Here is a 57,671-nt window from a genome sequence, read left to right on the forward strand (position 1 = left end):
GAGGAGGAGCGGTACTCGCACACCGACCTCTGGGACTTCAACGCCAACCTGGAGGGCTCCAAGGCGGCGATCGCCGCGCTGCGCCCGGCCCTGGAGCAGCGCGCGCCCGACCTCGTCAAGCAGCTCGACGGCGAGTTCGCGAACGTGGAGACCACGCTCGGGCGGCACCGGGCCGGCGACGGCTGGAAGCTGCACACCCAGCTCACGAAGACCGAGCTGAAGGAGCTGTCGGACGCGGTGAACGCCCTGGCCGAGCCGGTCAGCAAGGTCGCGGCGGCAGTCGCGCGATGACCGGCCCGGCCGACGGTGACGCCACGAGCGAGCCGAACACGCAGCGCTCCGGCCGGGGCGTCTCCCGCCGCCGGGCGATCACTCTGGCCGGCGTCGGCGTGGCCGGAGTCGCCGGGGTGGCGGGCGGCGCGGGCGCGCTGCTCGCCGGCGGGAACGAGGCGTCGGCGACCGGATCGGCCGCCGGTTCCGTGCCGTTCCTCGGCGAGCACCAGGCCGGCATCACCACCCCGGCCCAGGACCGGCTGCACTTCGTCGCGTTCGACGTGGTCACGAAGGACCGGGACCGGCTGGTCGCGATGCTCCAGGAGTGGACCGCCGCGGCGGCCCGGATGACCGCCGGCAAGGACGCCGGGGTGATCGGCGCGGTCGGCGGCATGCCCGAGGCCCCGCCGGACGACACCGGCGAGGCGCTCGGACTGCCCCCGTCGCAGCTCACCATCACCGTGGGCTTCGGGACGACGCTGTTCCGCGACGCGCAGGGCCGGGACCGCTTCGGCATCGCGGCCCGGCGTCCGGCCGCCCTGGCCGACCTGCCGCACTTCGCCGGGGACGCGCTGAAGCCGGAACTGTCCGGCGGGGACATCTGCGTCCAGGCGTGCGCCAACGACCCGCAGGTCGCGGTGCACGCCATCCGCAACCTCGCCCGGATCGGCATGGGTGTGGTGAGCGTCCGCTGGTCGCAGCTCGGCTTCGGGCGTACCTCGTCGACGTCGCGGGACCAGGCCACGCCGCGCAACCTGTTCGGCTTCAAGGACGGCACCGCCAACCTCAAGGCCGAGGACGCCGGCCTGCTGCGCGACCAGCTCTGGGTGCAGCCCGGCGACGGCCCGGACTGGATGACCGGCGGCTCCTACCTGGTCACCCGGAAGATCCGGATGCTGATCGAGACGTGGGACCGCAGCCCGCTGGCCGAACAGGAGATGATCGTCGGCCGGACCAAGGGCAGCGGCGCCCCGCTCGGCCGCCGGGACGAGTTCGACGAGCCGGACTTCGCCGCGAAGGGCGACGACGGCGAGCCGCTCATCGCCGACACCGCGCACGTGCGGCTGGCCCACCCGGACACCAACGGCGGGGCGCGCCTGCTGCGCCGCGGCTACAACTTCGTGGACGGCTCGGACGGGCTGGGCCGGCTCGACGCCGGGCTGTTCTTCATCGCCTACCAGCGCGACCCGCGCCGCCAGTTCGTGCCGATCCAGACCCGGCTGGCCCGCAACGACGCGATGAACGAGTACCTGCGGCACGTCTCCAGCGGCCTGTTCGCCTGCCCGCCGGGCCTCCGCGACGCGGCCGACTGGTGGGGGCGCACGCTGTTCTCCTGAGGCCGGCTCAGCGGCGTACCGGGTCGGGTGCGACCTGTGGCGCGGCGGGCCGCAACCGGCCCGCGCCCGGCCCGGCGGGATCCGGCCCGGCCGCAAACGGCACGACGGCGGGCGCCGGGACCAGCTCCGGCCAGAGCGTGGCGGCGACCGCCCGGCTGCGGCCCAGCCGGTGCGCCGCCCGTCGCCCCCGCTCGGCGAGCACCGCCGACAGGTACGCCCAGTCCGGCGCGGCCCACGGCGGAGGCGGCGAGGTGACCGCCGCGACCTCCGTCCACAACCCCCGGCCCAGCCGGAGCCGCTCCGGTTCGGCGAGCTGGGGCAGCCGGTCCAGGTACTGCCGGACGGCCAGCGCCAGCCCGTCGTCGAGACGGGTCAGGTCGAGCGTGCCGGCCCAGGCCAGCAGCGGCGGCGCGGCAGGCGGCAGCGGCCGCCACAGCGCGGCGCCCCGGGTGTGCACCACGAGCGTGCCGGCGACCAGGTCGCCCAGCCGGCGTCCGCGCGGGTCGGTGAGCATCACCGTGACGCTCGCCGCCCAGCTCAGCAGCGGCAACACCAGCCCGGGCCACTCCACCGCAACGCCGACGAGCGCCCGGGTCAGCGACTGGCCCACCCCCACCGGGCCGCCGTCGGCCCGGACCACCCGCAGCCCGACGGCCAGCTTGCCCACCGTCCGGCCACCGGCGAAACGTTCCATCACCACCGGGTAGCCGATCAGCACCAGCACCAGGAGCACGATCTGGAGCGCGCCGGCCAGGGCGGCGTCGAGGAAGTCCCCGAACAGGGCGAGCGCCACCATCCCCAGCACCACGCCGAGCACGAGCGCCAGGACGAGCTGGATCACCGCGTCGATCAGCAGCGCCAGCACCCGGGAGCCCAGCCGGGCCGCCCGGACGTCCAGCTCCACCGCCTCGCCGCTGACCAGACCGGCGTCGGCCCATCGGGGCGGTGGGGGAGGTTGCGCGCGCACCCCGACAGTGAACACCATGGACGCCGAACGGGGGAGGGCGAGTGGATCTCGACGCGTACGTGGCCGAGCACAACGCCGAATGGCGGCGGCTGGAGTACCTGACCGGGCGGCGTCGTCTCGACGCGGCCGAGGTCGACGAGCTGGTGGCGCTCTACCAGCGCAGTGCCACGCACCTGTCCGCGTTGCGTGCCCGGGCGCCCGAGCCGGCGCTGGTGAACCGGCTGTCCCACCTGGTCCTCGCGGCCCGGGCCCGGGTCACCGGCCGTCCGCGGTTCTCCTGGGCGGCGGTGGGCCGGTTCCTGGTGGCCGACCTGCCCGCCGCCCTCTACCGGTCCTGGCCGTGGTGGTGCGGCGTGGCCACCGGGTTCAGCCTGCTCACCGCGTTCCTCATCTGGTTCGTCGCCGAAAACCCGGACACCGCCGCCGCGTTCGTCGGTGACGAGGCCGCCCGGGAACTCGTCGACTCCGGTTTCGCCGGCTACTACACCGAGTTCGCCGCGCCCACCTTCGCGTTCCACCTGTGGACGCACAACGCCTGGCTGGCCGCCCAGTGCCTGGCCGCCGGGGTGCTCGTGGTGCCGGTGCTCTGGCTGCTGTGGCAGAACGCGCTGAACATCGGCGTGGTCGGCGGCGTGATGGTCTCCTACGGCCGTGCGGACGTCTTCTTCGGCCTGATCACGCCGCACGGCCTGCTGGAGCTGACCGGGATCTACGTCGCCGCCGGGGTCGGACTGCGTACCGCCTGGGCCTGGATCGCCCCGCCCGCGGACCTCGGGCGAGGCCGGGCGGTCGCCGAGGCGGGACGGCTCGCCGTCGTGGTGGCGGCCGGTCTGGTCGGCCTGTTCGCGGTCTCCGCGCTGGTCGAGGCGTTCGTCACCCCGGCGCCGCTGCCGGTCGCGCTCCGGGTGGCGGCCGGCGCCGCGGTGTGGCTGGCCTTCCTCGCGTACGCGCTGGTGCTCGGCCGGCGCGCGGTCAGAGCTGGCCGAGGGACTTGAGCCGCAGGTAGGTGTCCGCGACGGCCGGCGCGAGCCGGTGCGCCGGCACGTCCACCACTGTCACCCCGTAGCGGGACAGCGCTGCGCGTACCCGGTCCCGTTCGGCCAGCGCCCGCCACGCCGACGCGGCCGTGTACGGGTCGTCCGGGCCGGCCGGGGTGGCAGTGGCGAGCCCGGTCAGCACCGGGTCGCTGCCGGCGGCCAGCACCACCCGGTGCCGGGTCGCCAGCCGGGGCAGCACCGGCAGCAGTCCTTCGCCGATCGCGCCCGCCTCCAGCGCCGTGAACAGCACCACCAGGCTGCGCTGCCGCTCCCGGCGCAGCACCTCGCCGGCGATCAGCTCGAAGTCGGTCTCGGCAAGCGTCGGCTCCAGTGGCGCCACCGCCTCGACCAGCCGGGCGAGCAGGGCCGGACGGCCGCTGCCGGTCACCCGGGCCCGGATCTCGGTGTCCGCCGCCAGCAGGTCCACCCGGTCACCGGCGCGGGCCGCGAGCGCGGTGAGCAGCAGCGCCGCGTCGATCGCGGTGTCCAGCCGGGGCTCGTCGCCCAGCCGGACCGCCGAGGTGCGGCCGGTGTCCAGCACGCAGACCAGGCGCCGGTCCCGTTCCGGGCGCCAGGTGCGGACCAGGATGTCGGCGCGGCGGGCGCTGCCCCGCCAGTCGATCGAACGGACGTCGTCGCCCACCGCGTACTCGCGCAGGGTGTCGAACTCGGTGCCGTGGCCGCGCCCTCGGGTCACCTGCACGCCGTCGATGACCCGCAGCCGGGCCAGCTTCTCCGGCAGGTGCCGGCGGGAGTCGAACCGGGGCAGCACCCGCAGCGTCCACGGCGGTGTGGCGGGCTGCCCGGCGCGCTGCCGGGCACCCAGGCGCATCGGCCCGAACGAGCGTACGGTCAGCGCCACCGCTGGCCGGTCGCCGCGCCGGGTCGGGGTGAGCCGGACCGGCAGCGTGGCGCTGCCGCCGGGCGCCACGGTGAGCAGGCGCCCCGGCGGCACGTCCGGGCGCGCCCCGGCCGACGGCACCCAGGCGTCGCGCACCTGTGCGTACAGCGTGTGGTGGGTGGGGTTGGTCAGGCGCAGCGTGACGGTGGCGGTGCCGCCGAGCCGCACCGTCCGGTCGCCGGAGCGGGTCACGGTGAGCGCGTGCGGCGGGGCGGCCATCGCCCGGTCGAGCGCCACCAGCAGCAGCACCACGACGGTCAGCACGGCCACCCCGACGAACGGCGCCGGCCAGAACGGCAGCGTCAGCGCGCCCACGCCGAGCAGCAGACCCGCCCGCCAGGTCATCGCGGCGTCGGCACGGTGGCCAGCACCGAGTCCAGCACCGCGTCCACCGTCACGCCCTCCAGCTCCGCCTCCGGACGCGGCCGCAGCCGGTGCCGCAGCGTGGGCCGGGCCACCGCCTTCACGTCGTCCGGCGTGACGTGGTCCCGGCCGGCCAGCCAGGACCACGCCTTGGCGGTGTTCAGCAGCGCGGTGGCGCCCCGGGGCGACGCGCCCAGCTCCAGCGCCGGAGCGGAGCGGGTGCCCCGGCACAGGTCCACGATGTAGCCGAGCACCGGCTCGGCCACGTGCACCCTCTGCACCTCGGCCCGGGCGGCGGCCAGGTCCGCCGCACCGGCCACCGGGCGTACGCCGGCGGCACGCAGGTCGCGCGGGTCGAAGCCGGCGTGGTGCGCGCGGAGCACGCCCAGCTCCTCCTCCCGCTCCGGCAGCGGCACCGTCAGCTTGAGCAGGAAGCGGTCGAGCTGCGCCTCGGGCAGCGCGTAGGTGCCCTCGTACTCGACCGGGTTCTGGGTGGCCGCGACGATGAACGGGTCGGGCAGCGGGCGGCGCTCGCCCTCGACGGAGACCTGCCGCTCCTCCATCACCTCCAGCAGCGCCGACTGCGTCTTGGGCGGGGTGCGGTTGATCTCGTCGGCGAGGAGCAGGTTGGTGAAGACCGGCCCCTCCCGGAACGTGAACGCGGCGGTGCGCTGGTCGAAGATCAACGAGCCGGTGACGTCGCCGGGCATCAGGTCGGGGGTGAACTGCACCCGCTTGGCGTCCAGGTCGAGCGCGGCGGCCAGCGTCCGCACCAGCAGCGTCTTGGCCACCCCCGGTACGCCCTCCAGCAGCACGTGCCCCCGGCAGAGCAGCGCGATCACCAGACCGGTGACCACTGCGTCCTGCCCGACGACTGCCTTGGCCACCTCGGCGCGCAGCCGGTGCAGGGCGGCGCGGGCGCCGGACGGGGCGGTGGTCGTGACAGGTCCGGTCACCGGGTGTCTCCTTCGCTCGGATGCGGGGCCAGGGTACGGGTCAGGGCGTCCAGTTCGCGGGCCAGCTCCAGCAGCTCGCGGTCCTTCTCCGGGGCGGGGCCGTAGAGCAGCTCGGCCACCCGTTCCGGGTCGGCGCCGGCGCGCGCGGCGACCACGGCGGCCACCTCGTCGTCGGGCGTGTCCGGGGGCAGGTTGAGCCGCGGCAGCAGCCGGTCCAGCGCGGCGCCGCGCAGCGTCTCGGCAACCGTGTCCCGGGCGCCCGCCCGGCGGTAGAGCCGCGCCCGGCCGCGTACCGTCTCGGCGGACCGCACGGTCACCGGCAGCGGCTCCGACACCGGTGGCCCGAGCCGGCGGGCCCGCCAGAGCACGACGAGCAGCCCGGCCAGGGCGAGCTGCGCCAGGAGGGCCCAGAACCACTGCGGGAACGCGCCCCAGAGCGGGTTCTCCCACGGCGGGTCGGCGCGGTCGGGCGGATCGGGCCGTTCCGACCGGCCGCTGCCGCCCGGGGCGGGCTGCTCGGTGAAGGGCTCCGCGGACCAGCTCGGGCGGGTCGGGGCCGGTACCGGCTCGGGCAGGTCGAGCCAGACGAGCGGGCGGTTCCCGCCGAGCAGACCGGTGGCGAGGACTTCGTTTCCCCACTCGCCGATCCGGTCGTTGCGGAACGGGTCGCTGGCACCGGCCAGCACCACCTCGACCCGGCCGGGGGCGCGCAGCAGCGCGCCGCCGTAGCAGTGGTCGACCTCGGACGGCCCGGCGTAGCGCTGCAGGTCGATCGCGGCGGCGCCGGCCCGGACCGCCTCGGGCAGCGGGCACGGCGTGCCGTCCGCGTCCGGCGGCACGGCCCGCGCGGCCCAGCGCCGGGTGGCCGCCCCGACCGGCGTGTCCAGTTCGGCGAGCACCCGCGGGGAGGGCTCGACCAACACCAGCCGACTGCCCGGGGGCAGGGCGGTCAGCCGGTCGACAAGGTCCGGGTGCACCAGTCCGGGCGCGGGCAGGAAGACGGTGCTGGGCGCGATGCCGGCGGTTTGCAACATCCCGTCGAACGTCGTCTCCCGGCGCAGCGACACGCCCTGCGCGCGCAGCGCCTCGGCGAGCCGGCTGCCGCCGTCGTCGTCGGTGGCGACCGGGGAGAGGAAGCCGGGCTCGTCCGGATCGGGCCGGTCGACGGCGTGCAGCACGAGCGTGGTCACGATCAGCAGCACGGCCAGCCCGAGCGGGACGAGCAGCCGGTGCCGCCGACGGCGCGGCGCCGCCGCGGTGGCCGTGTCCGCCGAGGTCACGGTGGTGGCGGTCATCGCGGCTCCTCCCCGGTCAGCTCGCGACGCAGGTCGGCGGCGAGTTCGCGCATCCGATGGTCGTGTGCGGCGGTGGCGGGGCGCTGGGCGTACCAGAGGTCGGAGAAGATCGCCCCGGCGGTGTGCAGCGTCGGCCGCACCTGCGGCCGGGCGCGGGCCGCCGCCTCGGTCAGCTCGACGACTGTGAGCCCGGGGCGGGGCTCCACGACGTGCCGCACGACCAGGAGCCGGACCATCTCGCGCAGCCGTTCCCGGACCGCCTCGGCGTACCGGCCCTCGGCCGCGAGCCGATCGGCCAGCCCGGGCGCGTCGGCCGGGACGGCGTCCGGGGTCCGGGGCGCGGGCACCCGTACCGGCGGCGGGTCGGAGCGGCGGCGGCGCGCCGGCCGGCGCAGGCGGGGCAGCCGCAGCCGCGGCAGGCGTGGCAGGCGCAGCCGGGGCAGCGTGAACCGGGGCAGCCGCCGGGGCACCCAGGCCGGGAAGAAGTACCAGGCCAGGGCGGCGAGCAGCGCGACCGCCAGCAGAATCAGCGCGGCCAGCGGCAGCGGCAGCAGGTCACCGAGGGCCGCCACCGTCTCGGTCCACCACCGGCTCACCGCTGCGCCGCCAGCAGGACCGGTTCCGGTACGCCGGCCGGCGCCCGCGAGAGGCGGATGTCCAGCCCTTCGGTGCGGATCCGGGTCTCCAGGTGCAGCACCGCGTCCAGGCAGGCCAGCGCCGAGTACGCCAGCGCGTTCACCGCGGCGAAGGCGGCGACCGTCACCGGCAGCGCCCAGGCGGACACGTCGAACAGGCCCAGCATGCCGAGACCGTGGTAGACGCCCAGCCCGATGCCGAGCCGGATCAGCCACCAGCCCAGGTAGCCCAGCAGCCGGACGGCGGATGCCCGCGCGCTCACCCGGCCCGCCAGGCGGATCGCCCGCCACGGCGCCCGGTGTCCGGGCACTCCGTCCAGCACCAGCACCGGCACCACCAGGCCGAGCAGCCCGTACACCAGGAACCAGCCCGGCCCGGTCAGGGCGGCGAGCGCGACGACGGGACCGATCGCGACGGCGGCCAGCACCGCTACGCCGGGGCGGGAGCCGCGCAGCAGCTCGGCCGGCCCGGGGCGGCGTCCCAGCAGGGCCGCGCCGGCGCCGCGCGCGGCCGGGCCGCCCAGCAGCGCGATGATCGCCGCCTCGGTGCCGGCGCCGGTCGCCAGCAGCAGCCAGTACCAGGGCAGCGAGTCACCGGTGTCCGCCGGCCACCACTGGGGCGGGTTGGCCTCGGCCAGCAGCCGCAGCGGGTGCAGCACCGCCTGCTCGGCGAGGGCCAGCAGGAGGGCGAGCGGAACTAGCACCCGGGCGTGGTCGCGCAGCAGCAGAACTGCCGCGTCGAGCAGTTCGCCGACGGTCAGCGGACGGCGCGGCAGAACCGCGGTCGGGCCGGCGTCGGGCACGCGTACTCCTGGGCATGCAGGGCAGAGGTGGCGGGCGGCGCGGCGCCCGAGGGATCATGGTTGCACGGCGGGTCCGCATCCGGTGGACCCGTCCGCCTCGACGCGCCACGCTGGGCGGCCACGCCGACTCCTGTGGTGCGCGGGCCCGCTCGGCGCTACCGTGCCGTGGAGACGCCGAACCCTCCAGACGAACGGGGATGGAACGATAAACCCCATGAGAGCCCGGGTACTCGTGGTCGACGACGACCCCGCCCTCGCCGAGATGCTCGGCATCGTGCTGCGCAGCGAGGGCTTCGTGCCGTCCTTCGTCGCGGACGGCGAACGGGCGTTGGCTGCCTTCCGCGACAACCGACCCGACATCGTCCTGCTCGACCTGATGCTCCCCGGCATGAGCGGCATCGACGTGGCCCGCGCCATCCGGGGCGAGTCCGGCGTGCCGATCGTGATGCTGACCGCCAAGAGCGACACCGTTGACGTGGTGCTCGGCCTGGAGTCCGGGGCCGACGACTACGTGGTCAAGCCGTTCAAGCCCAAGGAGCTGGTGGCCCGGATGCGGGCCCGGTTGCGCCGGGGCGAGGACGTGGCCCCGGAGATGCTGACGATCGGGCCGCCCGGCAACCAGATCACCATCGACGTGCCGGCCCACACGGTCAGTCGCGACGGCGACGAGGTGAAGCTGACACCCCTGGAGTTCGACCTGCTGGTCGCGCTCGCCCGCAAGCCGCGCCAGGTCTTCACCCGCGAGGTGCTGCTGGAGCAGGTCTGGGGCTACCGCCACGCCGCCGACACCCGCCTGGTGAACGTGCACGTGCAGCGGCTGCGCGCCAAGATCGAGCCGGATCCGGAGCGACCCGAAATCATCCTGACCGTGCGGGGCGTGGGTTACAAGGCGGGTACCGGATAGCCTGGTCAGCACTGTGGTGACCACCCCGCTGCCGGACACGCCGACCCCCGAGACCCGCCGGTTCCACGCCGTGCGGGCGCTCTGGCTCGCCCTGAGCGGCCGGGTCGCCCGGCTGGTGGCCGCGGTGCACCAGGCCTGGCGGCGGTCGCTCCAGGTCCGTGTGGTCACCATCACGCTGGTGACGTCGAGTCTCCTGGTGGGCGGTTTCGCCTACCTGATCGCTGACAAGATCACCAACATCCTGCTGGAGAACGCCGAGACCGACGTGCGGCTGCGGCTGAGCAACGGCAGCGAGTACGCGGCCAAGCAGTTCAACCTCTACAGCCAGCCGCAGGAGGCACAGCTCCAGAACACCATCGACGGCACCGTGAACTACCTGGCCGGTGGCGACCCGACGCAGACCAGCGGCGTCGTGGTGGCGATCACCGCCGACAACTTCGCCGAGTTCATCGAGCCGCGTACCACGCCCGAGGTGCCGGTGGGCACGGTGATCGGCGACGAGCTGCGGGCCACCGTGGCCTCCGGCAAGGTCGCCCACCAGATCCGCACCGGCTCGCTCGGCGGCGAGCGCACCAAATACCTGGTCTACGGCTCCCCGGTGCCCACCAAGTTCGGGCAGGTCGAGCTCTACTACCTCGTACCCCTGGCCCGGCAGGACGCGACGGCGGCCGACGCCCGGGCCACGGTGGTCGCCACCGGCGTCGCGCTCGTGCTCCTGCTCGGCCTGCTGGCCGCCCTGGTCACCCGCCTGGTGGTGACCCCGGTACGGGTGGCCGCGCGCACCGCGCAGCGGCTCTCCGCCGGCCTGCTCGACCAGCGCATGGTGGTCTCCGGCGAGGACGACCTCGCCCTGCTGGCCGCCTCGTTCAACCAGATGGCGACGAACCTGCAACGGCAGATCCTCCGCCTGGAGGAGATGTCCCGGCTGCAACGCCGGTTCACCTCCGACGTCTCGCACGAGCTGCGCACGCCGTTGACCACGGTCCGGATGGCCGCCGATCTGATCTTCGCCGAGCGGGACGAGTTCGACCCGGCGGTGGCCCGCAGCGCCGAGCTGCTCCAGGCCGAGCTGGACCGGTTCGAGGAACTGCTCACCGACCTGCTGGAGATCAGCCGGTTCGACGCCGGTTTCGCGGTGCTGGACAGCGAGCCCACCGACCTGGTGCCGGTGGTGCACCGCGTGACCGAGCGGCTGGCCGGGCTGGCCGAGCGGGTCGGGGTCACCATCGAGCTGGACCTGCCGGACACTCCGGTGATCGCCGAGGTCGACCCCCGCCGCGTCGAGCGGGTGCTGCGCAACCTCGTCGGCAACGCGGTCGAGCACGGCGAGGCCAAACCGGTACGGATCACCCTGGGTCAGGACCGCAGCGCGGTGGCGATCACCGTGCGCGACCACGGCGTCGGCCTCAAGCCGGGGGAGGAGAAGCTGGTGTTCAACCGCTTCTGGCGGGCCGACCCGTCGCGTGCCCGGCAGACCGGCGGCACCGGGCTCGGCCTGTCGATCAGCCTGGAGGACGCCCGCCTGCACGGCGGCTGGCTGGAGGCGTGGGGCGCGCCCGGCCAGGGCGCCCAGTTCCGGCTCACGCTGCCGGCCCGGGCCGGGGACCGGCTCACCACCTCCCCGCTGCGGCTGGTGCCGGCCGACGCCACAGTGCCGTTCGGTGGTCCCCGCGACGGCGGCCTGCTCGCCATCGGCCCGGGTGCCGGCGCCGGGGCGCTGAGCGTGGAACCCGCCGCCGACGGCGACCGGGCGGAGGTCCGGCCGTGAGCCGCCGCGCCCTGGCCCTGCTGCTGGCCGGCGCCCTGCTTCCGGCCGCGCTCGCCGGCTGCGGCATCCCGGGTGAGACCGACGTCCAGATCGACGGGTCGGTGCCGGCCGCGCAGGGCGGGGCGCTCAACGGCAGCCCGGCCCGGCCGCCCGAACCGGCAGACAGCAGCGAGCCGGTGCCGTTCATCGAGAACTACCTGCGGGCGGCGGCGGCCGGGGAACGCGACCAGGCGTACGCCCGGGCCCGCAAGTTTCTCGCCGAGGAGTCCCGCGACCTGCTCCCGGGCAAGCCGCAGACCAGCGAGGTCGAGCTGACGGTGGTGCGGCTGCGGGAGAAGCCGGAGAGCACGCCGCCGAACAACCAGGGCACCAGCACCGTGACGCTCAAGGTGCAGCAGGTCGGCGTGCTGCGGGCCGACGGCACGCTCGGCCCGCCGGTGGCCAGCGACACGCAGTACGTCTTCGAGCTGCGCCGGGCCGAGCCGGCCGGGACCGGACTGCTGATCACCGAGGCGCCGAACGTGCTGCTGACGAGCGACGCGGCGATGCGCGAGTACTACCAGGCCCGCACCGTCTACTTCTGGAACTCGGACCAGACCCGGCTGGTGCCGGACCAGCGCTATCTGCTCTCCGCGGCGCCGACCGAGCGGGGGATCACCGAGGTGATGAGGTGGCTGGCGGACCGCCCCTCGGACTGGCTGGCCGCCGGGGTGACCGGGCTGCCCGAGGGCACCCAGCTGATCAACAACGCGACCGGGACGGACGGGCACTGGGAGATCAACCTGAACATGCCCGGGGCCAACGAGCAGCGACTGAACCGGCTCGGCACCCAGTTGGCCTGGTCACTGTCGGACCTGAACGGCAAGGTCGACCTCAAGATCCAGAACCAGAAGCGGCTGACAGTCGACCTTGGACGGGAGCGCGTCTCGGCCGCCGCGTACCCGCGCGGGGCGAACCCGATGCGGCTGGGCGTCTACGACGGGGCCGTACGCCCGCTGGCCTTCGGCAACGAGCCGCGGGCCGCCGTGCCGCTGCCGGCGGAGGAGAACCGCAACGTGGTCTCCGCCGCGCTCGCCCGCGCCGAGGACCAGGTGCTGGCCGCGCTCGTGGTGACCGGGACGGACAACCGCAAGCGGCTCAAGGTGGGCGCCGGCGCGGAGCCGGTGGCCACGCTCACGGCGAGCGACCGCACGTTCCGCGCGATGAGCCGCCCGACGTGGCTGCGGTCGCTGAACAAGGCCCGGCCGGGTGGTCTGGTGGCGGCCGACGGGCGGCTCTACCGGTTCGACGGGGTGGGCGGGATGAGTGAGATCCCGCTGTCCGTCCCCGGCCCGGTGACCGCCGTCTCCGGCTCCCTCGAAGGCCACCGGATCGCCCTGGTCAGCGGTGGCGCGCTCTACGTCGCCGCGGTGAGCGTCGACGGCGGCGTGGTGCGCCTGGGACAACCCCGCCGGGTGACCACGCTGCTCACCGGCGTGACGGTGGTGGACTGGGTGGCGCAGAACGAACTGGCACTGGCCGGCAACGAGGCGGACCGGCGCTCGGCGATCCACCAGCTCAGCGTCGACGGCGTCTGGGAGACCCCGCTGGCGGTGGAGATCGGCGCCCCGGTCACCCAGCTCGCCGGCTACCCGGGCGGCAGCGACCGCGGCCTGGCCGCGTTCTCGTTCATGTTCGAGACGGACGGGGCGGCCTGGCGGAACAACCCGTTCGACTTCGTCAAGCGGGAACAGGTGCTCGACGTTCCGGCGGGCAGCCGGGCGACCAACCCGACCGCTCCGTTCTTCCTCTACTGAGCCGTCCGTGCGTGACCTGGGCGGGCTCTGGTCGGACCTGACCGATCTGGTGCTGCCCGCCGGGTGCGCCGGCTGCGGCACCGGATCGGCGCGGCTGCGGCAGGGCTTCTGCCCGGGCTGCGTACGCGACCTGGAGTCGCTGCGTCCCGCGCCGGCCCGGCCCGATCCGGCCCCACCCGGCCTGCCGCCCTGTGTCGCGCTCGGCCCGTACGGCGGGGCGCTGCGCGAGGCGCTGCTCGCGTACATGGAACGGGGCCGGCACGGGCTGGCCCGGCCGCTGGGCGCGTTGCTGGCGGAGGTGGTCGCCGAGGCGGTGGGGCAGCCCGGCCCGGTGACCCTGGTGGCGGTGCCGGACACCGCCCGCGCCGCCCGGGCCCGCTACGGCGACCACCTGGACCGGCTGGTCCGTCCGGCGGCGGCCCGGCTGCGCGCGGCCGGCTGGCCGGTACGCGTGCTGCGACCGCTGCGGGCGCTGCCCCGGCCCGACTCGGTGACGCTCGACAGCGCCGGACGGGCCACCGCGGCCGAGGCCGCGTTCCGGCTGCGCCGCCCGCCTGCCGGGCACCGGCCGGCCGGGACGGTGGTGCTGCTCGACGACATCGTCACCACCGGCGCGACGCTGGCGGCGGTGAGCCGGATGTTGCACCGCGCGGGAATGACGCCAAAGGCCGCGGCCGTGCTCGCCGCAACGCAAAAGCGGCACCTTCGGTGACGCTTCGTGTAACCGTTTCACCCCATGGTGTATGAGGTGTTAAATTCCGCAACCCCTTTCGGCAACCAGGGGTGACGGGTGGCGGTACACGAGTTAGCGTTTCGGTGTCGGGGGTAGAGAGGACGCCAACCTTCCCCCGGCGCTGGAAGGAGGCGTAGCCGAACACCACCGGTCGACGCCGAGCGGGGCCCTCCCGGGCGGGTCGACCGGATTCTCCGGACCGAACGACCGTCCGAACAAGGGAGGTCACGTGGACATCGTGGTCAAGGGCCGTAACGTCGAAGTGCCGGACCATTACCGGGTGCACGTAGCCGAGAAGCTCGCGAAGATCGAACGCTACGACCAGAAGCTCATTCGCGTGGACGTCGAGTTGTTCCACGAGCGCAATCCACGCCAGGCGGACCACTGCCAGCGAGTGGAGATCACCTGCGTCACGCGCGGCCCGGTGATCCGGGCCGAGGCCTGCACGAGCGACTTCTACAGCGCGCTCGACGCCGCTATCGCCAAGTTGGACACCCGCTTCCGCCGCGCGGCGGACCGCCGCCGGGTGCACCGGGGACGGCACGCGCCGATCTCCGTGGCCGCCGCGACCGCCGGGCTGCCGGTGGCCGACCTCGACGGGCCCGGCCTGGCGGCGCCCGACGGCCACGGCGCCGCCACCGCTGTCGCCGAACGTCCCGACGAGGACGGTTACGTCGAACCCGACAACCAGCCGTGGCACATCGCCCGGGCGAAGGTCCACCCCGCCGAACCGATGACCGTCGACGACGCGCTGTTCCAGATGGAACTGGTCGGCCACGACTTCTACCTGTTCCAGGACAAGGAGTCCGGCCGCCCGAGCGTGGTCTACCGGCGGCACGCGTACGACTACGGGATCATCCAGCTCGACACGTGACCCCCTGACCGGTGAGACGGGCCCCACGCACGCGTGAGGGCCCGTCTCAGTTCTCGTCGGTGGCGAGCCGGCCGTAGACCACCGAGTCGACCCGGGCGCCGTCCGGGCCGGGCAGCCGGCCGCGCAGCAGCCCTTCCCGCCGGAAGCCGGCCCGTTCCAGCACGCGTTGCGAGGCGACGTTGTCCGGCCGGGTGCCGGCCCAGAGCCGGGCCACCCCGATGTCGAACGCCCATCCGGCGACCAGCCGGACCGTACGGGCGGCCAGCCCGCGCCCGCGCGCCTCGGGCAGCAGGCTGTAGCCGAGCATGGCCTGCCCGGTGCCCGGTTCGTCGTAGAACAGCGCGCAGCCGCCGACGACAGTGCCGGTGGCCGCGTCGAGGATCGCCAGGTCGGCCGCCTCGCCGGCGAGCCAGCGGCTCGCCGCCAGCCGGCAGCGCCGCGCCAGTGCCGCCCGCTCCGGCGTCACCGGCGGCACCCGGTTCGCCACCACCTCCGGCAGCGAGTGCAGGCGGTACAGCGCGTCGGTGTCCGCCGGCTCCACCGGGCGCAGCGTCACCACGCCGTCGGTGAGCCGGCCGCCAGGCAGGTCCGGCAGCAGGCGGGGGACCGGCCCGGGCGGGTCGTCGGCAAGCCGCACCCAGGCGATCAGATCCTCGCGTACGCCGCCCGCGCTCGCGCCCGCCGCCCGGCGCACCCCCTCGTGCCGGTAGCCGCAGGCGAGCGCGATCCGCTGGCTCGGCACGTTCTCCGTACGGGTGAGCAGTTCCAGCCGGGCCGCCCCGGCGGCGAACGCCCGCTCGGTCAGCAGCCGGGTGGCGGCGGTGGCCACGCCCCGGCCGCGCGCCGAGGGACCCACCCAGTAGCCGATCTCGTAGCTCGCCCGCTCCGCGCTGAGCCGGCTCAGACCGATGCTGCCGAGCAGCCGGTCGGTGGCCGGGTCGGCGATCGTGTACGCGGCCCCGCCCGCCGCCGACGCGGCCGGCGAGCCCTCGGTGATCCACCAGCGGGCCGCGTCGGCGTCGTACGGGTCGGGCAGCAGGGGCATGAACCGGCGGGTCTCCGGGTCGGCGCACCCGGCCACCATGTCCGGTACGTCCGCAAGGTGGCACGGTCGCAGCCGGACGCCGTACCCCTCGATCGTCTCCGGGGTCACACCAGGTCCTCCGGCAGCAGCGCGCCGATCCACGCGTCCTGGCGCTCGCCGCGGTGCTGGACGCCGCCGCGCAGCGTGCCCTCGACGGTGAAGCCGGCCTTCTCGGCGGCCCGCCGCGAGGCGGTGTTGCCCACGTTGGCCCGCCACTCGATCCGGGCCAGGCCGAGCGTGGTGAAACCCCAGGCGCAGAGCGCGGTGAGCGCGGCCGGCAGGTAACCCCGGCCGCGGGCGTGCGGCGCGGTCACGTAGCCGACGTCGGCCACCAGCGGGTCGTTGGGCAGGATGCGCAGGTCGATCGTGGCGACGTAGCTGTCGTCCGGGTCGGCCACGGCGAACGTCGCGGCGGTGCCCCGGGCCCAGGCCGGGCGGACCAGGTCGCGCAGGAAGCCCTCGGCGTGCTCCGGCCGGTACGGATGCGGCACCGTGGTCCAGCGCACCGTCTGCTCGTCCTGGCAGGTGCGGGTCACCTCGGGCAGGTCGCGCTCCTCCAGCGCGCGCAGCCGCAGCTCGGTGCCCCCGGCGGTGGCGAACAGGACCGGCTGCGGCCGGCCGAAGACCGCCGCGCGGCGGGCCTGGAGCGTGTCCGGGCCGTAGGGGACCGGGTCGCCGGGCGCTGCCAGGTCGGCCGGAAACAGGGAGCCGATCCAGCCCTCCGGACGGCCGCCCTCGGCGGGGTGGGCCAGCCGCAACTCGCCATCGATCCGGAAACCGGCGCGCAGCGCGACGAGCCGGGAGGCGTGGTTGCCGATCTCGGCCTGCCAGGTGAGCCGGCGCAGCTTGAGCGCGTCGAACGCCCAGCGGGCGAGCGCGCGAGTCGCGCGGACCGCGACGCCGCGGCCCCGGGCCCACGGCGCGGTCCAGTAGCCGACCTCGGCCGAGTCCAGCTCGCGGTCCACGGAGACCAGGCCGCACGAGGCGAGCAGCTCACCGGTGGTGGCGTCGCAGACCGCGAACGGGGTGCCGGCGCCCTCGGCCCAGGCGGTCGCGCTGGACGTGGTCACGAACTCGGCGGCGTGCCCGGGCAGGTACGGGCGAGGTACGGTGGTCCAGCGCTGGATGTCCGGATCCTGGCAGGCGCGGTGCACCGCGTCCGCGTCCTCCGCCCGCCAGGGGCGCAGCAACAGGCCGTCCTCGATGATCTCCACAGGCTCCATCCGAGCCATCGTGCCGGATCGTTCGCGCACGGCGTAACCCGATTAGCGGCCGGTGGCGCACGGTCGCGGCGTTATGTCGGGTTCCGGAGCCCGGACCGCCGCCACCAGTGACCATCGTCGCCTCCGAGCGCCTACGATGGTTCGAGACCGTCTAGGGGAGCGTTGATCCGTGTCGATTCTGGAAAAGTTCCTTCGCGTCGGCGAGGGCCGCATGGTGCGTCGGCTGAAGGCCATCGCTGCCGCCGTCAACTCGATCGAGGACGACTACGTCAACCTCAGCGACGACGAGCTGCGCGGCATGACCGACCAGTTCAAGGAGCGGCTCGAGGATGGCGAGACCCTCGACGACCTGCTGCCCGAGGCGTTCGCGGTGTGCCGCGAGGCCGCCTCGCGGGTGCTCGGCCAGCGCCCCTACGACGTCCAGGTGATGGGCGGCGCGGCGCTGCACTTCGGCAACATCGCCGAGATGAAGACCGGTGAGGGCAAGACGCTCACCTCGGTCATGCCGGTCTACCTGAACGCGCTCGCCGGCAACGGTGTGCACGTGATCACGGTGAACGACTACCTGGCCGAGCGCGACGCCGCCTGGATGGGCCGGGTGCACGAGTTCCTCGGTCTGCGCGTCGGCGTGGTGCTGCCCAACCGGCCCGCCACCGAGCACCGCGCGGCCTACGAGTGCGACATCACCTACGGCACGAACAACGAGTTCGGCTTCGACTACCTGCGCGACAACATGGCCTGGTCGAAGGACGAGCTGGTCCAGCGCGGCCACTTCTTCGCCGTGGTCGACGAGGTCGACTCGATCCTGATCGACGAGGCGCGTACCCCGCTGATCATCTCCGGTCCGGCCGAGCACTCCGCCCGGTGGTACCAGGAGTTCGCCACGGTGGTGGCCCGGCTCCAGCCCGGCACCGACGGCGAGGGCGACTACGAGGTCGACTACGCCAAGCGCACCATCGCGATCACCGAGCGCGGCGTGGCCAAGGTGGAGGACCGCCTCGGCATCGACAACCTCTACGAGTCGGTGAACACCCCGCTCGTCGGCTACCTGAACAACGCGATCAAGGCCAAGGAGCTCTACAAGCGCGACAAGGACTACATCGTCAACGACGGTGAGGTCCTGATCGTCGACGAGTTCACCGGCCGCATCCTGCACGGCCGCCGCTACAACGAGGGCATGCACCAGGCGATCGAGGCCAAGGAGGGGGTGGAGATCAAGCAGGAGAACCAGACCCTGGCCACCATCACCCTCCAGAACTACTTCCGCCTCTACGAGAAGCTCTCCGGCATGACCGGTACCGCCCAGACCGAGGCGGGCGAGTTCAACAAGGTCTACAAGGTCGGCGTCGTGACCATCCCGACGCACCGGCCGATGGTCCGGCTCGACCGGCCCGACGTCATCTACAAGACCGAGAAGGCCAAGTTCAACGCCGTCGTCGAGGACATCGCCGAGCGGCACGAGCAGGGCCAGCCGGTGCTGGTCGGCACCGTCTCGGTGGAGAACTCCGAGATCCTGTCGCACATGCTGCGCCGCCGCGGCATCCCGCACTCGGTGCTGAACGCGAAGTTCCACGCCAAGGAGGCGGAGATCGTCGCGCAGGCCGGGCGCCGGGGCGCGGTCACCGTCGCGACCAACATGGCCGGCCGCGGTACGGACATCCTGCTCGGCGGCAACCCCGAGTTCCTCGCCGCGAACGAGCTCCGCCAGCGCGGGCTCGACCCGGTCGAGCAGCCGGAGGAGTACGCCAAGGCGTTGGAGGAGATCCTTCCGACCTGGAAGCAGGCGTGCGACGCCGAGGCGGAGGAGGTCGCCGCCGTCGGCGGCCTGTACGTGCTGGGCACCGAGCGGCACGAGTCCCGCCGGATCGACAACCAGCTGCGCGGTCGCGCCGGCCGGCAGGGTGACCCGGGCGAGTCCCGCTTCTACCTGTCGCTGCAGGACGAGCTGATGAAGCGCTTCCGGGCCGGCGCGGTCGAGGCGGTGATGGACCGCTTCAACATCCCGGAGGACGTGCCCATCGAGTCGAAGATGGTCACCCGCCAGATCAGGAGCGCCCAGGCCCAGATCGAGGGCCAGAACGCCGAGATCCGCAAGAACGTCCTCAAGTACGACGAGGTGCTGAACAAGCAGCGCCAGGTGATCTACGCCGAGCGCCTCCGGGTGCTCAACGGCGAGGACCTGTCCGACCAGGTCCGCAACATGATCGACGACGTGCTGACCGCGTACGTGGTCGGCGCGACGAGCGACGGCTACGCCGAGGACTGGGACCTCGACCAGCTGTGGTCGAGCCTGAAGCAGCTGTACCCGGTCGGCGTCACCGTCGAGGAGCTGGAGGAGGAGGTCGGTTCCCGCTCGGGCATCGACCAGGACTTCCTGCTCGCCCGCCTCAAGGAGGACGCGCACGCCGCGTATGACCGGCGCGAGGAGAGCCTCGGCGAGGAGGCGGTGCGCCAGCTCGAGCGGATGGTCCTGCTCCAGGTGATCGACCGCAAGTGGCGCGAGCACCTCTACGAGATGGACTACCTCCAGGAGGGCATCAGCCTGCGGGCATACGCCCAGCGTGACCCGGTCATCGAGTACCAGCGCGAGGGCTTCGACATGTTCGCCTCCATGATGGACGGCATCAAGGAGGAGACGGTCGGCTTCCTCTACAACCTGGACGTTCAGGTCGAGGAGGCCGAGCCGGAGGCCGAGCAGGTGGAGCTGCTGGAGAAGCCGGTGGAGATCCGGGCCAAGGGTCTCAACCGCGCGCCGCAGCAGCAGGGCCTGCAGTACTCCGCCCCCGCGGTGGACGGCGAGGCCGGTCGCGGCGTTCCGGTGATCGAGCGGCCGGAGCAGCAGGCGCCGGCGCTCGGTATCGGCCAGCAGTCGGAGCGTCCTGCCGCCTCCACGCCGCGTCGGGCGGCGGCCGGGGCGAGCGGCCAGGCGGTCGCGGCGAGCACCGCACGGCGGGCCGCCCCGGGCCAGGTCGACGGCGGCGAGGGCCCGTCCCGCAACGCGCCCTGCCCGTGCGGCTCGGGCCGTAAGTACAAGCGCTGCCACGGCTCGCCCAACGGCGGCAACTGACCCCGAACAAGCGCCCCGACGGGCCCCGGCCACACGGCCGGGGCCCGTCGCCGTCCTAGCCCTTCGCCCCTCAGCCCTTCCCGCACCCTCCCGCGATCTTGCAGTTGCGGCCCCTGTGGTGACCGATTCATGCCGCTATCGGGGGTCGGCAAGTGCAAGATCGCGCAGGCAGGGCCGTGGCGTGGCGTGCCAGGGCAGGGAGGGCGGGGAGGGCGGATCGCGGTCAGAGGACGTCCAGCACCAGGCACAGCCAGGTGCCGCGGCGGCGTTCCAGGCGCAGGGCGACGGCCCAGCTCGTGCCTGCGGCGCCGACGAACACGGCGGTCGCCTCGACCGCGCCCGCGCGGGGCTCGCAGACCCGCAGCCGCCGCAGGAGCAGGGCCGGCCGGGCGGTACGGCGGCGGACCGGAGTCACCCGGCGTGCCGCGCGGGTCAGCTCGGCCGTCACCGGTGCGACGGCCTCGGGCAGGCAGAGCGGCCGGAGCTGACCGGGCGGCCGGAAGCCGTTGACGATCTCCAGGAAGGTGCGGACGAACCGGTGCGCCGCCCGCGCTCCTTCCGGCGTGGCGGAAGCGAGCGCCGAGGTGGGAGTGCCGGTGTCGAAAGTGGGATCCCCGCATCCGGGCGTGGCGCGCACCGGCCCGGACGCGCCGGCGGCGGGTGGCGGAGCGGCAAGGCCATCCGGGGGCGGCGCGAGGGTCGGCAGCCGGTCGAGTGAACTGGACCAGCGCGGCCAGGCCGGAGGCGGATCCGGGGCGCGTCCGGCCGGGCGTGCGGCCGCGCGGGCGGGGTCACGGCGGCGCGGGTCGGCGAGGTCGAGCGCGAGCTGGCCGAGCGGACTCCAAACCGGGTCCTCGTCGGTGCACGGCGGATCGAGCGGCGGGGCGGGCCGGAGACGGACCGGCGGGCGGGGTGCGCGGGGACGGCGGGTGTCGACCATCTCAGATCCTTGCGTTTGCCTTCGTTTGCCTCCGACAGTGCTTCATCTTCCCGGACCTGCGTCACCGTCGTCAATGGCCGACGGTCCTCGGGCAGTCACTCCTCGTCGCGCTCGCCGAGCGGGTTCCCGCGTACCCACTCCGCCGTCTCGGCGTACTTCCGCTCGATGTATTCCTCCAGCCGGGAGCGCTCGACCCGCCACTGCCCCCGGCCGCCGATCTTGATCGCCGGCAGCTCGCCGCTTCGGACCATGTGGTAGACCTGCGAGTCCGAGACGTTCAGCTCGGCGGCGACGTCGGACAGCAGCAGGAACCTCGACTCCACGGTGACTCCCGGGGTTGGCTTCGTTTGCCTCAGTTTGCCATCACCGGCTGACGTCGCCCCACGCCCGTTCGCCTGACACACCGGCGGGAGACTTCACCCGCGCGGGTGCCGGGTGTATGACGGTCCTGGCGTACGGCATGATCGGCGCCCGGAGCCGGCGTCCGCCGGCGGTTGGCCTGAGTGCGGGAGTGACCGGTGACCGACGAGCTTGTCCGGGTGTACCTGCCGGCGACCGTACCCATGCTCGCCCGGCTGCGCGAGGAGGGGCTGACCGTCGAGGCGGCGCACGCGGTCACCCCGGAACTGCGCGAGTGGTACGCCGAGGGCGACGAGGAGGAACTGGAGTACGTGGCCTTCACCCGGGCCGCCCAGGACGCGCTGTTCCTGCTCCGGAGCGACTCCGCCGCGCCCCGGCGACGGGTTGTCGTATCGGCCGACCTGCCCGCCCGGGCGGTCGGACGGGTCGGCGGCGAGCTGGGGTCGAGCGTGGTCCGGCCGGCCGGGCCCGTACCGGTGAAGTCGGTCGCCGCGCTGCACGTGGACGGCGCGGAGGCGGTCGAGGACGTGGCAGCTGCCGTCGAGGTGGTGGCCGAGGCCCAGGCCGGCGACCCCGACGCCCAGTTCACCGTCGACGGCGCCGAGGACCACGAGCTGGAGTGGTACGACGTGACCGAGCTGGACCTGCTGCTGCGCGAGGCCGGCTGAGCCGGCCGCTCAGGACGCCGCCGGCTCGTCCGCCTCGTCCTCGACCGGGCGGGGGCCGAGCGTGCGGCCGAACACGATGAGCGTGGTCAGCGCGCCCACGAAGAGCACCCAGATCCCGTTGTCCACCCGCGAGGTGCCGAGCGCGGTCTGCGCCACCTCGTCGGCCTCGCTGAGCGCGGCGGCCAGGTCGAGCAGCCCGCGGCCGCCGATCCGGATGATCACCTCGGTGAGCAGCAGGAGCAGGCCCGCACCTGCGCCGGCCACCAGGTACGCTGGCCAGCGTAGCGGCGACGCCACGCCGTCACGGCGCTCGGCCCGGCGGCGGGACCAGGTCAGGTAGAGGTACGCCGCCAGGCCGGCGAGCAGGCCGGCGAGCAGCGATTCGGTACGCGAGACCCACTTCGCGGCGTCGAGCACCGACTGCTGGGTCTCCCCGGCGCCGAACAGATCGGACAGCGGGTCGCGGACGCGGCTGAACAGCACCACGAAGATCTGCGCGGTGAGCGTCGCGGCGGTGATCGCGCCCACCACCCGGGCCTGACGCGCGCCCGCCATCGCGCCGCCGATGATCGCGGCTGCCGCCGTGGTTCCGGCGATCGTGTTCGTGGTGGTGTTGTCCGCGTACGTCAGGTTGATCGCCACCGCGGCGAGGAGCCCGACCACCAGGCCGGTCCCGACGGCGGCCAGAAAGCGCAGCGTGGCCCGGCCCAGCCGGTTGGTCGCGGCCAGGGCGACGGTGGCGCCGCTGACCAGCGCCGCGGTGATGACGCCAGGCAGCGCGTACGCGGAGAGGCTGATCGCGGTGACGCCGGCTGCGGTCGAGTGGATGGCCTCGCGGGTCGACCAGAGCATGGCGGTCAGCCACCCGATCGAGACCAGGGCGAGCACGAGCGCGCCGGGGGCGAACTCCGGCCGCCCGCTGGTGACGGTGCCCTCGTCGGCATGCGCGGGTCCGGCTGCGTCCTCGCCCGCTGGAGCCTCACCCGACGGAGTCTCGCCCGACGGTGCCTCTCCGGAGGGTGCCTTGACGGCGGACATCTCGACGGCGGAGGTCTCAACGGGTGCCCCGTCGCCCGTGGTCGGCCCGACGGCCTCGGGTTGATCCGTCTGCGCGGCCGTGGAGCTGCCGGGCTGGTTGCTCATCGTCTTCCCTTCGACGGTCGCCGGATCTCCCCGCGCCGGGCAGGGCAGGTCACCGGTCATCCAGGGTACGCGGCACACCGCCGATCCTCGGGCGGGCCGTATGCCGTCTGCGCCTTGATCGACTGCAGTTCGCCGATGTGGTGGCATCCCGAGGGCTCGGATACCTCCGTTTCCCCGGGGTGGAGTGGATCAATGGCCGATACCCGCGAGTCGGGGCGTGCCCGCCCTCCTCGGGGGAGGTCGTGTGGCGACTGCGGCTCGGGGAGGTGGTGCCATCCGGAGGCTCGGATACCGCCGCCTCCCCGAGGTGGAGTGGATCAACCGGCCTGTGGGTTGCCGACGAATCTTCGAAGAAGAGGGTTTTGGTCCGATGTTTCGTCGGGATGGGTGGGTTGGGGCCGACGGTCCGGAGATGGCCCGGCCGTCCGGTGTGCCAGGGAGGCGCTTCCGGCGAGGGCTTGTCGTGACAGAATCGGGCCAGGTCCCGCCGCCGCCCACCCCGCGGCGCCCCGGCGTCCGGCCGCCCGGTCGGTGCCCGCGGGTCCGGTTTCGCCGTCGCCGTCGAGATCGCCAGGAGCCTGTGATGGACGCCGTGTTCTCCGTACCCGAGCCGATCAACGAGCCGGTTCACAACTATGAGCCCGGCAGCGCCGACCGGGAGCGGCTCCAGCGGCGGCTGGCCGAGCTGGCCGCCGAGCGGATCGAGCTGCCGATGACGATCGCCGGTGAGCGGCGGATGGCCGGCGGCGCGTCGATCGACGTGGTGCAGCCGCACAAGCACGCGCACGTCCTCGGCGTCACCGGGCACGCCACCCACGACGACGCCCGGGCCGCGGTCCGGGCCGCCAAGGACGCCGCTCCGATGTGGCGGGCGCTGCCGTTCGAGGAGCGGGCCGCGATCTTCCTGCGCGCCGCCGACCTGCTCGCCGGCCCCTGGCGGGACACGCTCAACGCGGCCACCATGCTCGGCCAGTCCAAGACCGTCGTCCAGGCCGAGATCGACGCGGCCTGCGAGCTGATCGACTTCCTCCGGTTCAACGTGCACTTCGCCCGGCGGCTCCTGGCCGAGCAGCCGCTGTCCTCGCCCGGGGTCTGGAACCGTCTCGACCACCGGCCGCTGGAGGGCTTCGTCTACGCGATCACCCCGTTCAACTTCACCGCGATCGCCGGTAACCTGCCGTCCGCGCCGGCCATGCTCGGCAACACAGTGGTCTGGAAGCCGTCCCCGACCCAGCAGTTCGCGGCGCACTTCACCATGCGCCTGTTCGAGGCCGCCGGCCTGCCGCCCGGCGTGATCAACATGGTCACCGGGCGCGGCGAGGAGGTCTCCGAGGTGGTGCTCGCCGACCCGGACCTGGCCGGCATCCACTTCACCGGCTCGACGAAGGTGTTCCAGCACCTGTGGAAGACGGTCGGCGACAACATCGCCCGCTACCGCGGTTACCCCCGCCTGGTCGGCGAGACCGGCGGCAAGGACTTCGTGGTCGCGCATTCCAGCGCCGACGTGGACGCGCTGCACACCGCGCTGATCCGGGGCGCCTACGAGTACCAGGGGCAGAAGTGCTCGGCCGCCTCGCGGGCGTACGTCCCGCGGTCGATCTGGGAGGGTGGGCTGCGCGACCGGCTCGCCGCCACCGCTGAGTCGCTGACCTACGGCGACGTCACCGACTTCAGCAACTTCGGCGGCGCGGTGATCGACGACAAGGCGTTCGGCCGGCACACCGCCGCGCTCGACCTGATCAAGGGCGACGGCTCCTGCCGGATCCTGGCCGGCGGCACCGCCGACGACTCGGTCGGCTACTTCGTCCGGCCGACGCTGTTCGAGTGCTCCGACGCCGCGCACGAGACGTTCACCACCGAGTACTTCGGCCCGATTCTCGGCGTGCACGTCTTCGACGACGCCCGCTTCGACGACGTGGTCGGCCAGGCCGAGTCGATCGCGCCGTACGCGCTGACCGGGTCGATCTTCGCGACCGACCGCCGGGTGGTCGACCAGGTGGCGGAGAAGATGCGGTACGCGGCCGGCAACTTCTACATCAACGACAAGCCGACCGGCGCGGTGGTCGGGCAGCAGCCGTTCGGCGGCGCCCGGGCCAGCGGCACCAACGACAAGGCGGGTTCCTGGCACAACCTGGTCCGCTGGATGTCGCCCCGGACGATCAAGGAGACGTTCGTTCCGCCGACCGATCACGCCTACCCGCACATGGGCTGAGTGGCTCCGAAAGGGCCCGTCCCGGCCGGGGCGGGCCCTTTTCCTCATCCGACAGTGCACATCGGACCAGTCATCGGGTGCCGAAATAGGCAAATCCTGGACGCCAGAGCCGACAAAGTGGCAGCTTAGAGGGCATGGCGGATTCCGGAGTCAACCCGACGGCAGCAGCTTTGCTCGGCCTGCTGCACGACGGCCCGATGACTGGCGGCCAGTTGATGGCCGCGGCCGAGCGCCGGCTGGCGCCGTACTGGTCGATGACCCGCAGTCAGGTCTACCGCGAGCTACCGGTCCTGGCCGAGAAGGGTCTGGTGCGTCTCGGCAAGCCCGGGCCGCGCATGAGCCAGCCGTACGCGCTGACAGCGGCCGGTAAACGGACATTCTCCCGCTGGCTGGCGGAGAATCCCGGCAAGGACACCATCCGTAACCCGATAGCGCTACGGATCGCGTTCGGCGGCCTGCACTCGTCGAGCCAGCTCAAGAACCTGTACGCCTCGGCGAACGAGTACCACACCGAGGCCCTGGCGGCGGTGCGGGAGCAGGTCAAGAACGCCAAGAAGGAAGGCGACAGCTACGACGCCAGCGCGTTGGAGTTCGCCGTCGCCTACCACAAGGCGGCCCTGTCCTGGCTCAAGACCGCGCCGGTCGGCTGACCACCTGCAACAGGTTGAGGGAACGACGCAGTAGTCTTGTCTGTCGTGACCGCTGCCGATTACGCCGAACAGCTCAAGGAACTCGACGCCACGCTGCGCAACATCGAGGCCGTGCTCGACCTCGACAAGCTGCGCGAGCAGAAGGCACGGCTGGAGCAGGAGGCCTCCGCGCCGGACCTCTGGGACGACCAGGCCAAGGCGCAGCAGGTTACGTCGCAGCTGTCGTACGTCAACGGCGAGATCTCCAAGCTCGGCGACCTGCGCTCCCGGCTCGACGACGCCGGGGTGCTGCTGGAGCTGGCCCAGGCGGAGGACGACCCGGGCGTGCTGACCGAGGTCGAGTCGGAGATCGCCGGGCTGACCAAGGCCATCCAGGAGATGGAGGTCCGCACGCTGCTCTCCGGTGAGTACGACTCCCGGGAGGCGCTGGTGGCGATCCGGGCCGGAGCCGGCGGCGTGGACGCCGCGGACTTCGCCGAGATGCTGCTGCGGATGTACCTGCGCTGGGCCGAGCGGCACGGCTACCCGACCGAGGTCTACGAGACCTCGTACGCCGAGGAGGCGGGCCTGAAGTCGGCCACCTTCACGGTGAAGGTGCCGTACGCCTACGGCACGCTCAGCGTGGAGTCCGGCACCCACCGGCTGGTGCGGATCAGCCCGTTCGACAACCAGGGCCGCCGGCAGACCAGCTTCGCCGGGGTCGAGGTGCTGCCGGTCACCGAGCAGACCGACCACATCGACATCCCGGAGAACGAGGTCCGGGTGGACGTCTACCGGTCGTCCGGGCCGGGTGGGCAGAGCGTCAACACCACCGACTCGGCGGTGCGGCTGACCCATATCCCCACCGGCATCGTGGTCACCTGCCAGAACGAGAAGTCCCAGCTGCAGAACAAGGCCTCCGCGATGCGGGTGCTCCAGGCCCGCCTGCTGGAGCGCAAGCGGCAGGAGGAGGAGGAGAAGCTCGCCGGCCTCAAGACCGGCGGCACCAGCTCCTGGGGCGACCAGATGCGGTCGTACGTCCTGCACCCGTATCAGATGGTGAAGGATCTGCGTACCGAACAGGAGACGGGCAATCCGTCCTCGGTCTTCGACGGTGACCTGGACAGCTTCATCGAGGCGGGAATCCGCTGGCGGAAGCAGCAGCAGCTCAGCGCTGACAGTGCGTGATCACGGTCGGACTGAGCGCGTCATCGATCTCGGTCTGACCGGGTAAATCGACGACGCGCACCGCTTCGGCGGGGCTGGGGGCTTGGCTCTGCGGTTACACCGCGTAGACTACCGACCCGTGATTCAGCTTGAGCAAGTGACGAAGACGTACCCGAAGGCGTCCCGGCCTTCGCTCGACAACGTGTCCGTCTCGATCGAGAAGGGCGAGTTCGTCTTCTTCATCGGTCCATCCGGCTCCGGCAAGTCCACCATCATCAAGTTGCTGCTGCACGAGGTCACGCCCAACAAGGGCCGGGTCGTCGTCAACGGCAAGGACGTCACGTCGATGCGTTCCTGGAAGCGACCACACTTCCGGCGTTCCATCGGCTGCGTCTTCCAGGACTTCCGCCTGCTGCCGAACCGCACCGCGTACGAGAACGTGGCGTTCGCGCTGGAGGTGATCGGCAAGACGAAGGCGGTGGCCCGCCGCGTCGTGCCGGAGGTGCTGGAACTGGTCGGTCTCGGTGGCAAGGAGCACCGCTACCCGCACGAGCTCTCCGGTGGTGAGCAGCAGCGTGTGGCGGTGGCCCGGGCGTTCGTCAACCGGCCGCTGATCCTGCTGGCGGACGAGCCCACCGGAAACCTGGACCCGGACACCTCGATCGAGATCATGCGCCTGCTGGACCGGATCAACCGCACCGGCACGACCGTCGTGATGGTCACGCACGACTCCAACATCGTGAACCAGATGCGGCGCCGGGTGATCGAGATCGAGAGCGGCCGCATCGTGCGCGACCAGGCCCGCGGCGTCTACGGCTGAGCCGGACGACGTTCCGTAGACCCTGACGACGAACCCTCACGCCGGAGAGCCGGAGGAATATCCCGATGCGGATGAAGTACGTCCTGTCCGAAGTACTGGTCGGGCTGTGGCGCAACGTCACCATGACCATCGCCATGATCATCACAATGGCGGTGTCGCTCTTCATGCTGGGCGGCAGCGGCCTTCTTTACCAGAAGGTCGGCGACATGAAGGACCTCTACTACGAGAACGTCGAGGTCTCGATCTTCCTGAAGACCGATGCCACCAAGGAACAGGTCGACGCGCTGGGTCAGCAGCTCGACCAGGACCCGCTGGTCAAGGACTCGACGTACGTCAACAAGGACCAGGCGTACGAGCGCTTCCAGCAGATGTACGCCGACGCCCCGGACCTGGTCAGCGCGGTCAAGCCGGACCAGCTTCCCGAGTCGTACCGGGTCAAGCTCAACGATCCCGAGCAGTACAAGGCGATCTACGACAAGTACAAGACCGCCGAGGGCATCGACACGATCGTCGACCAGAGCAAACTGCTCGACAAGGTCTTCGGCGTGCTCAGCGGCTTCCAGAACGGCGCCCTGGCGATCGCGATCGTGATGGCCGCCGCCGCCCTGCTGCTCGTCGCGAACACCATCCAGGTGGCCGCGTACAGCAAGCGGCGTGAGGTCGCGGTCATGAAGCTGGTCGGCGCGTCGAACTGGTTCATCCAGGCGCCGTTCGTGCTCGAGGCGGTGGTGGCCGGTCTGTTCGGCTCCCTCCTTGGCCTGCTCGCGTTGATCGCGGTGAAGGTGCTCGCGGCCGGCAGTTCGATGGCGGCCCTGGAGGGCCTGATCACCCCGATCTCCTGGTCCGAGATCTTCCTGACCTTCCCGCTGATGGCCGCCGTCGGTGGCGTGGTCAGCGCGGTCACGGCCTGGGTCACGCTCCGCTTCTACCTGCGGGTCTAGTCACCCGTCCGGCTCCGACGAGGGCCCTCCCGCACGGAATAAACCGCGCGGGAGGGTCCTTGTGGTTCCGGTAGGATGATCTCCGCTCGCCGGCCGGTGGCCGGCGGCCGATCGGGAGGGAGGTGGCGCCGATGCCACGGGAAAAGGGTCGCAAGGTGGTCGCCTCCAACAAGAAGGCGCGGCACGACTACGCCATCCTCGACACGTACGAGGCGGGCATGGCGCTGACCGGCACCGAGGTCAAGTCGCTGCGGGCCGGGCGGGCGTCGCTGGTCGACGCGTTCGCCCAGGAGCGTGACGGCGAGATCTACCTGCACGCCATGCACATTCCGGAGTACGCCCAGGGCACCTGGACCAACCACGAGCCCCGGCGTACCCGCAAGCTGCTGCTCAACCGGATCGAGATCGACCGGCTGCTGGGCAAGCTCAAGGAGAGCGGCCTGACGCTGGTGCCGCTGCAGGTCTACTTCTCCGACGGCTGGGCCAAGGTGGAGATCGGCCTGGCCCGGGGTAAGAAGTCGTACGACAAGCGCCAGGACCTCGCCAAGCGGGACGCCGACCGGGAGATCGCCCGGGCGGTGGGCCGGCGCGGCAAGGGTATGGCCGAGTGATACGTCCGGTTCGTCCGGTTGCCCGGGTCGGGCGGGCCTCGGGATGAATCCGGTTGCGCCAGGCGTTACGCTTGGTGTGCTGCCGACAGGGGCAGCGCTACGAGGGGGTGACTGGTTTCGACTTCGTACGCAGCGACAGGGGAAGCGAGCCGAGGAAGCCGACGTCGTCTCGAGAATCGGTCGTCGGAAACTAATAAGCGCCAAGAACGATCGCGCTGACTTCGCTCTCGCCGCCTGAGGCGAGTAGCAAGTCTGTCGGCCTGGGAGCGCCTTCGACCCAGTTAGCCGGCATCAGCTAGAAGGCTGGCCAATCGGACCCGGTCGCGGGGTCCGTGCGGCGAGATTAATCAGCGACTGGGCCCGTCACACCAACTTGCTCGCGTGAGCGGTGGGGCCGAGTAGAGGCACAGCGAGCTGCGCTCGGAGAAGCCCTGACAAACCGGCGAAGGACCCGGGTTCGATTCCCGGCACCTCCACTACACGGCCTGTGCGCCCCGGTCCACGAGGACCGGGGCGCACAGTCGTCTGAGGCTCCTGCGGCTGCCGGGGCAGTTGTTGCCAATGCGGCAGATGAGGCGTCCTCGACCGCTGGACAGCGCCGCGAACCGGGTCCACCATCGCCATACGGGTTCGCCCAGCAGCGGGAGGTGCCCCATGGTCACCAGTCCGATCCAGCAGCCGATCTCCGTGCTCTCCACCGCTCCCGGCGACCTGCGCGCCCTCGCGCGGGCCACCGGCGGCCCGCGCTGGCGGGAGCGCCTGCTCACCGACCTCGACCCCGTCCGGCAGGTCTTCACCGAACACGTCCGCGTCACCGAGGGGCCGGGCGGTCACTACGCCGACCTGGTGCGTGCCGCGCCGCGGCTGCACCGGGGCGTACGCCTGCTGGTCGCCGAGCACGCCGCGATCCTGGCGGCGCTGGCCGCGCTCCAGCACGCGGTCCGGCTGCCCGGGGCGCCCGCTGCCCAGGTGCGCGCCCGCACCGTGGACCTGCTGCGCGCGCTCGACCGGCACCGGCGGCACGGCGCCGACCTGCTCTGGGAGGCGTACCAGGCCGACCTCGGCGGCGAGGACTGAGCCCGGGGGAACCGGCCGGGACGGGCCCGCGTCCAATCCGCATGCGCCGCGTCGTCGCCCTGCTCGGGATCTCATTGCTGGCTCTCTCCGCGTGCGCCGAACCCGGTGGGGTTCCGGTGCGTACCTCGCCCACCGGCCCGGACCAGCGGCCCGCGTTCACCGAGCGGGCCGAGGAGGTCGCCGCCGGCTGGCGGCCCGGGCCGGGCTGGCGCGACGGGTACGTGCCGCTCCAGGACGCCACAGTGCTCACCGGCGACCCGGGCTTCACCGACGAGACGAAGGTGGCGTTCGGGGCCGGCTGGTACCGGGACCAGATCCCGATCCCGGCCGCTGTGCCGAAGGACGGCACCATCCGGTTCCCCGACGGCACACTGCGGGTGCCGCTGATGAGCGCCGCCGACGCGTACGCCCAGCTCCGCCAGGGCGACCCGCCGCCGTGCGACGGGCGCCCGGCCGCGCCGGACCCGGCCCCGACCGGGCGGCCCGGCCCGAACGACCCGGTGTCGACCTCGGCGCCGACGCCGTGCGTCCCGCTCACCGTGACCGAGGTGCGGCTGGGCACCGCGCCGGTGTTGACCAGCCGGGGCCGTGCCGAGGTGCCCGCCTGGCTGTTCACCGTGGACGAGCTGGCCGTACCCGTGGCCCGGATCGCTGTCGCGCCGCGCGTGACCGGCCGGCCCCCCGGCGGCGCGGTGCCGGGCCGGCCGCTCCCGGCGGGCCTGGTGTCCGCGCAGGAGTTGCGGGCGGTCGAGGGCAACCGGATCGACTACGTGCTCGGCGTCGGCGCCTGCGACGGCCCGCCCACCCCGCTGGTGCTGGAACGGCCGGACGTGGTGGTGATCGGCGGCGCCGTGGTCACGTCCACCGGCACCTGCACCGCACAGCTCGTGCTGAAGCCGGTCAGCGTCACGCTCGACGCGCCGCTCGGCGGCCGGGCCGTGCTGGACGCCGCCAGCGGCGCCCCGCTCACCGTCCGGCCCGGCTGAGCCTCACAGGATCCGCGGCACGTCGGTGCTGATCGGCACCGGCAGCACGGTCGGCCGGTCCGCGGCCAGCGCGGCCGCGAGCGCCGCACCGAGCCCGTCCAGCGTGGTCACCTCACCGGCGCAGCCGTAGCCGTGCGCCACCGCCGTCACATCCAGCCCGGGCAGGTCCAGCGCGGGCACGCCCGGGGTGTGCTTGAGGTCGGCGAACGCCTTGAGGATCGCGTACTGCTGGTTCACCGGGACCACGACGGCGAGCGGTAGCCGCAGCCGCGCCGCCGTCCACAGCGCCTGCACCGAGTAGTGGAACGAACCGTCGCCGACCACCGCGACCACCGGGCGGCAGCGCCCGGTGTCGCGTTCGGCGAGCGCCAGGCCGACCGCCGCCGGCAGCCCGAAGCCGAGGCCGCCGCTGGCCATCGTCAGGTACGAGCGAGGCCGCTCGATCGGCAGCCGGCGGCGCAGCGCGGCCAGGTTGGACGGCGACTCCTGCACCAGCACCCCGTCCGCCGGCCACGCGGCTGCCAGCGCGGCGAACAACGCGTCGGCGCTCGGCGGGTCGGTCGGCTCGGGCGGCGCCGGCTGCGGGCGCGGTGACGGCGCCGGCCGGTCGGTCGTCGGCAGCAGCTCCCGCAGCGCGGCCATGGTCAAGCGGGCGTCGCCGAGCAGGCTGTCCCCGACCGGGGCGCGGGCCGCCTCGTCCGGGTCGTCGGTGACGTGCAGCAGCCGCGCGTCGCCGGGCAGGTACTCGCCCGGCACGTGCGGGTAGTAGCGGAACACCGGCGCGCCCACCACCAGCACCACGTCGTGGCCGCGCAGCGCCTCCGACAGCGGCCCGATCGCGTACGGCAGCACGCCCCGGAAGTGCGGATGCCGCTCCGGGAACACGGCCCGCTCCGGCGCCGGGGCGGCCCAGACCGGGGCGGCCAGGTGCTCGGCCAGCGCGACCGCGTCGGGCCAGGCGTCCGACCGGTCCACCGCCGCGCCGAGCACCAGCGCCGGGGCGCGGGCGGCGGCCAGCGCGCCGGCGAAGCTCCGCAGCCGGTCCGGGTCCGCCGCGATCCGGGTGGCGACGGTACGCACCTGCGGCGGCGGGTCGGCCGGGCGGTCCCAGTCGTCCATCGGCAGGGAGAGGAAGACCGGGCCGGCCGGTGGCTGCACCGCCGAGGCGTACGCCCGCATGAAGGCGGCCGGGATGTCCTGCGCGCGGGCCGGCTCGTGGGCCCACTTGACGTACGGCTGGGCCAGCTCGACCGCCCGAGGGCTGGCCAGGCGCGGCTCGATCAGCAGCATCTCGCGGGTCTGCTGGCCGGCGCTGACGATCAGCGGGGTCCGGTTGTGCCAGGCGGTGACCAGGTTGCCCATGCCGTTGCCGGTGCCCGGCGCGGTGTGCAGGTTGACGTGCGCGGGCCGGCCGGTGCCCTGGGCGTAGCCGTCGGCCATCGCGACCGCCGAGGCCTCCTGGAGCGCGTGCACGTAGTGGAAGTCGGTCGGGAACTCCTGGAGGAACGGCTCCTCGGTCGAGCCGGGGTTGCCGAAGACGGTGGTCAGCCCGAGCGCGCGCAGCAGGTCGTAGGTCGCCTCCCGCACCGTCGCCATCGCCGGCTGCCTCCGTCCTCCATGCGGATGCCGGAGACGGCCCGGTGCCCGGTTCCCCGACCAGCCGAATCTATCGGGCCGTAGCCGACTTTTCGGGCGCTTCCCACGCTCAGGGCAGCGGGAACGGCAGCTTGATCCCGTCCAGCGCGCTCCCGCACTGGCACGCCCGCTCAGTCGGCAACGCGGCGACGGCGTCCAGCAGCAGCCCGCGCAGCCGGTCGGTGTTCTCGGCGAAGACCCGGAACACCTCCTCGTGGGTGACCGACTCGCCCGCCTCGACACCCGCGTCCAGATCCGTCACCAGCGCGATCGACGTGTAGCAGAGTGCCAACTCGCGGGCCAGCACCGCCTCCGGGTGGCCGGTCATGTTGACGATCGTGCCGCCCATCGAGGCGAACCAGCGCGACTCCGCCCGCGTCGAGAAGCGCGGGCCCTCGACCACGACCACCGTCCCGCCGTCCACCGCCGGCACGCCCCGACCGGCCGCCGTGTCCAGCAGCGTGCGCCGCCCGGCCGGGCAGTACGGGTCGGCGAACGACACGTGCACCGCGCCCCGGTCGTAGTACGTCTGTACGCGCCCGCTGGTGCGGTCGATCAACTGGTCGGGCACCACGAACGTGCCCGGACCCAACTCCGGCCGCAGGCCGCCCACCGCGCAGGGTGCCAGCACCTGGCGTACGCCCAGTGACCGCAGCGCCCACAGGTTCGCCCGGTAGGGGATCAGGTGCGGCGGGTACCGGTGATCGCGCCCGTGCCGGGGCAGGAACGCCACCCGGCGACCGCCCACCTCGGCGACGGTGATCGGGCCCGACGGCTCGCCGTACGGGGTGTCCACCACGTGCTCCACCCCGTCGAGCAGAGCGTAGAGACCCGACCCGCCGATCACCGCCAGTTCGGCCTCCGCCGCCATCCGGCCCTCCCTCGATACGTGGCGATCACCCGCCCGTCAGACCTTAACCAGCGGGCGGAACGCAAGCTATGGTGCGTGACATGGCGTTGACAGGGTGGACGGTCGACGGCCTCGGGCGCGTACGGGCGCACGGCTGACGGGTGTCGGACATGCAGAGTGAGGGGCAGGCGATCGGTGGCCGAGCCATGGAGTCGATGACCGGACGACTGCTGGTCGCGACACCAGGGCTCAAGGATCCGAACTTCGACCGTACGGTCGTGCTGCTCGTCGCCCACGAACCCGGCGGCGCCCTCGGGGTGGTGCTGAACCGGGCCACCGAGGTCTCGGTGGCCGACGTGCTCGGCGACTGGAGCGACCTGGCCCGCGATCCGGCCGTGCTGTTCGAGGGCGGCCCCGTGCAGCCCGACTCCGCCATCTGCCTGGCCCGGATGCGGCACCCCGTCCGGCCGGTCAAAGGCTTCCACCGCGTCTCCGGCGCGGTCGGCACCATCGACCTCTCCGTCGACCCGGAGAAGCTGCGCGAGGCAGTCGGCGGGATCCGGGTGTTCGCCGGCTACTCCGGCTGGGGCGCCGGGCAGGTGGAGCGCGAGATCGAGGAGGGCTCCTGGTTCGTGCTGGACGCGCTGCCCGGTGACGCCTTCGTCGAACGGCCGGATGATCTCTGGCCGATGGTGCTGCGCCGGCAGGGCGGCATGATGGCGGCGGTGGCCCACTTCCCGCCGGACGTGGCGCTGAACTGACCCTCTCGGTGGGGGACCCCCGCGAGATGACCATGCGGGGCGGCGTGTGTATAGTTCTTCCCGTGCCCGGGCGACCGGGCGCGAACGCAAGGGGCCGTGGCGCAGCTGGTAGCGCACCACACTGGCAGTGTGGGGGTCAGGGGTTCGAGTCCCCTCGGCTCCACCGATCGCACCATTGTGCGAACCGGTGGTACTCCTGAGGTGCCCCCGTCCGTTTCGGGCGGGGGCATTGTCGTGTCGGTGGGGATCTTGAACGCGGGTGCGACTCCCTGGCCGGTGAGTTGGACTTCGGCGATGACGGGCTTGGAGTTGGGCGAGTCGTTGGCGGAGTTCGCGAATGCGGGGTCCGGCGGTGGCGTCGTCGATGGTGCCGTTCTCGAATGCCGTGTGGTGGCGGTCGATCGAGTTTCTCGGTGGCGCTCGTCCGGATGCTGCTCCACCTCAGCCTCAAGGGCCGCAGCCTCGTCAGCCACACTCATCGACACGGCACCTACCGCACTGGATGCCTTGACGCGATCGGGCACGGAGCCAGGGGCGTCATGAGCGGTACACGTCAATTCGATAAGCACTTTCCGCAGCAGTCACGGTGTGGTTGTCATCGTCAATGCGGTAGATGATCCGATAGGTGCCTCGCCGGGCGCTGAACCGATCCGACAATGGCGGCGCAGGACAGTGACGAGACCAGCGATGATGGCAGCGCGGTCTTGCTGCCACCAACAGCGGCGCTTCTACCCCAAGCCCCACAAGTCAGACACCGTCACGACTTGCCGGGGCCCTGGGTCTGGGACCTCCTCCGCGGGGAAGATCTCAGTGCACGGGCGAGGATCTGATCGAGGAGCAGCGCCAATCAGGTGAAGAAAGCTCATTGACCAAGGTCACCAGTGGCTCCTACCATCTGCCCACGCGCTTTGCCGTACGGGGGCAGATGGGCAACCGCTGAACCCTGCGCGAGAACGAGTTCATCGCATGGTTCACGGGGGAGCAACACAAATGACGATGGCGTATGCCCGCATCGCGCAGGGCGCCACTCTGGCGATCCTGGCGACGTTACTCTCAGTCGTTACCTCACCACCTACCGCCGCTCATGCTGCGGATTGTCCGTCCGGGGTGGCCGCCGAGAGCGAGCCGGCTGCCGAGACCGAGGCGGCGGCACAGCGCCTCGCGGAGCTCTGTGACAAGCCCGTCGAGGTCCTCGCCGAAGCCGATGAGACCACCAAGGTCGTCGCCCTGCCCAGCGGTGACTTCTCTATGGAGACCTACCTCGAGCCGCAGCGCGTCGAGCGGAACGACCGCTGGATCGCGCTGGACACGAACCTCGAGCGCGGCGCGGACGGCCGGTTCCGGCCCAGGGCCGCGGCCGACGTGTCGTTCTCGGCCGGAGGCACCGGCCCGCTGGCGACCTACCGCGAGGGCGGCGCCGACTTCACGCTGACCTGGCCCGCGCCGCTGCCAGCCGGCGTCGTGCGCGAGGACTCGGTCACGTACCCGGAGGTCCACCCGGGCGTGGACCTGGTGGTGCGTGCCGTTCCCGGCGGCTTCTCGCACGTGCTCGTGGTGAAGAACGCCGAGGCTGCCGCGAACCCCGAGGTGCGCGAGACGGCCTACGTCATCGGCGGCTCGGCGACCGTGACCGAGACCAACGACGAGATCGTCATCAAGGGCCCGGCCGGTGTGATCGCCGGCGCTCCCAAGGCGATGGCCTGGGACTCGACCCGGCAGGTCCGTGACCCGCAGACCGCCGCGCTGCGCCGGGAGGATCCCGAGGGCCTCGCCCCACCGCGGGTGGCCGAGCCGTCCACCGCCGAGGCGCCGAGCGAGTTCGCCCGCCGGTCCGACCTGGACGTACGGGTTACCGGCAAGAGGCTGACGGTGAGCGTCGACGAGGATCTGCTGTCCGCGCAGTCGGCGTTCCCCGTCTACATCGACCCGACCTATTCGAAGTACTACGCGAAGTGGATCCCGGTCAACGACTCCCGGCCGGACACCAAGTGGGTCTCCGGCGACGCCTGGCCGCGTGAGGTCATCCGGATCGGGTCCAACTACGACAACTACGGCGACGTGTGGCGCGCGCACATGCAGTTCGACGTCAGCGCGCTCAGGGGCAAGAGGGTCATCAATACGCCCAGCGTCGACGCCTACCTGACGCACAGCGCCTGGTGCGCCGGTGAGTCGTTGGCGCTCTGGCAGACCAACGCCATCGACGGCAACACCCCGACCTGGAACGGCATGAAGGGCAAGTGGCTGCACGGCAAGGCGATCCACACCAAGACGGTCAAGGTGAACAGCGGCTGCAGCGGCCAGAAGCCGGCCTGGGTCAAGTTCAACGCGGGCGGTGTGAAGACCCACGTGCAGCGGCATGCCGACGAGAACTACAGCACCATCACGTTCGGCCTGCGGGTGCCCACCGAGAGCGGCGGCCACTGGGTCAAGGCCGAGCGCGGCAAGATCAAGCTGATCGTCGAGTACCAGTCGAAGCCGACCTCGCCGGTGCCGGTGCGCACCTCGCCGGGCGGTAACTGCGCCGCGTCGCCCGGTCCTTGGATCAACGACAGCACCCCGGCCCTGTACGCCACGGCAACCGACGCCGACAACTCGGTGCGGCTCGTCTTCGACGTGAACGGCCCGACGGCGCCGGCCGACTACACCTCCGCCGCGGTGGCCTCGGGCAAGGAAGCGACCTGGACCACCCCGGTGCTCGCGGACGGCAGCTACAACTGGAGGGTCTACGCCACCGACGGCACGGACAAGACCGGCTGGAGCAAGACCTGCTACTTCCGGCAGGATCACACGCCGCCCACCCTGCCGGTGATCGCCCGCAAGGCCGGCACCCCGACGCCCGAGCTGGGCAAGCCGGTGACCCTCACCTTCTCGTCGACCGACGCGCTCTCCGGCGTCGAGCGCTTCGACTACGGCATCGGCGTCGACGTGAAGTCGTCGAACGTCACGGCGTCGGCCGGCAAGGCGGAGGTCACCTTCACCGCGGACAGCGGCCAGACACAGATCTACGTGTGGGCCCGGGACAACGCCCTCAACTCCTCGTCGCGGGCGATCTACAACATCTTCACCGGGCGGGTCACGCCGGTCGAGCCGATGGCCGTCTGGCGGATGACCAGCAACCTGCGTGACGACTCCGGCACCATCGACGACGAGGGCAACACCAGTGAGGCGCCCACCGCGAAGGACCTGCGGTGGACTGTCTCCGGCACGCCGACGTACTCGACGGACCGGCTGAACCGCGGCAGCACCGCGCTCAACCTGACCGGCACGGGCTGCGCCACCACCATTCCGGTGGTGCGCAGTGACGCGGCGTTCACCGCCACGGCCTGGGTCAAGCTGACCAGCAAGGCGGCCGGGTCGAACCGCACCGTGCTGGCCGTCGCCGGCACCAACGCGCCGGCCTTCGCGCTCTCCTACGACCAGGCCAGCGACCGCTGGCAGACGGCGATCACCAACGCCGACTCGGCTACGGGAACCTCAACGATCGCCCGCGGCACCACCTCCCCGACGCTCAACGGCTGGCAGCATGTGGCGGCCACGGTCGACCCGGTCGGCAAGACGATGCGGCTCTATGTGGACGGCGCGGTACAGGCGACCACCGCGATCAGCGCCCTGCCGTGGCGCGGCACCGCCCGCACCCTGGTCGGCTGCGGCGGTACCGCCGGCGTGATCAACGAGCATCTGATCGGCGCGGTGGACGACGTCGCGATGTGGAGCGGCCTGCTCAGCGACGCGCAGATCGCCGCGGCGCGCGACGAGCTGCCGGCCGGTGTCGCTGCGGCCTGGAAGCTACGCGGCACCGGTGACGACGCCAGCAACCACGGCCACACGCTGACCGTGCCCGCCCCGGCGACGCCGCCGACGCCCGAGCCGACCCCGGAGCCCGAGGTCACCGACGACCCGGCACCCGATCCGGGCCCGGGCGGTGGCCCGACCCCGCCGCCGGGCGAGGAGCCGACGCCCGAGCCGACCGAGACCGGCGACCCGAACGAGCCGGACCCGACCGGTAGTCCCGAGGTGCCCGAGGAGACCGAGGAGCCGTCGCCGGATCCGTCCGAGGAACCGACGCCCGAGCCGACCCCGGCGCCGACGGTTCCCATGGAGTGGACCGACGACGCGTACGGCCGGCCGGGCTCCGCCTGGTACGTCAGCGGTGACCGGTGCGCCACCACGCAACACAGCGTGATCCGCAGCGACGAGTCGTTCACGCTCGCCGTCTGGGCCCGCCTGGACGACCCGAGCGCGATGAACCAGACGATCATCGGCACCGACGGCAACCGGGTCAGCGGCTTGTTCCTCGGCGCCCGCACGAACGCTGCCGGCGTACCGTTCTGGGCGCTCATGATGAAGGCCTCCGACTCCGAGACCTCGACCTCGGAGTGGGCGGGCGGCAGCACCGACGCGTTCGCCGCGACGGTGGGCAAGTGGACGCACCTGACCGCCACCTACAACGCCACCACCAAGACGATGTCGCTGTTCGTGAACGGCGCGAAGGCGGCGTCCGTGGTGCGGTCGACCGGCGGGAACTGGAACGCGTCCGGTGTGCTCAGCCTCGGCTGCGCCAAGTACGCCGGCGCGCGCAACGACTTCTTCCGAGGCGCGATCACCGATGTGAAAGTGTGGCGCGGCGCGCTCACCGACGCCGCGGCGGCCGCCGTGAAGAACGCCAACCCGCCGGTCAGTGTGCAGGCCTGGTACCCGCTGGAGGGGCCGCGTGCCGAGGAGCCGACCAACCTGGAAGACCGCTCCGGCAACGCCAGGCACCTCTCGATGGCCTCCGGCGAGCCGCACTGGGAGCAGGACCGGTTCGCCAGCCGCAACGGCGCGCTGGGCCTGGCCCTCGACGAGGGCTCGTGCGCCGAGACCAGTGCGCCGGTGATTCAGGCGAACGAGTCGTTCTCGGTCGCGGCCTGGGTATCGCTGGACGACCTGACCGGCAACCGCACCGTGCTGTCGCAGTCGGGCAGCGTCAAGCACCGCTTCCTCATCGAGTACGCGGCCGGCGTCGGCCGGTTGCGGGTGGTGATGACCGGCGGTGACTCCGCGGACGCGCCGACCGCGGAGGTGCGCTCGCTGGCCGCCCCGGCGGCCGGCGCCTGGACGCACGTGGCGGCGGTCTTCAACGGGCTGACGAACAAGCTCACGTTCTATGTGAACGGCGATCCGCAGGGTGAGGGCATCACGCTGACCGGCTCGCTGTGGTCCGGGTCCTCCCCGCTGCGAGTCGGTTGTCTCGCCCTGACCGGCGGGACCCGCTCCAACTACCTGGGCGGCATCGTCGACGACGTCCGCGTCTGGACCTCCACGGTCGACCCCGACCTCTTCGGCACCTTCGCCCACGCCTGACCGGAGAACGTTCATGACTGAGAAAAAGAAGTTCTTCTCATCAGACCGGCGCGGGTTCGCCCTGGCTGCCTCGGCTTTGATGCTGACCTCATTCCTGACCTACAACTGGGTCGCCGAGGCGCTGGACGGCGAGCGGGACAGCCAGTCCGTCGCCGCCACCAACTTCGGCACCGTCAAGGTCGACCCGGTCCCGCTGCCCGCCGACGGCGGCGCCTGGAAGGGGCCGGAGAAGGGCCGCTGGCCCGCCGCCGGCTCCACCGAGATCGTCCTGGCCGGCGCCGCCGGCCGGGCGGTCGAGGGCAAGGCCGGCTCGATCACGGTGCGGGTCAAGGCCATACCCGGCAAGAAGGCGCCGGACCGGGTGCGGGTCACGTCCCTGCCCGAGGAGCAGTCCACCAAGCTGGGGTTGAGCGGCCCGGTGCTCGCGGTCGAGGGCGACCAGCCCGGCGACGTGGAGACCGAGGTCGACATCGACAGCTTCAGCCAGATGTACGGCGGCGGCTGGGCGGGCCGGCTCAACCTGAGCAGTTTGCCGGCGTGCGCGGCGACGACCCCGCAGAAGGCGGAGTGCCAGGACGCGGTGCCGCTGAAGACGGCGAAGCAGGCGACGACGCTGGCGGCGCCGATGGCGCTGACGGCGGCGGGGCCGACCATGCTCGCCCTGTCCGCGGACACCGAGTCCGGTGAGGGCGACTACAAGGCCAGCGACCTGCAGGCGTCCGGCTCGTGGACGGCCGGCGACAGCTCCGGGGCGTTCAACTACTCGAATGCCATCAAGGTGCCTCCGGCGCCCGGCCCGGTGCCGGACGTCGCGCTGAACTACTCGTCGCAGATGGTCGACGGCCGGATGGCGGGCAACAACAACCAGGCGTCCTGGGCCGGCGACGGCTGGGACTACACCCCCGGCTACATCGAGCGCAGCTACGTCACCTGCCAGGACGACGTGGACAAGGTCGCCGGCAAAGACCCGAACAACAAGGACAAGAAGACTCTCGACCAGTGCTGGAAGGACAAGTCGCCGAACATCACCGTCTCGCTGAGCGGAACGAACACGGCGCTGGTCAAGGACGACGCGACGGGCACCTGGCGGCCCGCCGCGGACGCCAACTGGAAGGTCCAGCTGGAGGGCTCGCCCGCCAAGAAGGGCACCGCGACCACCGAACGGTGGATCATCACGACCCCGGACGGCACCCGAAACTTCTTCGCCGCCGAGGTCGCCACGTCCAACTCGCGGTGGTCGGTGCCGGTCTTCGGCAACCACGACGGCGAGGACTGCCACGCCGACGCGTTCAAGGACTCGTCCTGTCAGCAGGTCTGGCGCTGGCTGCTGGACAAGCAGATCGACGTCCACGGCAACATGACCCGCTACTTCTACAAGAAGGAGACCGGGCACTACGGCGCGGCCGGCGACAAGAGCAACCGCGTCTCGTTCGACCGCGGCGGCAACCTCGAGCGCATCGAGTACGGCCTGCACACGGCGTACCCGGACGTCGCGGCCACCGGCCGGATCATTTTCAGCACAGCGGACCGGTGCTTTGCGACCGAGTGCTACTCCGACGGCAAGCCGGTCACCGCGAACTGGCCGGACGTGCCGTGGGACAAGGAGTGCACCGCCGAGCCGTGCACCGACAAGCTCGCGCCGGTCTTCTACTCCATCAAGCGGCTCACCAAGATCACCACTCAGATCCGCACGAGCGCGACCGGGTTCGACCCGGTCGAGTCATGGACGCTCGACCAGGAGTTCAAGGCGCCCAAGGCGGCGCGCTCCGCGTCGCTGTGGCTCAAGTCGATCACGCACGCCGGGCACGTCGGTGGCACCGTCACCGACCCGCCGGTGGTGTTCACCGGCGTCGAGCTGGCCAACCAGGTCAACGCGATCGCCGGCACCGAGTTCTTCTCCCGCTGGCGGATCCAGAACATCCGCACCGAGTCCGGCGCGGACATCTTCGTCAGCTACTCGGACGCCGACTGCGACGCGAACGACCTGCCGGCCGTGGAGAACAACAGCCGGCTCTGCTATCCGGTGTACTGGACCCCGGACGGCTACTGGGACCCGACCAGGGATTGGTTCCGCAAGTACGTGGTCAAGGAGGTCACCACGTACGAGCGCACCGCCGACCAGCCGCCGGTGACCACCCGCTACGCGTACTCGAACGAGGGCACCAATACCAATGTGCTCTGGGGCTGGGACGACGGCGAGTTCACCAAGAAGAAGCACCGCACGTACGGTCAGTGGCGCGGCTACTCCCGGGTGACCGCCACAGTCGGCGGCACGCAGGCTCCGCTGGTCACCCGCAAGCAGTTCTTCCGTGGCCTCGACGACCAGCCGCTGCCCGGCGACAAGACCCGCAGCGTGCAGGTCATCGACTCGGCCGGCAACAGCTACACCGACCAGCCCGCGCTCGCCGGCTCTACGCTCGAGGTGGCCTCGCTCGACGGCACCGCGGTCGTCGAATCGTCGATCACGTCGTACTGGGTCAAGCAGACCGCGACCCGCACGCGAACCGGCGGATCGGACCGGGCGTACAAGATCGCCCCGTCGGTGAAGAAGGAGCGCCGGCTGCTCGCCCCCGGCACCTGGGAGCAGAGCGAGACCCGGACGACGTACGACGACGAGGGCTACGCCGAGGTCGCGTACGAACTCGGCGACACAGGCAAGACCGGCGACGAGTCGTGCACCCGTAACACGTACGTGCAGAACGACGCCCTGTGGTTGCGCGGGCTGGTGTCGCGGAGCGAGACCGTGTCCAAGGCCTGTGGCGCGACCGTGTCCCGGCCGGCCGACGTCGTCGCCGACGTCAAGACCTACTACGACGGGTCGGACACACATGGCGCGGTGCCCAGCAAGGGCAGGGCGACCCGAGTCGACACGCTCGACGAGTGGATGAACGGCGCGCCGAAGTACACGGTGACCACGCGGGCGGCCTTCGACGCGCTGGGCCGGCCGACCAGCAACACCGACTCGCTCGGCAAGACCAGCAAGACGTACTACACCCCGGCGGGTCCGGGCCCGGTCACCCAGACCCGGACGCGCAACCCACTTGAACACGAGGTGATCACCGACCAGAACCCGGCGTGGGCCACGCCCACCTCGATCCTGGACGCCAACAACAAGCGCACCGACCTGGAGCACGACCCGATGGGCCGGCTGGCGAAGGTCTGGCTGCCCGGCCGAGCCAGGACCGCCACGCCGAACCTGGAGTTCTCCTACCTGGTCCGCAACAACGGGCCGCTGGCGGTGACCACCAAGCGGCTCGGCCCGAACAACAACCAGATCAGCGAGATCGGCCTGTTCGACTCGCTCTACCGGTCGGTGCAGGTCCAGGAGGACGCGCAGAAGGACAACGACGGCAAGGACGCCCGCCTGGTCACCGGCACCGGCTACAACGACCGCGGTCAGGTCGAGTACAAGTCGGACGGCAACTACGCCCTCGGCAAGCCGGGCGCCGGACTGGTGAGCATCACACCGGGCGAGGACCGCAGCCGGACCGTGTCGACCTACGACCGGCTGGGCCGCGTCGTGGAGGAGGCGCTCTGGTCGCACGATGTCCGCAAGTGGGGCACCACCACGGCGTACGGCGGAAACTCGCTGGGCTGGCAGGTGGCCGTCACGCCGCCGAAGGGCGGCACCGCGACCGCGACCATCGAGAACGTCGACGGCGACGTCATCGAGGAGCGGGAGTTCCACGGGCCCAAGCCGGAGGGCGCGTTCGACAAGACGTCGTACACGTACACGCCGCGCGGCGACGTCGAGACCGTGGTGAAGGGGGCCCTCACCTGGCGGTACGAGTACGACCTGCGCGGTCGTGAGATCAAGACGGTCGACCCGGACAAGGGCACCACGGTGCTCGAGTACAACAACGGCGACGACGTCACCAAGTCGACCGACGCCGAGGGCGACGTGGTCTCGACCACCTACGACGACCTGGGCCGGCAGAAGCAACGCCTGTTCAACGGCGTCAAGGCGGCGGAGTGGACCTACGACACCGTCGCGAAGGGACACCTCAGCAAGTCGACCTCGATCGTCGGCGGGCACTCCTTCACCAAGGAGATCTTCGAGTACAGCGACGCGTACCAGGTCGTCGACGAAGAGGTCATCCTCCCGGCGATGCCGGGGCTGACAGGGCTCGCCGGCACCTACGTCGCGACGTACACGTACACCGCGAACGGCCTGCCGTTGCGTTCCAGCTTGCCGAAGATCGGCCCGATGGAGAAGGAGGGTCTGACCCGCACGTACGACGACCTCGGCAACGTGGTCAAGCTGGCGGGCACCTCCTCGCCGTCCGGCACCGCCCGCACGTACGTCGACCGGACCACCTACTCGCCGTACGGCGAGGTGCTCAACCGCTGGCTCGGAACGCCGGTCGGGGACAAGCCGCAGGCGTACCAGAACTACGTCTACGACGACGCCACCCGGCGGCTGTCGGAGTTCCGGTTCGACCGCGACGGCAGCGTGCCGAACGTTGCCACGGTCACGTACGACTACGACGAGATCGGAAACGTCCGTTCGGTCGCCAACCGGCCCGTGGACGCGGACAAGATCCCGCGTTCGGGTGAGGAAGACGTCCAGTGCTTCACCTACGACCACCTGCGTCGCCTGACGGAGGCCTGGACACAGGTGGCCACCGAGTGCGCCGGCCCGACCGCCGCGGGTGGCAAGGCGCCGTACTGGAAGACCTGGGCGTTCGACGAACACGGGTCGCGGACCACCACCAGCGACAAGCTCACCGGTAAGACCTCGATCTACGGGTACGCGGCCGGTGCCCAGCCGCACGGCGTGCGCACCATTACGACCGGTGAGCAGGTCGACCACTACGACTGGGACAAGCGGGGCAACCTGAAGTACCGCAAGGTGGGCGACCGCACCGAGACGTTCCAGTGGAGTCCGCACGGCAAGCTGACCAAGATCAGCGGGCCGGAGGGCGACACCACGATGGTGTACGACGTCGACGGCAACCGCATTGCGCGGATCGACCCGACGGGGGCGGCCACCGCCTTCCTGTTCGGCAACGAGTACACCTCGTCGCCGGCGAACACCAGCGCCACGCGGTACTACGAGCACGCCGGTGACACGATCGCGTCACGGACCGACACCACCAGCCGCAAGGGCGACATCATCTGGCTGGCGTCGGACGCCCAGGACTCCGCGACCTGGGCGGTCAACTCGGTCACCCGGGCCGCAACGATCAAGTACAACGACCCGTACGGCAACCCGCGCGACGGATCGCCGACCCCGCAGTGGCCCTCGGGTCAGCGCGGGTTCGTGGGCGGCATCAACGATCCGACCGGACTGACCCTGCTCGGCGCCCGGTACTACGACCCGAGAACCGGCGCGTTCATCTCGGTCGACCCCGAGATCGACGAGCACGACCCGCAACGGCTTCACCCGTACGCGTACTCGAACAACAACCCGACGACGTTCTCCGACCCGGACGGCCTGTTCTGGGGTGCCATCAAGAATGGCATCCAGAAGACGGCCAGTGCGGTGGCGAACGGCGCCAAGGCGGCCACCAAGGCGGTGGTCGACAACGCCGGCACGATCGCGTCGGTGGCCGGCACCGTGGCGATGGTCGCGGCGGTGCTGCCCCCGCCCGCGCAGGTGGTCGCTGCGGCGGCCGGTGCGGTGGCGGCCGTCGCCGGAGCGATCGACACGGCCAAGTCCTGTGTGGGTGGTGACGTCGGCGGCTGTGCGTCGGGCATCGCCGGCATGGTTCCCGGCGTCCGGCAGGCCAAGAACGCCGCACGTGGTATCGGGTCGTTGAAGAATGCCGCGAAGGGCGTCTTCTCCAAGGGCTGCAACAGCTTCCTACCCGGCACGCGGGTGCTGATGGCCGACGGCAGCACCAAGCCGATCGAGGACGTCGACCTGGATGATCAGGTCGTCGCGCGGAACCCGGAGACCGGTGAGGACGGCATCCGCCCCGTCACGTCGCTGATCACGGGCACCGGTGAGAAGCAGCTCGTGAAGATCACCATCGACGCAGACGGCGACGGCGTCGAGGACGGCACCGTGACCGCCACCGACGGCCACCCGATCTGGGTGGAAGACGAGCGGAAGTGGCTGGACGCCGGCGCGCTGAAGGCGGGCATGCAGCTGCTCACGCCGGACGGCGCCCGCGTCACGGTCATCGCGGTGGTCGCCTACGGTGCCGTCGCCACGGTGCACAACCTCGACGTCGACGACATCGACACGTACTACGTCGTCGCCGGTGGCACGCCGGTCCTGGTCCACAACGCGGAAGCCTGCTCGATCCTCGAGCACCGAGCCAAGGAGCTGCACGACCTGCGCCGGGACGGCACCGCGGCGGGCTACTTCCAGTGGAAGCTCGGCACGACGGCGATCGTTCGCAGCAAGAAGGTGCTGCCGGACGGCACGGTCACCTACGTCGACGTGGTCGCGGCCAACGGCAAGGGACTGACGGCGGCGCAGAGGGCGGCGCTGCGCGGCAACGAGGAAGAAGCGGTCAACTTCGACGACCTGCACGCCGAGATGAACGCCCTGAAGCACGCTGTGGACTCGAAGTACGAGCCGCTGCACGGCGCGGCGAGCCGCAACGTCTGCCCCTGGTGTGAGAACTCGATCCGGGATCGCGGCGGCCGACTCACCGGACGCTCGAAGTGGCGGCAGGCGGTTCCCGCGGCGGGCGGCAAGAAGAAATACCCGAAGGGGCAGCGCGGCTTCGAGATCTACCGCAACGGCTCACTGTATGGCATCAAGGTGAACGGGGGCACCCTGCTGCTCTGAGCACCGGGCTGCCCGGCGCTTGCGGCGCCGGGCAGCCCGACCCATCGTCGATAGAATGCCGCCGTGATTCGTGAGATGCGCTTCGTCGTGTCGGTGCCGGATGAGGTCTCGGCCCATGCCGTCGCCGAGAAGCTGGCCGAGCGCGGCCACCTGCTGGTCGCGGTACGGGAGGTGCCGACCGACCCGCTGGAGGGTCGCTTCGCCGGCTGGTGGCGAGTCCACTCGCTGGCCGTGGACCCGCCCTACGAGGGTCCGCTGGAGGTCTCACCGGCCGAGAAGAAGGCCGTTGCGGCAATTGCCCGGAAGTACGGCGGGCAGGTCAACTCGGCGTGCGGCCAGTTTCCGGACAAGGCGATCGAGCGCTTCTCCCGGGAGGGCCTCGCGCACGAGCTCGACCGGGCCGAGGCCGACCGGATCCGCGCGGAGCTCGTCGGCGGGCAGACAGCCGTCGCGCCGTCCTTGCCCGCGCCTCCCGGACTCAAGTGCGGTGGTTTCCGTCGTCCTGCCGCCGATCTTCGCGCGGCCGCCGAGGTGGTGCCCTTCGAGGGCCACACCTTCGACGGTGTGGGCGACCTGATCGCAGCGATCGCGAGCGACGCGTTCCCGCAGGGCTCGGTGGTGCCCGCCACCCCGGGGGCGGTGCCGCGGCTGGCCGCGCTGGCAGGTGCCGACGGGGTGAGCGACTTCTACCGGGCGATGACGCTCATGGTGCTGTTCCAGATGAGCACCGCGGGTCGGCGGCGGCTGGCCTACCAAGCGGACGCCCCGGAAGACGGCGGTGCCGAGACGCCCGTGGAGACGGCGACCCGGGCCGCGGTCGCGGCGGTGCTGCCCGGTCTCGCCGTGGGCCGCAGCGAACTGGCCGAGTTCCTCCTCGCCGGGCTGTCCGCGGCCACGCGGGAGGCGGGGGTCGGAATGCCGGCCGGCCTGGAGCGGATCGCGGGGCGGTACGCGGGCACCGCCCGCATCCCGGTGGTGAACCTGATCCGGGCCGTGGCTGACGGCGCCGAAGAGCCCATGCGGACCGCCACCGCAGCGGTGGTGGCGGCCCTGCCCGAGGTGGTCGACGGCCTGCAGAGCACAAAGGCGTTGGTCGAAGGGCGGGCACTCGACACGCTCGATACCGTGCTGCAGTGGGAGCTGGACAACGCTCGCCTGTCCAAGCTGGGCACGGTCTTCGGCCCCCGCTGATGACCGCCGGCCCACCGGTGGCGTGAGTTGGCGAACGGCGGTGTGCCAGCAATCCGGGTGGTGCCGGCAATGGGCTGAACCGGCCGGAATCCGCTCAACCGGCCGCCCGGCCGGCGAGCAACAGCGCCCAGCACAGCGCGCCGAAACCGGCCGTGTTCGCCAGCGTCCGCACCACGTTCCAGGTGACCCAGGCGGACTCGAAGCGCTCCCGCGCCGTGGCGGGATCGGCCGTACCGGCCGCGGCGAGCGCGTCGTTCAGCGGGACGTTCACCGCCACCGTCACGACGAACATCACCAGGTAGAGAACGAGCCCGGCGACGATCCACGGCAACGCCGGCCGTGCCGTCCCGCGCCACGCCAGCACCGCCGAGAGCGCGGCGAGCACCGGCGTACCCAGGAAGGCCGGCAGGAACCAGCCGTTGACGATGGTGGCGTTGATGCGCTGCATGGCGTCCACGAACGTGCTGTCGTCCGCGCCGCGCAGCGCCGGCATCACGGCGTACGCGAACGCGGCGAACAGGCCCGCCATCAGCCCGGCCCCGACTGTGGCGCCGACCAGCGTCAGTTGTTGTACGAGTCGCATGTCCTCATCGAACCGCCGCGCGGTGAGACGGCCCATGGCCAGGACGCGCGATTCTGTGTTCAATCGTCTCGTGGACGCCGTTTCCGGTCTGCTCGACGGTCCCCGCGCACGGGGCGCCTTCCTGCTGCGCTCGATCCTCTCCCCGCCCTGGTCGATGCTGATCCGGGACGAGGCGCCGCTGACGCTCGTCGCCGTGGTGCGCGGGAACGGCTGGATCGTGCCGGAGGAGGGCGACGCCGCGCGGCTGACCGGTGGTGACGTGGCGATCGTGCGCGGCCCGGCCCCGTACACGGTGGCGGACGACCCGGCCACGGCGCCGCAGGTCGTCGTGCACCCGGGCCAGCGCTGCACCACGCCGGACGGGCGCGAGCTGTTCGCGATGACGCGGTGGGGCGTACGCACCTGGGGCAACGGGCCGGACGGCCGGACCGTGCTGCTCACCGGCACGTACCCGGTGCGGGGCGCTGTCGGGCGGCGGCTGCTGGACGCGCTGCCGCCGCTGGCGGTGGCCCGGCGCGAGTCCTGGGACACGCCGCTCGTGCCGTTGCTGGCCGACGAAATCGTCAAGGACGACCCCGGCCAGGAGGCGGTGCTGGATCGCCTGCTCGACCTGCTGCTCATCGCCGCGCTGCGGGAGTGGCTCGCCCGGCCGGGCGCCGCCGCGCCCGCCTGGTACCGGGCGTACACGGATCCGGTGGTCGGCCGCGCGCTGCGGATACTGCACCACGACCCGGCCCGGCAGTGGACGGTGGCGTCGCTGGCTGCCGAGGTGGGGCTGTCCCGGGCGGCGCTGGCGCGGCGCTTCACCGCGCTGGTGGGCGAGCCGCCCATGTCGTACCTGACGGGCTGGCGGCTGGCGCTCGCGGCCGACCTGCTCCGCGAGCCCGGCGCCACAGTGGGCGCGGTGGCCCGCCGGGTCGGCTACGGCAGCTCGTTCGCCCTGAGCGCGGCGTTCAAGCGCCGGTACGGCGTGAGCCCACGCGGACACGTCGACGCCGCTAGATTGGCCGGATGACTGTCGACCTGTTCGCCGGCGTCCCGATCCGCGATCTCGCCGTGTCGACGGCCTGGTACGAGCGGCTGCTCGGCGCCCCGCCGCAGTTCCTGCCCAACGACCACGAGGCGGTGTGGGAGCTGGCCGAGCACCGCTACCTCTACATCGAGGTGCGGCCCGACCACGCCGGTCACGCCATGCAGACGGTCTTCGTCGAAGACTTCGACTCCCGCGTCGCGGCGATCGCCGCCCGTGGTCTGACGCCTGCGGCGCAGGAGACCTACGACAACGGCGTCCGGAAGGCGACCTTCCGCGACCCGGACGGCAACGAGATCGGCTTCGGCGGCGGCCCCGCCTGACCGGGCCGCGGCGATCCGCGGCCCGGTCAGAAACGTCAGCGTGGGCTCCGCGTCTTCGGCAGGTCGAACTGGTCCGCGCGGCGGCAGTCCTTCGGGCCGCCGACCGCCTGCGGGCCGACCTCCTCCAGTGCCTTGCGGGCGCGCTGGCGGCCCAGGTTCCAGGCGTACCAGGGGTCGGGCTCGGCGAGGTCGTCGGCGATCCAGCTCAGCGTGCACCGGCGTACCGGGTCGGGAAGCTTGGCGAGCGACGGCGTCGCGTCGGCGGACAGCGCCCGCAGATACCAGGCGTCGATCTTGCCGGTCTGCTCGTACCGCAGCGTGTTGCGCCGGGCGACGTAGTCCTCCGGGTTGAGCACCGCCAGGCCGAGCAGCATCGCCACCGCCAGCGCGACTGTGGTGCCGGGAATCCACCGGCCCTTGAACCGGACGCCGGCCAGGATGATCATCAGGAAGACCGTGCCGAGCAGCATCTCGAACGCCATCACGAAGATCCGCTCACCGGTGAAGCTGTAGACCTTCTGGTACGTCCACATCCGGGACAGCGCCGACGCCACGATCACCACGCTCAGCGCGCTGATCAGCCCGAGCAGCACACGCAGCAGGACGCGCTCGACCGGCCGCTCCCGGCGCGCCCAGCGGCCCACGCCACCGAGCACCGCCACCGTCAGCAGCGTGACGAAGAGCAGCTGCCAGAAGCCGCTCCGCGCGTACTCGGCGTAGCTGAGACCGGCGACCCGCTGCACGTGTCGCTGCCCGCCGAAGAGCACCGTGAACTGCACCACCACGAAGCCGGCGAACAGCAGGACGAGCGCGCCGATGGCCGGGGCCCACTCCAGCAGGCCGATCCGCCGCTCGCCGGACTTGTCCACGGTGGACAGGTCGGGCGGCGCGGCGATCGTGTAGACCGCGGCGACCGCGATCAGCCCGCCCACCACTGCCAGGAACACCCAGCTGAACACCGAACCCATGTCGGTCTCGGGAACGAGCGAGCCGAGCGCCTCGGAGAACGCCGCGTCGGCGGAGGCGAGCAGACTGCCGAAGACCACGAGCACCACGACTGTGGCGACCACCGAGACGGTCACCTTGCTGACCGTCGCCGCCGACGCCGAGGTGGTGACGTGCCGGCGTACCCAGGGCAGGCCGCGCAGCGCCGCGAACGGCGTGGCGACCAGGCCGAACAGGATCGACCGCACCAGCCGCCCGCCGATGATCGCGAGGGTGGCGCAGCCCAGCGCGCCGAGCACGCAGAACGTCACGAGCCACCAGGCGTTGCGGAACGCCGGCACGGCCATCAGGGCCAGCGCGGCCGCCGCCCACCCGGCCCGGATGAGCCGGTCGGCGCGAGGCAGGTCAGCGGTCTTCGCGCGGACCGCCAGCACCACCGCGACAGTGAGCGTGAGCCACCCCAGGAACCAGCCGACGCCGACCCGGCCCAGCGGCACGAAGACCGCGCTGCCGACCGCGCCGGCCAGCACCGCGAGCGGCGCGGCCCGGCCGGTCGCCTTCTTCGGGCCGGGCCACCGCGCGCCGAGGAACGAGGTCCGCGGCGTCGGCGGTCGCGGCGCCCAGACCGGCGCCTGCGGGTGGCCGGTCCATCCCGGGCCGGGGTACGGCGGCGCGCCCATCGGCCGACCGGGAGGCGGTGGCATGCCCGGAGCGTGCGGTGTGCCCGGTGCGGGCGATTGACCGGGGACCGGCGGCGTGCCCGGTGCGGGCGACGGACCGGGGACCGGCGGCGTGCTCGGTGCGGGCGACGGACCGGGGGGCGGCGGCGTGCTCGGGGTCCCCGGTGTGCCGGGAGCGTCCGGTGTGGCGGCGACGGGCCCCGCCGGACGGTCGGCCGGTGCGGTGGCAGGCTCTCCACGATCAGCCGCCCTCGTCGAACCGTCCCCGGCCGGGGACACGCCCGCGCCCGCGGGAGCCGGCTGCGTCCTGGCGGCGTCGCCGGTGGCGGGGGAGAGGGCGGCACCCTCCGCCGGGGAGCGTTCGACGGCCGGCGCTGTCGCCTGAGCGGGCACCGCGCTCGGCTGGCCGGTCGCCGGCACCAGCGGGACGAACAGCGCGTACCCCTGGGTGCCGGGCGGGACGGTGACCGGAATCGCCCAGCCGGGCTGCCCCTCCGCACCGGGCCAGGGCACCGGCGGGGGCGCGCCCTCCATGGTGGGCAGGACCAGCAGATACGGCTGGGCGGCAGGTGGGACGTCGCCCGTCGTCGGCCCGTCCGCCGGGGCGGCGCGGGACGGCTCGGGGGACGGTTCCGGCTCGGGCAAGGGACGCTCCTCGATCACAGGGTTTGGTCACTGTAGGTCCCCCTGCACGCGCCCCGCCGCCCCGCCTGTCCGTTCGGTCACACCGGCCCGGCCGATCGGCGCGGATCGAACCTTTGACGCCTCGCGGCCGTACCAGTGCGCAGGAGGTCGATCACATGGCCGCACGCCGCGCGTTCGCCGCGCTCGCCGCCGTCGCCGTGACGGTGCCGCTCGGCGCCACACCGGCCGGCGCGCACGGTGCGCCGACCAGCCCGCTGAGCCGGGCCGCCGCGTGCGGGCCGGAGGGTGGCCGGGCGAAGACGGCCGCGTGCCGGGCCGCGATCGCCGCCGGCGCGGCGGTACGCGAGTGGGACAACATCCGGGTGGCCCGCGTCGACGGGCGGGACCGGGAACTCATCCCGGACGGGGAGCTGTGCAGTGGCGGGCTCTCCGCGTACCGAGGGCTGGACCTGCCGCGCGCCGACTGGCCGGCCACCACGCTCACCGCCGGTGCCCGGCACACGTTCCGCTACCGCACCACCATCCCGCACCAGGGCACGTTCCGGTACTACGTCACCACCGGCTCGTACTCGCCGCAGCAGCGGCTGACCTGGGCGGAGCTGGAGAAGAAGCCGTTCCTTCAGGTCACCGACCCGCCGATCCGCTCCGGCGCGTACGAGATGCGGGGCCGGCTGCCGGCTGACCGCACCGGCCGGCACATCGTCTACGTCATCTGGCAGAACTCGGACACCCAGGACACCTACTACTCCTGCTCGGACGTGATCTTCCGGGCGGCCCGCGGTGAGCCGGACGCGTCACCGGCAGCGCCGAAGGCGAGCGCGTCGCCTCCGCGTACCCTCGCCGGGGCGGCGACCGACGACGAGTCGGCGGTGCCGGTGGCGACGGTGACCGACGGCGGACCGCTGTCCCGGCCGCTCGTCGTCGGCGCGGCGGCGCTCGTCGTCGCGCTGCTCGCGGCAGCGGTGGTCGGGGTGCGGCTGAACCGGACCGGCGGCCCGCCGCCCGGGCGGCCGTGCGGTGTCCGCAACCACCGCGCCGGGCGGCGCCGGATCTGGTGACTCAGCCGAGCAGGCCCTCGATCTCGGCCAGGTCGTCACCGGCGAGGTCGAGGTTGTCCAGCACGGCCACGTTGCCCTCCAACTGCGCGACGCTGCTCGCGCCGATGATGAGGCTGGTCATGCGCGGGTCGCGCAGCGCCCAGGCGAGAGCGAGCTGGGCCAGCGTCTGGCCGCGCCGCTCGGCCACCGCCGCGAGCCCGCGGACCGTCGCCATCGTCTCCTCGTCGAGGTCGCTCTCGTTGAGGAAGACGCTCGTACGCACCCGGGAGTCGGCCGGAATGCCCGTGAGGTAACGGTCGGTGAGCAGGCCCTGGGCGAGCGGGCTGTACGCGATGCAGCCGGCGCCCACGCGCTCCAGCGTGTCCAGCAGGCCGTCGCTCTCCGTCCAGCGGTTCATCATCGAGTACGACGGCTGGTTGATCAGCAGCGGCGTACCAAGGTCGCGCAGGATCTCGGCGGCGCGCTCGGTCTGCTCCGAGTCGTAGTTGGAGATGCCGACGTAGAGCGCCTTGCCGGAGCGGACGATCGCGTCGAGCGCGCCCATCGTCTCCTCCAGCGGAGTCTCCGGGTCGAAGCGGTGCGAGTAGAAGATGTCGACGTAGTCCAGCCCGAGGCGGCGCAGCGACTGGTCCAGCGACGAGATCAGGTACTTGCGCGAGCCCCATTCGCCGTACGGGCCGGGCCACATCAGGTAGCCGGCCTTGCTGGAGATCACCAGCTCGTCCCGGTACGGCTTCAGGTCGGTGGCGACCAGCCGGCCGAAGTTCTCCTCCGCCGAACCGGGCGGTGGGCCGTAGTTGTTGGCCAGGTCGAAGTGGGTGATGCCGAGGTCGAAGGCGCGGCGGACGATGTCGCGCTGCCGCTCGAAGGGCCGGTCCGGTCCGAAGTTGTGCCACAGGCCGAGGGAGATCACGGGGAGCTTCAGCCCGCTCCGGCCGCTGCGCCGGTAGCTCATCTCCTGGTAACGGTCGTCGCTGGCGAGGTAAGTCACGAGGCCATTCTGTCCGCAGCGGAGTGCTGTCGCCGCGGCGCGGGTACGTTCGGCCTCATGCGTTACGTGCGGCTCGACACCCCCAAGCCCATCTCCAAGATCGGTCTCGGCACCTGGCAGTTCGGCTCCAAGGAGTGGGGCTACGGCTCCGAGTACGAGCGCCGGGCCGCCGAGATCGTGCGACGGGCGCTCGACCTGGGCGTCACCCTGTTCGACACCGCCGAGCTGTACGGCTTCGGCCGCAGCGAGCGCATCCTCGGCGCGGCGCTCGGCGACGACCGGGCCAAGGTGGTGGTCGCCAGCAAGATCTTCCCGCTGCTGCCGGTCGCCCCCGTCGTGCAGCAGCGCGCCGTCGCCTCCGCCGCCCGGCTCGGCGTCGACGGCATCGACCTCTACCAGGTGCACCAGGCCAACCCGGTGGTCGCCGACACCACCACCATGCGCGGCATGCGCTCGCTGCAGGACGTCGGACTGGTCGGCGAGGTCGGCGTCAGCAACTACGGCCTGCGCCGGTGGCGGTTCGCCGAGGCCGCGCTGGGCCGCCGGGTGCTGAGCAACCAGGTCCGCTACAGCATGATCGACCGCGGGCCCGAGGAAGACCTCATCCCGTACGCGGAGCAGGCCGGCCGCATCGTCATCGCGTACTCGCCGCTGGCGCAGGGCTTCCTCTCCGGCCGCTACGACGCCACGAACCCGCCCGCCGGGGCGGTACGCCGGGCCAACCCGTACTTCCTGCCGGAGAACCTGGAACGCGGCGCCGAGCTGATCGCCACGCTGCGCGAGGTCGCCGACGCGCACGACGCCACGCCGAGCCAGATCGCGCTCGCGTACGTGCTGCGGCACCCCAACGTGGTGGCCATCCCGGGCGCCTCCGGGGTCGAGCAGATGGAACGCAACGCGGCCGCCGCCGAGATCGACCTGACCGACGACGAGTACGCCGCGCTGGTCGCCGCCGCGCGCGCGTTCCGCCCGGTCACCGGCCTGGCCGCCGTGCCCCGGATGGTCCGCGCCCGCCTCGGGAAGTGAGCGGCGCTCCGGGTGCGTCAGGGTCGTGGATACGACGACAGGCGCACCCGGAGCCGGACCGCGCTAGCGTGGATCGGGTGACCGCTCCCAACCAGGTTCCCCCGGTTCCGCCCGCCGAGCTGCCGAGCACACTCGGCGCGCTGCGTGCGGCCGGCCACCAGTACCGCACGGTCAAGCAGGAACTCCGAGACAACCTCCTCGCCCGGATGGGCTCCGGCGAGGACCGCTTCCCCGGCATCGTGGGCTACGAGGACACGGTGCTGCCCGAGGTCGAGCGCGCGCTGCTCGCCGGGCACGACATGGTGCTGCTCGGCGAGCGCGGGCAGGGCAAGACCCGGCTGATCCGCTCGCTCGGCGCGCTGCTGGACGAGTGGACCCCGGTGATCCCCGGCTCGGTGCTCAACGAGCACCCGATGCACCCGATCACGCCCGCCTCCCGGGCGCTCGTCGAATCGGCCGGCGACGACCTGCCGATCGGCTGGCTGCACCGCTCGATGCGGTACGGCGAGAAGCTCGCCACGCCGGACACCAGCGTCGGTGACCTGATCGGCGACGTCGACCCGATCCGCCTCGCCCAGGGGCGCACGCTCGGCGACCCGGAGACCATCCACTTCGGGCTCGTACCGCGTACCAACCGGGGGATCTTCGCCGTCAACGAGCTGCCCGACCTGGCCGAACGCATCCAGGTGGCGCTGCTCAACGTGCTGGAGGAGCGCGACATCCAGGTCCGCGGCTACCAGCTGCGGCTGCCGCTGGACCTGCTGTTGGTGGCCAGCGCCAACCCGGAGGACTACACCAACCGGGGCCGGATCATCACGCCGCTGAAGGACCGGTTCGGCGCGGAGATCCGTACCCACTACCCGCTGGACCTGGAACTGGAGCTGGCGCTGATCCGGCAGGAGGCCGATCTGGTCGCCGCCGTGCCGGAGCACGTGCTGGAGGTGCTCGCCCGGTTCGCCCGCGACGTGCGGGAGTCGCCGTCGGTGGACCCGCGCTCCGGTGTGTCCGCCCGGTTCGCCATCGCCGCCGCGGAGACAGTGGCCGCCGCCGCGCTGCGCCGTTCCGGTCTGCTGGCCGGTGCCTCTGCCGTCGCCTCGGGTGGCGGTGCTGCGTCGTCGGCGTCTCGTCCGGAGGCGCCGGTGGCCCGGATCGGGGACACCGTCTCGGTCACCTCCACGCTGCGCGGGAAGGTCGAGTTCGAGAGCGGCGAGGAGGGACGCGAGATCGAGGTGCTCGCGCACCTGCTGCGTACCGCCACCGCCGAGACGTTCCGCGCCCGCCTGGCCGGGCTGGACCTGTCCGGCTTCACCGCGCTCGTCGCCGAGGGCGGCGCCGTCGAGACCGGGGAACTGGTCTCCTCGGCCGAGCTGCTGCGCCAGGTCGGCACCGTACCGGGGCTGGCCAAGGTGCTCGACCGGCTCGGGCTCGGCGACGCGCCCAGCCCGGAGGAGGCCGCCGCCGGCATCGAGTTCGTGCTGGAAGGACTGCACCTGACCCGGCGGCTCGGCAAGGACGTCACCGACTCCGGGCGCACCGTCTACGGGGACCGGGACTGACAGTGGCCGGCGGCAACCGCTTCCGGTACGGGCAGTGGCGCGGCGGACCCGACCCGCTCGCCCCGCCGTACGACGTGCGCGCCGCGGTGGACGCGGTCGGTTCGGACGTGCTCGCCGGCGGCAGCCTGCGCGAGTCGCTTCGCGAGCTGCTGCGGCGCGGCCCGCAGGGGCGGGGTGGGCTGGACGACCTCGCCGCCCGGGCCCGCCGCATGCGTCGCGAGGCGCTGCGCCGCGGTGACCTCGACGGCGCCGTCACCCGGGCCCGGGCGCTGCTCGACCAGGCGCTCGCCGCCGAACGCGACGAGCTGCGCGGCCGCGACGGCGACGACGCCCGGTTCGCCGAGGCCGTGCTCGACAACCTGCCCCGCTCCACCGCCCGCGCGGTGTCGGAGCTTTCCGGGTACGACTGGGCCAGCGCCGAAGCGCGGCAGACGTACCAGCGTATCCTCGACGGGTTGCGTGGCGACGTGCTGGAGCAGCGCTTCGCCGGGCTGCGCGACGCGGCGCGGGCCGCCGCCGACCCGGCCGCCCAGCGGCAGCTCGCCGAGATGATGCGCGACCTCAACGACCTGCTCGCCCGGCACGCGCGGTCGGAGGACACCACCGACGCGTTCGCCGAGTTCATGCGCCGGCACGGGGAGTTCTTCCCCGAGCGGCCCACTAACGTCGACGAGCTGATCGACGTGCTGGCCCGCCGGGCCGCCGCGGGTGAGCGGCTGATGCGGTCGCTGTCCGACCG

At 72.4% G+C, this 57,671-nt stretch carries 44 protein-coding genes, 1 tRNA gene and 1 other RNA gene (2 of these 46 only partly in view); 30 read left to right on the forward strand and 16 right to left on the reverse strand.

All coding sequences use genetic code 11. The features are described from left to right. Window positions 1-291: the 3' end of an iron uptake system protein EfeO gene (efeO, locus tag FHU28_RS07915; RefSeq protein WP_184682333.1), read on the forward strand. The gene continues 840 nt to the left of window position 1, outside the view; the window shows 291 of its 1,131 coding nt (coding positions 841-1,131); its start codon lies beyond the left edge, outside the window; its stop codon occupies window positions 289-291. Then, a complete protein-coding gene (efeB, locus tag FHU28_RS07920; RefSeq protein WP_184682335.1) occupies window positions 288-1,610 on the forward strand; it encodes an iron uptake transporter deferrochelatase/peroxidase subunit in 1,323 nt (440 codons plus the stop codon). The genes efeO and efeB overlap by 4 nt, the downstream gene beginning before the upstream one ends. Before the next feature lie 7 nt (window positions 1,611-1,617). Here efeB and FHU28_RS07925 read toward each other — a convergent pair whose 3' ends face one another. Further along, a complete protein-coding gene (locus FHU28_RS07925) occupies window positions 1,618-2,577 on the reverse strand; it encodes an RDD family protein (RefSeq protein ID WP_311773540.1) in 960 nt (319 codons plus the stop codon). A 41-nt stretch (window positions 2,578-2,618) separates the two neighbouring features. Between FHU28_RS07925 and FHU28_RS07930 the strand changes: the two genes are divergently transcribed. Further along, entirely contained in the window at window positions 2,619-3,572 is a 954-nt protein-coding gene (locus tag FHU28_RS07930; protein WP_184682339.1) for a stage II sporulation protein M, read from the forward strand. Here the strand turns inward: FHU28_RS07930 and FHU28_RS07935 are convergent. The 5 genes from FHU28_RS07935 to FHU28_RS07955 are packed head-to-tail and all read right to left on the reverse strand — an operon-like array spanning window position 3,550 to window position 8,567. Further along, window positions 3,550-4,860, reverse strand: a complete 1,311-nt coding sequence (locus FHU28_RS07935) for a DUF58 domain-containing protein (protein ID WP_184682341.1) — start codon at window positions 4,858-4,860, stop codon at window positions 3,550-3,552. The genes FHU28_RS07930 and FHU28_RS07935 overlap by 23 nt on opposite strands. Continuing rightward, window positions 4,857-5,834 (reverse strand): AAA family ATPase, encoded by a 978-nt coding sequence (locus FHU28_RS07940; protein WP_184682343.1) that lies wholly within the window; start codon window positions 5,832-5,834, stop codon window positions 4,857-4,859. The genes FHU28_RS07935 and FHU28_RS07940 overlap by 4 nt, the downstream gene beginning before the upstream one ends. After that, on the reverse strand, window positions 5,831-7,129 hold the full coding sequence (locus FHU28_RS07945) for a DUF4350 domain-containing protein (protein WP_184682345.1): 1,299 nt from the start codon (window positions 7,127-7,129) through the stop codon (window positions 5,831-5,833). Before FHU28_RS07945 ends, FHU28_RS07940 begins: the two co-directional genes overlap by 4 nt. Then, entirely contained in the window at window positions 7,126-7,725 is a 600-nt protein-coding gene (locus tag FHU28_RS07950; RefSeq protein ID WP_184682347.1) for a DUF4129 domain-containing protein, read from the reverse strand. The genes FHU28_RS07945 and FHU28_RS07950 overlap by 4 nt, the downstream gene beginning before the upstream one ends. Further along, window positions 7,722-8,567, reverse strand: a complete 846-nt coding sequence (locus FHU28_RS07955; RefSeq protein WP_184682350.1) for a hypothetical protein — start codon at window positions 8,565-8,567, stop codon at window positions 7,722-7,724. Before FHU28_RS07955 ends, FHU28_RS07950 begins: the two co-directional genes overlap by 4 nt. A gap of 214 nt (window positions 8,568-8,781) precedes the next feature. On the opposite strand from FHU28_RS07955, the gene mtrA reads away from it, so the two are divergent. From mtrA to hpf, 5 genes are all read left to right on the forward strand, one after another. Beyond that, on the forward strand, window positions 8,782-9,471 hold the full coding sequence (gene mtrA, locus FHU28_RS07960) for an MtrAB system response regulator MtrA (protein ID WP_030501405.1): 690 nt from the start codon (window positions 8,782-8,784) through the stop codon (window positions 9,469-9,471). A gap of 70 nt (window positions 9,472-9,541) precedes the next feature. Then, window positions 9,542-11,239, forward strand: coding sequence for an MtrAB system histidine kinase MtrB (gene mtrB / locus FHU28_RS07965; protein ID WP_184689338.1), 1,698 nt, complete (start codon window positions 9,542-9,544; stop codon window positions 11,237-11,239). Then, window positions 11,236-13,035, forward strand: a complete 1,800-nt coding sequence (locus tag FHU28_RS07970) for an LpqB family beta-propeller domain-containing protein (protein ID WP_184682352.1) — start codon at window positions 11,236-11,238, stop codon at window positions 13,033-13,035. Before mtrB ends, FHU28_RS07970 begins: the two co-directional genes overlap by 4 nt. 7 nt (window positions 13,036-13,042) lie before the next feature. Further along, on the forward strand, window positions 13,043-13,747 hold the full coding sequence (locus FHU28_RS07975; RefSeq protein ID WP_184682354.1) for a ComF family protein: 705 nt from the start codon (window positions 13,043-13,045) through the stop codon (window positions 13,745-13,747). A gap of 250 nt (window positions 13,748-13,997) precedes the next feature. After that, window positions 13,998-14,642: a ribosome hibernation-promoting factor, HPF/YfiA family gene (gene hpf, locus FHU28_RS07980; RefSeq protein ID WP_184682356.1), complete on the forward strand. Its 645-nt coding sequence runs from the start codon at window positions 13,998-14,000 to the stop codon at window positions 14,640-14,642. Window positions 14,643-14,688: 46 nt separating this feature from the next. Here the strand turns inward: hpf and FHU28_RS07985 are convergent, their stop codons facing one another. Both FHU28_RS07985 and FHU28_RS07990 read right to left on the reverse strand, forming a co-directional pair. Beyond that, window positions 14,689-15,795 carry a GNAT family N-acetyltransferase gene (locus tag FHU28_RS07985; RefSeq protein WP_184682358.1) on the reverse strand — a complete coding sequence of 369 codons (1,107 nt, stop codon included), beginning with the start codon at window positions 15,793-15,795 and terminating at the stop codon, window positions 14,689-14,691. After that, on the reverse strand, window positions 15,792-16,949 hold the full coding sequence (locus FHU28_RS07990; protein ID WP_184682360.1) for a GNAT family N-acetyltransferase: 1,158 nt from the start codon (window positions 16,947-16,949) through the stop codon (window positions 15,792-15,794). Before FHU28_RS07990 ends, FHU28_RS07985 begins: the two co-directional genes overlap by 4 nt. A gap of 169 nt (window positions 16,950-17,118) precedes the next feature. Here FHU28_RS07990 and secA point away from each other — a divergent pair, with 169 nt between their 5' ends. Beyond that, on the forward strand, window positions 17,119-20,016 hold the full coding sequence (gene secA / locus FHU28_RS07995) for a preprotein translocase subunit SecA (RefSeq protein ID WP_184682369.1): 2,898 nt from the start codon (window positions 17,119-17,121) through the stop codon (window positions 20,014-20,016). A 223-nt stretch (window positions 20,017-20,239) separates the two neighbouring features. Here the strand turns inward: secA and FHU28_RS08000 are convergent, their stop codons facing one another. Together FHU28_RS08000 and FHU28_RS08005 are read right to left on the reverse strand one after the other, a co-directional pair. Then, window positions 20,240-20,956 (reverse strand): Rv3235 family protein, encoded by a 717-nt coding sequence (locus FHU28_RS08000; protein ID WP_184682371.1) that lies wholly within the window; start codon window positions 20,954-20,956, stop codon window positions 20,240-20,242. 95 nt (window positions 20,957-21,051) lie between these two features. Further along, window positions 21,052-21,279, reverse strand: a complete 228-nt coding sequence (locus tag FHU28_RS08005; RefSeq protein WP_030501414.1) for a helix-turn-helix domain-containing protein — start codon at window positions 21,277-21,279, stop codon at window positions 21,052-21,054. A 195-nt stretch (window positions 21,280-21,474) separates the two neighbouring features. On the opposite strand from FHU28_RS08005, the gene FHU28_RS08010 reads away from it, so the two are divergent. After that, window positions 21,475-21,984 carry a DUF6912 family protein gene (locus FHU28_RS08010; protein ID WP_184682373.1) on the forward strand — a complete coding sequence of 170 codons (510 nt, stop codon included), beginning with the start codon at window positions 21,475-21,477 and terminating at the stop codon, window positions 21,982-21,984. A 9-nt stretch (window positions 21,985-21,993) separates the two neighbouring features. On the opposite strand, the gene FHU28_RS08015 is transcribed toward FHU28_RS08010, so the two are convergent. After that, window positions 21,994-23,127, reverse strand: coding sequence for a hypothetical protein (locus FHU28_RS08015; protein ID WP_184689340.1), 1,134 nt, complete (start codon window positions 23,125-23,127; stop codon window positions 21,994-21,996). A 583-nt stretch (window positions 23,128-23,710) separates the two neighbouring features. Here FHU28_RS08015 and pruA point away from each other — a divergent pair. The 9 genes from pruA to FHU28_RS08060 all read left to right on the forward strand — a co-directional run bounded on the left by pruA (window position 23,711) and on the right by FHU28_RS08060 (window position 31,570). Then, window positions 23,711-25,339 (forward strand): L-glutamate gamma-semialdehyde dehydrogenase, encoded by a 1,629-nt coding sequence (pruA, locus tag FHU28_RS08020; RefSeq protein ID WP_184682376.1) that lies wholly within the window; start codon window positions 23,711-23,713, stop codon window positions 25,337-25,339. Between the two features lie 134 nt (window positions 25,340-25,473). Next, on the forward strand, window positions 25,474-25,989 hold the full coding sequence (locus FHU28_RS08025; RefSeq protein ID WP_184682379.1) for a PadR family transcriptional regulator: 516 nt from the start codon (window positions 25,474-25,476) through the stop codon (window positions 25,987-25,989). A 45-nt stretch (window positions 25,990-26,034) separates the two neighbouring features. Beyond that, on the forward strand, window positions 26,035-27,156 hold the full coding sequence (gene prfB, locus FHU28_RS08030) for a peptide chain release factor 2 (protein ID WP_184682382.1): 1,122 nt from the start codon (window positions 26,035-26,037) through the stop codon (window positions 27,154-27,156). 118 nt (window positions 27,157-27,274) lie between these two features. Beyond that, window positions 27,275-27,955: a cell division ATP-binding protein FtsE gene (gene ftsE, locus FHU28_RS08035; protein WP_013284225.1), complete on the forward strand. Its 681-nt coding sequence runs from the start codon at window positions 27,275-27,277 to the stop codon at window positions 27,953-27,955. Between the two features lie 65 nt (window positions 27,956-28,020). Further along, the gene (gene ftsX, locus FHU28_RS08040; RefSeq protein WP_184682384.1) at window positions 28,021-28,896 is read left to right on the forward strand and encodes a permease-like cell division protein FtsX; all 876 of its coding nucleotides are present in this window, start codon (window positions 28,021-28,023) and stop codon (window positions 28,894-28,896) included. 131 nt (window positions 28,897-29,027) lie between these two features. Further along, entirely contained in the window at window positions 29,028-29,507 is a 480-nt protein-coding gene (gene smpB, locus FHU28_RS08045) for an SsrA-binding protein SmpB (RefSeq protein WP_184682395.1), read from the forward strand. 103 nt (window positions 29,508-29,610) lie between these two features. Further along, window positions 29,611-29,986: a transfer-messenger RNA gene (ssrA, locus tag FHU28_RS08050) on the forward strand. 175 nt (window positions 29,987-30,161) lie between these two features. Beyond that, window positions 30,162-30,584 (forward strand): hypothetical protein, encoded by a 423-nt coding sequence (locus tag FHU28_RS08055; protein ID WP_184682398.1) that lies wholly within the window; start codon window positions 30,162-30,164, stop codon window positions 30,582-30,584. A gap of 41 nt (window positions 30,585-30,625) precedes the next feature. Further along, window positions 30,626-31,570 (forward strand): hypothetical protein, encoded by a 945-nt coding sequence (locus FHU28_RS08060; protein ID WP_184682400.1) that lies wholly within the window; start codon window positions 30,626-30,628, stop codon window positions 31,568-31,570. A gap of 3 nt (window positions 31,571-31,573) precedes the next feature. Here FHU28_RS08060 and mdlC read toward each other — a convergent pair whose 3' ends face one another. After that, window positions 31,574-33,166: a benzoylformate decarboxylase gene (gene mdlC, locus FHU28_RS08065; RefSeq protein WP_184682402.1), complete on the reverse strand. Its 1,593-nt coding sequence runs from the start codon at window positions 33,164-33,166 to the stop codon at window positions 31,574-31,576. Between the two features lie 109 nt (window positions 33,167-33,275). Then, window positions 33,276-34,076, reverse strand: a complete 801-nt coding sequence (locus FHU28_RS08070; protein ID WP_184682404.1) for an S-methyl-5'-thioadenosine phosphorylase — start codon at window positions 34,074-34,076, stop codon at window positions 33,276-33,278. 149 nt (window positions 34,077-34,225) lie between these two features. Here FHU28_RS08070 and FHU28_RS08075 point away from each other — a divergent pair, with 149 nt between their 5' ends. The 5 genes from FHU28_RS08075 to FHU28_RS08095 all read left to right on the forward strand — a co-directional run bounded on the left by FHU28_RS08075 (window position 34,226) and on the right by FHU28_RS08095 (window position 48,095). Next, on the forward strand, window positions 34,226-34,816 hold the full coding sequence (locus FHU28_RS08075) for a YqgE/AlgH family protein (protein ID WP_073827004.1): 591 nt from the start codon (window positions 34,226-34,228) through the stop codon (window positions 34,814-34,816). 90 nt (window positions 34,817-34,906) lie between these two features. Then, a tRNA-Ala gene (locus FHU28_RS08080) sits at window positions 34,907-34,979 on the forward strand. 827 nt (window positions 34,980-35,806) lie between these two features. Further along, the gene (locus FHU28_RS08085) at window positions 35,807-40,159 is read left to right on the forward strand and encodes a LamG-like jellyroll fold domain-containing protein (RefSeq protein WP_184682406.1); all 4,353 of its coding nucleotides are present in this window, start codon (window positions 35,807-35,809) and stop codon (window positions 40,157-40,159) included. A 13-nt stretch (window positions 40,160-40,172) separates the two neighbouring features. Continuing rightward, window positions 40,173-46,904: a polymorphic toxin-type HINT domain-containing protein gene (locus FHU28_RS08090; RefSeq protein WP_184682408.1), complete on the forward strand. Its 6,732-nt coding sequence runs from the start codon at window positions 40,173-40,175 to the stop codon at window positions 46,902-46,904. A 63-nt stretch (window positions 46,905-46,967) separates the two neighbouring features. Continuing rightward, window positions 46,968-48,095: a hypothetical protein gene (locus FHU28_RS08095; RefSeq protein WP_184682411.1), complete on the forward strand. Its 1,128-nt coding sequence runs from the start codon at window positions 46,968-46,970 to the stop codon at window positions 48,093-48,095. A gap of 94 nt (window positions 48,096-48,189) precedes the next feature. Here the strand turns inward: FHU28_RS08095 and FHU28_RS08100 are convergent, their stop codons facing one another. Then, the gene (locus tag FHU28_RS08100; protein ID WP_184682413.1) at window positions 48,190-48,678 is read right to left on the reverse strand and encodes an anthrone oxygenase family protein; all 489 of its coding nucleotides are present in this window, start codon (window positions 48,676-48,678) and stop codon (window positions 48,190-48,192) included. A gap of 70 nt (window positions 48,679-48,748) precedes the next feature. On the opposite strand from FHU28_RS08100, the gene FHU28_RS08105 reads away from it, so the two are divergent. Then, window positions 48,749-49,693 carry an AraC family transcriptional regulator gene (locus FHU28_RS08105; protein ID WP_184682415.1) on the forward strand — a complete coding sequence of 315 codons (945 nt, stop codon included), beginning with the start codon at window positions 48,749-48,751 and terminating at the stop codon, window positions 49,691-49,693. Next, a complete protein-coding gene (locus tag FHU28_RS08110; RefSeq protein WP_184682417.1) occupies window positions 49,690-50,031 on the forward strand; it encodes a VOC family protein in 342 nt (113 codons plus the stop codon). The genes FHU28_RS08105 and FHU28_RS08110 overlap by 4 nt, the downstream gene beginning before the upstream one ends. 35 nt (window positions 50,032-50,066) lie before the next feature. On the opposite strand, the gene FHU28_RS08115 is transcribed toward FHU28_RS08110, so the two are convergent. Next, window positions 50,067-51,680: a DUF4153 domain-containing protein gene (locus FHU28_RS08115; protein ID WP_311773541.1), complete on the reverse strand. Its 1,614-nt coding sequence runs from the start codon at window positions 51,678-51,680 to the stop codon at window positions 50,067-50,069. Window positions 51,681-52,456: 776 nt separating this feature from the next. Here FHU28_RS08115 and FHU28_RS08120 point away from each other — a divergent pair. Next, window positions 52,457-53,359, forward strand: coding sequence for a lytic polysaccharide monooxygenase auxiliary activity family 9 protein (locus tag FHU28_RS08120; RefSeq protein WP_184682419.1), 903 nt, complete (start codon window positions 52,457-52,459; stop codon window positions 53,357-53,359). A gap of 1 nt (window position 53,360) precedes the next feature. Here FHU28_RS08120 and mgrA read toward each other — a convergent pair whose 3' ends face one another. Continuing rightward, the gene (gene mgrA / locus FHU28_RS08125) at window positions 53,361-54,350 is read right to left on the reverse strand and encodes an L-glyceraldehyde 3-phosphate reductase (protein WP_184682421.1); all 990 of its coding nucleotides are present in this window, start codon (window positions 54,348-54,350) and stop codon (window positions 53,361-53,363) included. 57 nt (window positions 54,351-54,407) lie between these two features. Here mgrA and FHU28_RS08130 point away from each other — a divergent pair, with 57 nt between their 5' ends. The 3 genes from FHU28_RS08130 to FHU28_RS08140 all read left to right on the forward strand — a co-directional run. Then, a complete protein-coding gene (locus tag FHU28_RS08130; protein ID WP_184682423.1) occupies window positions 54,408-55,376 on the forward strand; it encodes an aldo/keto reductase in 969 nt (322 codons plus the stop codon). A gap of 68 nt (window positions 55,377-55,444) precedes the next feature. Further along, window positions 55,445-56,932, forward strand: coding sequence for a magnesium chelatase ATPase subunit I (locus FHU28_RS08135; RefSeq protein ID WP_184682425.1), 1,488 nt, complete (start codon window positions 55,445-55,447; stop codon window positions 56,930-56,932). Window positions 56,933-56,934: 2 nt separating this feature from the next. After that, window positions 56,935-57,671 carry the 5' portion of a vWA domain-containing protein gene (locus FHU28_RS08140; protein ID WP_184682427.1) on the forward strand. Its footprint extends 1,219 nt past the window's final position, so 737 of the gene's 1,956 nt are visible here — the first part of the coding sequence; it begins with the start codon at window positions 56,935-56,937; the stop codon falls past the right edge of the window.

The organism is Micromonospora echinospora (genome assembly GCF_014203425.1).
GTDB lineage: Bacteria > Actinomycetota > Actinomycetes > Mycobacteriales > Micromonosporaceae > Micromonospora > Micromonospora echinospora_A.

Bases quoted from the DNA above. Each gene is read 5' to 3' on its own strand.
- FHU28_RS08070 (WP_184682404.1), bottom strand. From the start codon at position 34,076: ATGGCGGCGGAGGCCGAACTGGCGGTGATCGGCGGGTCGGGTCTCTAC.
- FHU28_RS08130 (WP_184682423.1), top strand. From the start codon at position 54,408: ATGCGTTACGTGCGGCTCGACACCCCCAAGCCCATCTCCAAGATCGGT.
- FHU28_RS08115 (WP_311773541.1), bottom strand. From the start codon at position 51,680: ATGCCACCGCCTCCCGGTCGGCCGATGGGCGCGCCGCCGTACCCCGGC.
- smpB (WP_184682395.1), top strand. From the start codon at position 29,028: ATGCCACGGGAAAAGGGTCGCAAGGTGGTCGCCTCCAACAAGAAGGCG.
- mdlC (WP_184682402.1), bottom strand. From the start codon at position 33,166: ATGGCGACGGTGCGGGAGGCGACCTACGACCTGCTGCGCGCGCTCGGG.
- FHU28_RS08000 (WP_184682371.1), bottom strand. From the start codon at position 20,956: ATGGTCGACACCCGCCGTCCCCGCGCACCCCGCCCGCCGGTCCGTCTC.
- FHU28_RS08100 (WP_184682413.1), bottom strand. From the start codon at position 48,678: ATGCGACTCGTACAACAACTGACGCTGGTCGGCGCCACAGTCGGGGCC.
- FHU28_RS08110 (WP_184682417.1), top strand. From the start codon at position 49,690: ATGACTGTCGACCTGTTCGCCGGCGTCCCGATCCGCGATCTCGCCGTG.
- ftsX (WP_184682384.1), top strand. From the start codon at position 28,021: ATGCGGATGAAGTACGTCCTGTCCGAAGTACTGGTCGGGCTGTGGCGC.
- FHU28_RS07935 (WP_184682341.1), bottom strand. From the start codon at position 4,860: ATGACCTGGCGGGCGGGTCTGCTGCTCGGCGTGGGCGCGCTGACGCTG.
- FHU28_RS08055 (WP_184682398.1), top strand. From the start codon at position 30,162: ATGGTCACCAGTCCGATCCAGCAGCCGATCTCCGTGCTCTCCACCGCT.
- pruA (WP_184682376.1), top strand. From the start codon at position 23,711: ATGGACGCCGTGTTCTCCGTACCCGAGCCGATCAACGAGCCGGTTCAC.
- FHU28_RS08090 (WP_184682408.1), top strand. From the start codon at position 40,173: ATGACTGAGAAAAAGAAGTTCTTCTCATCAGACCGGCGCGGGTTCGCC.
- efeB (WP_184682335.1), top strand. From the start codon at position 288: ATGACCGGCCCGGCCGACGGTGACGCCACGAGCGAGCCGAACACGCAG.
- FHU28_RS08015 (WP_184689340.1), bottom strand. From the start codon at position 23,127: ATGAGCAACCAGCCCGGCAGCTCCACGGCCGCGCAGACGGATCAACCC.
- FHU28_RS07990 (WP_184682360.1), bottom strand. From the start codon at position 16,949: ATGGAGCCTGTGGAGATCATCGAGGACGGCCTGTTGCTGCGCCCCTGG.
- FHU28_RS08085 (WP_184682406.1), top strand. From the start codon at position 35,807: ATGACGATGGCGTATGCCCGCATCGCGCAGGGCGCCACTCTGGCGATC.
- FHU28_RS08060 (WP_184682400.1), top strand. From the start codon at position 30,626: ATGCGCCGCGTCGTCGCCCTGCTCGGGATCTCATTGCTGGCTCTCTCC.
- FHU28_RS08120 (WP_184682419.1), top strand. From the start codon at position 52,457: ATGGCCGCACGCCGCGCGTTCGCCGCGCTCGCCGCCGTCGCCGTGACG.
- FHU28_RS08075 (WP_073827004.1), top strand. From the start codon at position 34,226: ATGCAGAGTGAGGGGCAGGCGATCGGTGGCCGAGCCATGGAGTCGATG.
- mtrA (WP_030501405.1), top strand. From the start codon at position 8,782: ATGAGAGCCCGGGTACTCGTGGTCGACGACGACCCCGCCCTCGCCGAG.
- FHU28_RS08025 (WP_184682379.1), top strand. From the start codon at position 25,474: ATGGCGGATTCCGGAGTCAACCCGACGGCAGCAGCTTTGCTCGGCCTG.
- FHU28_RS07945 (WP_184682345.1), bottom strand. From the start codon at position 7,129: ATGACCGCCACCACCGTGACCTCGGCGGACACGGCCACCGCGGCGGCG.